Below are 56,637 nucleotides of genomic sequence, written 5' to 3'. Positions count from 1 at the left end.
CCTCGGCGCCGGTGGCGTCGCCGCCCGCGTGGACGATGCGGTCGCGCCGGTGGCCGCCCTCGCGGGTGAGCTGGAGCTCGCCGTCCGGGGTGCGGTCGAACCGCGCGCCGCGCCCCATCAGCCGCCGCAGCGCGCCGGGGCCCTCGGTCACGAGCGTCCGGACGGCCCGCGCGTCGCACAGGCCGACGCCGGCCACCAGGGTGTCGCTCAGGTGCTCCTCTGAGGTGTCGGCGGGATCGAGCACGGCCGCGATGCCGCCCTGGGCCCACCGGGTGGAGCCGGAGGACAGGACGTCCTTGGTGACGACGAGGACCTTGGCCGCGGGGTCGAGCTCGGTGTGGCGCAGGGCCACGGTGAGGCCGGCGACGCCGGAGCCGACGACGACCACGTCCGCCTCGACCTCCCAACCGGGAGCCGGAGCCGTCAGCCGTAGGGGAATCGGCGGGGTACTCATGGGGTCTCCTCGTTCGAGGTGCTTTCGTCAGAATGACGATAACCCCTCCCCGTCGATGCACCGCCCACGGGGGTATCCCTTTCGGGGCGGCGGTCAGAGCCGCCGGTTCGCCCGTACCCGGTCCTCCAGACCGGCGAGATGGCCGGGCAGGGCCTCGCCGCGGTCGGCGGCGTCGGCCATGGCGGCGCGGAAGTGGCGTTGCAGCTCGGGCGCGGCGTCGGCGTGCTGGGCGAGGAGGCAGGCCGCCCGCGCGGCGTCCTCGCCCACCTGCGAGATCAGCGGCCAGCCCTGACTGCTGACCACGGACATGAGCCACACCGTGTTGTCCTCGTCCACGGCGGCGCACCGGTCGGCCCAGCCGGGGTCGGAGACATGGCCGGGGTCGCGCGCCTCCCGGTCGACGCGCGTCCGGCGCAGCAGTTCGTCCCGTAGCTCGTCGTCGGTCATCCCATGACGCTACGAGTCGGTGATCTGATCCTCAAGGGGGTGGAGCGTGAGAATCAGGTTGTCGATCAGGCGGGTATTCCCGACCTTGGCGGCCACGGCGAGCACGGCCTCGCCGGTGTACGACTCGTCCACGGGGGTGAACGTGGCCGGGTCCACCAGCACGACATAGTCCAGCGCGAGCTCGGAGGCGGCGGCGTCGAGCACGGCCCGCGCCGCCGCGAGCACCTTCGACGGCGTGGTCTCGGCCGCGCCCGCCCGCAGCGCCCGGGACAGGGCCAGGGCCGAGCTCCGCTCGACGGCCGACAGGTAGCGGTTGCGGCTGGACAGAGCCAGGCCGTCGGGCTCGCGGACCGTCGGCGCGCCCACGATCTCGACCGGCACGTCCAGGTCACGCACCATCCGCCGGATGAGGGCGAGCTGCTGGGCGTCCTTCTGCCCGAAGACAGCGAGGTCGGGCTGGACGAGGTTGAACAGCTTGAGCACGACGGTCAGCATGCCGTCGAAGTGGCCGGGCCGGCTGGCGCCCTCGACGACCTCGCCCATGGCCCCCGAGGAGACCCCGACCTGGCGCTCGGGGTCGTACATGGACTCGACCGACGGCGCGAAGACCACGGCGGCGCCCTCGGCCCGGCACACCTCCAGGTCGGCATCGAATGTACGGGGATAACGCGAAAAATCCTCGTTAGGGCCGAACTGGAGAGGATTGACGAAGATGCTGACCACGACCCGGTCCGCTCTCACCCTGGCCTCCCGGATGAGCGAGCGGTGCCCCGCGTGCAGCGCGCCCATGGTCGGCACCAGGGCCACGCTCTCCCCGCTGTCCCAGTCGCTCCGGGCCTTGACCAGGTCGAGGCGGTCCCTGGCGACGATCAGGTCCATATGTTCCCTCCGAGCGCGTCGAGCAGGCGCTCGGCCTCCTCGGGCTTCAGCAGTCCAGCGGCGAGTGCGCGGTCGGCGGTGAGCCTGGCCAGCGCGACGTAGGCGTCGGCGGCCTCGGGCGCCGCCAGGATGAGCGCGTCGACGTGCCGGCGCACGGTGCCCGCGTCGCCGCGCACGACCGGCCCGGTCAGGCCGGAGATGCCGAGCCGGAGCACGTTGTCGAGGGCCGCCCCGAGCAGCGGCCCGAGCATCCTGCCCGGGTGGTCGACGCCGATGCGCCGGAGCAGCTCCGACGACTCGGCGATGAGCGTGACCATGTGGTTGGCGGCGTTGGCCAGGGCCGCGTGGTAGAGGGCGCGGTCGGCGTCGGCGATCCAGACCGGCTCGCCGCCCATCTCGATGACCAGCGCCTCCGCGATGGGCCGGAGCGTGTCGGGCGCGGTCACGCCGAACGAGCAGCCGGTGATGCGGCTGAGGTCGTCGTCGCGGCCGGTGAACGTCATCACGGGATGCAGCGCGAGCGGCAGCGCGCCGGCCCGGGAGGCCGGCTCCAGCACCGACAGCCCGTACGCGCCGCTGGTGTGGACGAGCAGCTTGCCGCGCAGGTCGACGCCCGCCTGGGCGAGGCCGGCCACGAGGTCGGGCAGCGTGTCGTCGGGCACCGTGAGCAGGATCAGCTCACCGGCGGCGACGACCTCGTCGGGCGGCGACGGGGTGAGCCCCAGCCGGTCGGCGGCCCAGCGCTGCGAGGCGTCGGAGACCCCGCTGGCGGCGACGATCCGGTGCCCGGCGTGCGCGAGCGCGGAGCCGAGCGCGGAGCCCACCTTCCCTGCCCCCAGCACGCCCACGGCCAGCCGTGCCGGGCGATCGCCTGCGTTCATGCGTTCCCACCCCTGTCGACCTGATGGCCTGCCGCCCAGCGTAACGGCCGTGCGGGACTGCCTACGTGACCGGGGTTTTGCTGCATGTTGAGTTAGCGACAAATGGGACAAGGGAAACAAAAAGACGCGTACTTCCTGTCGGAAGAGATGAGGAGAGGGTCCACCCGCACGGTCACGGGCGCCGGATCACCGACCGGACCCGGCACCCGCGCCGGTGTGCGAGCCCCTTGGAGGTACGCGCTCCTGACCGGCCATCCGCCGACTGGCCGGCCGGGGAACTGGAGCTCGGGCAGGCCGCCATTGGCCGCCCGAGCTCCGCGCCACCCGGCGCCGCCACGCGCTTCCGACCCCTCCTCCGTGCCGGCCGCGCCCGGCGGCACGCCGTGACCCACCGCGAACGTGTCGCGGACCCGTACGGCTGCCCTGGCGACGGGCAAAGGTTAGCGCAAGGCGATGACAAACGGTAGCGCTGTGATGACCGTCCGTGTCACGGCTGGATCATGAGATAGTCCAGTCATGTGGCTCACCTGGCGGGCGGCGACGGAGCGCGCGCTCTACGGCGAGGACGGCTTCTACCTCCGCGAGCGCCCTTCGGGCCACTTCCGCACCTCGGTCAGCGCCACCCCCGCCTTCGCCGACGCGGTCCTCGCACTGCTGACGGAGGTGGACGCGGGGCTGGGCCACCCGCCCGCCCTCGACCTCGTCGACATCGGGGCCGGCGAGGGCCTGCTGGTGCGGCACGTGCTGGAGGCGGCGGACCCGTCGCTGCGCCGACGGCTGCGGGTCACGGCCGTCGACCTCTCCCCCAGGCCCTACGGCCTGCCGCTCACGGTCACCTGGACCCCTGCCCTGCCGGACGTCATCACGGGCGTGGCGATCGCCAACGAGTGGCTCGACAACATCCCGGTGGACGTGGCCGAGCGGACGTCGGAGGGGACGCGGCTGGTCATGGTGGAGACCCGTACCGGCGAGGAGCGGCTGGGCGGCCCCGTGAGCTCCGAGGACGAGGCGTGGCTGGCGCGCTGGTGGCCGCTGCCGTGCGTGGGGTCGCGGGCCGAGATCGGCCACCCGCGCGACGCCGCCTGGGCCTCGGTCGTCGGTCGGCTCGCCGGGGGTCTGGCGGTGGCCGTGGATTATGCACACCCTGTGGATAACCGTCCGTCCCGGGGGACGCTGATCGGCTACCGCGACGGCGCCGTCGTGGCCCCCGTCCCCGACGGCACCTGCGACATCACCGCGCACGTCGCGCTCGACGCGTGCGCCGAGGCCGGTCTGCGGGCCGGTGCGATATCCACAACCTTGTCCACACAACGCACCGCGTTGCGGGCATTGGGGATCACTGGGACACGTCCGCCGATGGACCTCGCGCGGCGCGATCCGCGCGCCTACCTCCGGGCGCTGGCGCGCGCCTCGGAGGAGGCCGAGCTGATCGATCCCCGAGGGCTCGGCGGCTTCGGCTGGCTCGCCCAGCGCCGCTGACCCGGTCGTCCGTACGCGACCGGGAGGGAGGAGGCTCAGGCGGCGCGGAGGTCCAGGGAGCGCAGCCCCCGGATGACGTACCCGGGCTTCCAGGACGGCTCGCTGATCAGCTCCAGCTCGGTCGTGCGGTCCAGCAGCGCCCCGAACGACTCCACCATCTCGATGCGGGCCAGCGGAGCACCCAGGCAGAAGTGGATGCCCGCGCCGAACGAGATGTGCGGGTTGTCCGCCCGTCCCAGGTCCAGCCGGTCCGGGTCGTCGAACACGTCAGGGTCCCGGTTGGCCGAGCCGAACAGCAGCGCCACCTCCGACCCGCGCGGGATGCGCGTGCCGTGGACCTCGATGTCCTCCAGCACCCAGCGCTCGAAGAGCTGGAGCGGCGTGTCGTAGCGCAGCAGCTCCTCGACCGCCGTGGGCAGCAGGGACCGGTCCGCGCGCAGCCGGGCGAGCTGGTCCGGGTGCCGGAACAGCGACCACCAGCCGTTGCCCGTGCCGTTCACGGTGGCCTCGTGGCCGGCGTTGAGCAGGAGCACGCAGGTGCCGGCCAGCTCGTCCTCGGTCAGCTCGTCGATGCCGGCCAGCGCGCTGATCAGGTCGTCGCCGGGGTCGGCGGCGCGCTCGCGGGCCAGCGCCTTGAGGTAGCCCTCGAACTCCTCGGCCGCCCGCACCGCCGCGTGCTGCGCCTCCGGCGTGGGGTTGAGCTCGTACATGCCGCACATGTCGGCCGACCAGGGGCGCAGCAGGTGACGGTCCGACTCGGGGATGCCCAGCATCTCCGCGATGACCGTCACCGGCAGCGGCTCGGCGACCTCGGCGATGAGGTCGCCGCCGCCCTTCTCCACGAACGCGTCCACCAGGCCCCCGGCGACCGCCCGCACGCGGGGCCGCAGCGACTCCACCATGCGCGGCGTGAACGCCTTGGACACGAGCCGCCGCAGCCGGGTGTGCAGCGGCGGCTCGACTTCGAGCATGCCGTTCCGGCTGACCCGCCAGAACGGCTCCTGGAAGTCCGGCTCGGGCGTCCTGCCGAACTCCTCGTGCGTCGCCACGTGGAGGTAGGTCCGGCCCAGGCGACGGTCCCTGAGCAGGGCGTTCACGTCGGTGTGCCGGGAGATCAGCCACTGGTCGGTGGGCTCGTAGTAGCTCACCGGGTCCGTACGGCGCAGCTCGTCGTAGACGCCGTACGGGTGGGCGACGAAATCCGGATTCCGGGGGTCAAAGCGCACTACTGCATCTTAGGAGGCTCCTCCGCGGCGGCGAGCTGCTTGGCGTGACGGCCGCGCATCCTGATGTTCAGGAGCTCCACGATGACCGAGAAGGCCATGGCGAAATAGATGTAGCCCTTCGGGATGTGCTGCCCGAGCCCCTCGGCGACGAGGACCACCCCGATGAGCACGAGGAACGCCAGGGCCAGCATCTTGATGCTCGGGTGCAGGTCCACGAACCTGCTGATCGGCCCCGAGGCGAACAGCATCACCAGCACCGCCACGATGACGGCCGCGATCATGACGCCCAGCTCGTCCACCATGCCGACGGCGGTGATGACCGAGTCCAGCGAGAACACCACGTCCAGGACCATGATCTGCAGGATGACCGAGACGAACGAGGTGGCCGCGCGCTTCTTGCCGTCCTCCTCCTTCAGCTCCATGCTGTGCCCGATCTCGGTGACGCTCTTGGCGAGCAGGAACAGCCCGCCCAGCAGCAGGATCAGGTCGCGCCCGGATATCTCCTGGCCGAAAACCTCGAACAGCGGGGCCGTCAGCCGCACCACCCACGACAGCGCCAGCAGCAGGAGCAGCCGGCTGACCAGGGCCGCCCCGAGACCGAGCACGCGGGCCCTGTCACGCTGCTCGGGCGGCAGCTTGCCGGCCAGGATGGAGATGAAGATGATGTTGTCGATGCCTAGGACGATCTCCAGAGCGACAAGGGTGAAGAACCCTATCCAGATCTGAGGGTCGGTCACCCAGTCCAGCATCCGCTTACCTCCACATTTCGGTCGGGGTCGGCCGGTTTCCCAGTTCCAACGAGTCAGAGGCCGAGGAAGTTCGCGAGGTTGCGATTCATCGGGGACCGTCGGTTATAGTTCGGGACGTAGGTCATGAGTGCCAGCACGAAGCCCCGGCTAGCTGGCCGGCAACCCTCGCGTCCGCGGCGGGGTGCCCCGGGTGAAGACCTGGTCCGTCACGAGGTGTGGCGGGCAAGCGCGGGCTCCGAGGCTGCTCCAGGGGTCCGATGGCCCTTCAGGAGGTTCGCCTTGTCCACGTTGAGCATCTTCGGCTCCGCCCCCGCCCAGTCCGCTGCCGGCACGTCCGCCGGCACGTCGCATCCGCGTGGCCACCGGCCGATCCCCGCCGTGCTCGGCGCCGACCTGGAGGTGCCGGTCAGGGGCGGGCGGCTCGTGGGGTACGCCAACCTGGACTACGCCGCCAGCGCTCCCTGTCTGGAGCCGGTCAGCGCCGCCGTCGCCGCCGCGCTCCCGGCCTACTCCAGCGTCCACCGCGGCGCCGGCTACGCCTCCCAGCTCACCACCGCCCGGTACGAGCAGGCGCGCCACACGGTCCGCGCCTTCGCCGGCGCCCGCCCCGACGACGCGGTGATCTTCACGCGCAACACCACGGACGCCACGAACCTGCTGGCCGGGTGCCTGCCCGCCGGCACCACGACTGTCGTCTTCGACACCGAGCACCACGCCTCGCTGCTGCCGTGGAAGAAGGTCGTGCGGCTCGCTCCGCCCGCGTTCCCCGGCGAGGCGGTCCGCGCGGCCGACGAGGCGCTGGCCGCCGTGGACGGGCCCAAGCTGCTCGTGGTGACCGCCGCGTCGAACGTCACCGGCGAGCTGTGGCCGGTCGCGGCGCTGGCGCACATCGCGCACCGTCACGGGGCGCGCATCCTCGTGGACGCCGCCCAGCTCGTGCCGCATCGGCGGCTCAACCTGACGGCGCTCGACCTGGACTACGTGGCGTTCTCGGGCCACAAGCTGTACGCGCCGTTCGGGGCCGGGGTGCTGATCGGGCGGCGCGACTGGCTGGCCGCGGGCGAGCCGTACCTGAAGGGCGGCGGAGCCGTGCGGTCCGTCGCGCCGGGCGAGGACGGGATCACCGAGTGGCACGACGACCCCGAGCCGCGCCACGAGGCCGGCACACCCAACGTGCTGGGCGCCATCGCGCTGGCCGCCGCCTGCGACGCGCTCACCGCCACGGGCTGGACGGCGCTGGTGCGCGAGGAGGAGCGGCTGATCGCGCGGCTGCGCACCGGACTCGCCGCCATCGACGGCGTACGGGAGCTGTCGCTGTGGGGGGCGGACCACCCGCGCGTGGGCATCGTGTCGTTCACCGTGGACGGGCTCACGGCGCGCGAGGTCGCCGAGGCCCTGTCGGGTGACTACGGCATCGGGGTGCGCGACGGGAAGTTCTGCGCGCACCCGTTCGTCCGGCACCTGCTGGGAGAGACCGAGCGCAGGAGCTCGGCAGGAGAGAGCGACGCAGGAGCCAACGAGGGCCGCAGCGGGCGCGACCATGAGCACGATGGCGGCTGCGAGGACGGCACGGCCTCGGCCGTGCGGGCCTCGATCGGCATCGGGACGACCGAGGAGCACGTGGACCGCCTCGTCGGCGCCCTGCGCGACCTCGCAGCCCGCCGCCCCGCCTGACGGTCAGCGGTTGGGCGGCTTACGGTGCTCGTCGTTGAAGAGCGCGTCGAGGTCGCTCATGTCCTTGTCGCTGAGGTTGCCGGGCCGCTGCGAGCCGTCGTCCGGAAGGTGCTGACGGGGCGCCGTCGTGTCCTCCGCCGGCGTGCTCCTGGGCATGGGCTGCGTCGGCGCCGCGGGCCGGGATTCGGCAGGCGGGGCAGGCGGAGCAGGCGCGGCCCTGGTGGGCGGGGCGGGCGCGGCTGCGGCGGGTGCGGCTCCGGCTGACGCGCCGGCCGTCTCCAGCCCGGCGCGGCGGCGCTCGGCCTTGCGCTGGTACCAGTGGGTGAGCACCTGATCGACGCTCGCCCGCCCGCCTCCCAGCACGAGAAGCAGCAGGCACACCGATCCCAGCGCCCCGACGAGCTCCCAGCCCCCACCGGAGCTCAGGATCCCGTGCCCGACGTGGACGAACGCGAAGGCGCCGCCGAGCACGACGAGCAGCGCCACCGCCGCTACCCGCACCAGCAGGCCGATGATCAGCAGGATGCCCCCCACGGTCTCCGCGGTGGCCGTGAACACGGCGGCGAGCTGCGGCAGCGGCACTCCGCTCTGGCCCATCATCTTCGACACGGATCCCAGACCACCCTGCCACTTCTGCAATCCGTGAGCCACGAAGATCACGCCGATCAGAATCCGCACAATGAGCGCGGCCAGATCGAACAGAACCCTCTTCATGGTGATTCTCCCCCCATTTGCTGCTATATCTCCCCGCTGTCCGGTTTGGCGATGCGTGTCCATACCGTTCTTTGACCCACCCGGACCGGACGGGGCCGTCCACCCCGCGCTGGATCACCACGGCGACCGGTGGCAGCATGGGCCCTATGACGGAACGCGTGGTCGGCATCGGCGCGGGCGCGAAGGAGCTGGCGACCGAGGACATGATCCTCAACATCGGTCCGCAGCACCCGTCGACCCATGGCGTCCTGCGGCTGCGCCTCACCCTGGACGGCGAGCGCATCGCCACGGCCGAGCCGATCATCGGCTACATGCACCGGGGCGCCGAGAAGCTGTTCGAGGTCCGCGACTTCCGGCAGATCATCATGCTGGCCAACCGGCACGACTGGCTGTCCGGCTTCGCCAACGAGCTGGGCGTGGTCATCGCGGCCGAGCGCCTGCTCGGCATGGAGCCGCCCGTCCGCGCCGTCTGGGCCCGCACGCTGCTGGCCGAGCTCAACCGGGTGCTCAGCCACCTGATGTTCCTCGGCTCCTATCCGCTGGAGCTCGGCGCGATCACCCCCGTCTTCTACGCCTTCAACGAGCGCGAGCGCATCCAGGGCGTCATGGAGGAGATCTCCGGCGGCCGCATGCACTACATGTTCAACCGGGTCGGCGGCCTCAAGGAGGACCTCCCGTACGGGTGGCTCGACCGGGTGTCGGAGGCGGTGGCCGAGACCCGGCGCCGCGTCCCCGACATCGAGGACCTCATCCTCGGCAACGAGATCTTCCTGGCCCGCACCAAGGGCGTGGGCGTGCTCACGCGCGAGCAGATCATGCAGTACGGCGTCAGCGGCCCCATCGCCCGCGCCTCCGGCGTGGACCTCGACCTGCGGCGCGACCAGCCGTACCTCGCCTACCCCGAGCTGCCCGTGAAGGTCGTCACGCGAGGCGCGGGCGACTGCCACTCCCGCTTCGAGGTGCTGCTGGAGCAGCTCAAGGTCTCCCTCGACCTGGCCGACGCCTGCGTGGAGCGGCTCCGCTCGCTGCCGCCCGGCCCCATCAACCAGCGCCTGCCCAAGGTGCTGAAGGTCCCCGAGGGCCACACGTACGCCTGGACGGAGAACCCCCTGGGCATCAACGGCTACTACCTCGTCTCCAAGGGCGACAAGACGCCGTGGCGGCTCAAGCTCCGCTCCGCCTCGTACAACAACATCCAGGTGCTGCGCGAGATGCTGCCCGGCCACCTGGTGGCCGACATGGTGGCCATCCTCGGCTCGATGTTCTTCGTCGTGGGCGACATCGACAAGTGACCACCCCCGAATCCACGGCTCCCCCGGCCGCCCCCCGCGACAAGTACGTCGACTTCCTGCGCGCGCTCAGCCTCATCGTCGTCGTGCTGTGGCACTGGGCGTTCACGATCCTGCAGTGGGAGCCCGGCGGGCCGGAGCCCACCAGCCCGCTCGGGTTCACCTCGGGGCTGTGGATCCTGACCTGGCTGCTCCAGGTGCTGCCGCTGTTCTTCTACGTCGGCGGGCACGTCCACCTGCTGTCCTGGAACCGGGCCAGGCAACGCGGCGTCGGCATCGGGGCGTTCGTGTGGCGGCGCATCCGCGCGCTGGCCGTCCCGGCGCTGGTCCTGTCGGGCGTGTGGACGGTCGTCGGCGCCGTCGTGACGTGGGCGTTCGGCGTCGACTGGATGTGGCGGGTCGTGCTGCTCGTGCTCAGCCCGCTGTGGTTCCTCGGCGTCTACCTGGTGCTGATCGCGCTGCTGCCGGTGGCGCTGTGGCTGCACCGGCGCTACGACGTGCTGGCGCTGATCTGGCTCGGCGGCGCGGCACTGGTCGTGGACGTGGTCCGCTTCCGGTACGGCGTGGAGTGGGCGGGCTGGCTCAACATGATCGTGGTCTGGGGGCTCGCCCACCAGGCCGGGTTCTTCTACGACCGGATCGTCATCCTGCCCCGCCGCTACGACGTGGGCGTGCTGTGGACGGGGCTGTTCGCCCTGTTCGGCCTGGTCTACTCCGGCATCTACCCGGGCTCCATGGTCGGCGTGCCGGGCGACAAGTGGTCGAACATGGCACCGCCCACGTTCGTCATCGTCGCCCTGCTGATCTTCCAGATCGGGCTGGTCGAGGTGCTGCGGCCGTCGATGGAGCGGGTGCTGGAGCGGCCGGGCTGGCGGCACGTCAACGCCACGATCAACAACTTCGCGCTGCCGCTGTTCCTCTTCCACACCACCGGGATGGCGATCGCGCTGGGGGTGTCGTGGTGGCTGTTCGGGACGCTGGGCGCCGAGGTGCCGCCGGACCTCAAGTGGTGGCTGGAACGCCCGATCGCCATCCTGGGACCGCTGGTCTGCACCCTCCCGGTCCTCCTCCTCTACAACCGCCGCACCCGCCGCCCCAGCGCCGAACAGTTGCAGGACAGAAGGTGAACGCTCCGGCAGGCGACGCCCTTCGCCTGCCGGAGCGGAGAACCGACCCTGCCGGCGCCGGGTCTGTGTCACCCGTTACAGCGCCATGGACATGGCGACGAGTTCAGCGCCCGCGACGCGATGTCCGCCGCACGAGCCGCGGTGACGTCGATGAAGGACATGCATCGCGCCAGCCTGTCGACCCAGATGGTCGCCGGCCTGGAGGCCCCGGCTCGCCGAACCGGCGGCCGGCTGACCGGGCCGGACGGGACTTCGGAACCCGGGTCATGTCATGTCGCGCCGATCGCGCAGGACTGCGACTCCGTCGCCGTCGAGTTCATCGCAATACACCGAGCGCCCGGTCGTCGCCATCACCAAGGCCAGCGTGGTGCCGGACACCAGCGGCCCGGAGCCCGTGGTGAAAGGACTGTCGGTGGCGACGAGTCGCAGGCCGGCGATCCGTCTCCTGGCGGCGACGACCAGATCCGAGCCCCGGTAGTACTCGGCCACCTGGGTGAGGGTCTCGATCGGGTAGTCGTGGCGAATGCCCAGCGGTCGCCGGATGTCCTCGGCATGCACGATCGTCTCACCCAGCATCGCCTTGATCGGGAGGGGTGGTTTGGTGGTGCTCGTGATGACACGCCGGAACCTGTCATGCGTCTCGGCCGCGGTCGCGCCCAACTGCTCGGCCAGCCGCATGGCGACCTGCTTGTCGAAGTCGAACCGGCAGCGGATCACCCCCGCCAGCCACCGCACGCCGTTGAGGCTCGCTCCCGCGGTGAGGTGCGCCAGCACCTCCCGCACGCTCAGCCCGGCGCACAGCGACGGCGTCGCCCACTGCTCGCCGGTCAGATCCGCCAGGTCCGCCGCCAGGGCCGCTCGCTCGGCATGCACCAATGGCCAGTCGCCGGCCGCACGACTGCCCCTTCCTACGGGTTCCGGATCGGTCATGTCGGACGGCCTTTTGTCGAAGGTCACAGGGGTCCTCGTGTCAGTTCGGTAAGGATGGTCAAAGGTGGAGACGTCCGCCAGGGGGCGGAATCGTCGCTCATCAGCCCATCCCTTTCAGGCAGTCTGCCGACATGGGGCCTCGCAGACTGCCCCCGAGCGCGCAGCGGCGGCGGCATCGGATCTCTCGCCACACCGACGAGAACCCCACGCATAGTCCCCGGACCGTTCCGCCTGACCCCGCATCAACCAGTCACTGGACCCGGTCGACGATCCACCAGCGGCACGCAGGCTGCCTGACAACGAGCGTCGCGCGCTACCTCGGGCTCTGATCCTCCGGGCCGTCCGGGATGCGGCAGGAGTGCTCCAGGAAGAGCGCCGCGCAGATGAGCGCGACGAACGCCAGGAACGAACCCGTCGCGATGAAGAACTCCGTGCGCGGCGTCTCCCGCGTCAGGAGCTGGACCGTGTGCAGCGCGAACCCGGCGAACACCCCGCCGAACACCGCGCCGGCGTAGGACGACGCCTTGGCCAGGGCGACCAGCCGCGCCACCGCGAGGGGCTCGACCGGCTTGGTGCCCGGCTTGCGGTCGATGCGGGCCTTGGTCATCCACGCGCTGTACGCCTCACCGAGGGCCAGCAGCAGCACGGTGGGGATCGCGGTCCACGGCACGATGGGCAGCTCGGCATAGAACTGCCTGACCACCATCCAGGTGAGCAGGGCGACGACGACGACGAGACCGACGAGCGCGCCGGGACGGGTCGGCCTCAATCGGGCCTCTGCAGCTTGAGCTCGCCACGGAGCCGCACGCCCCGCTGGTCGACGTCCGAGAGCAGGTCGGCCACCGCGCCGTGACCGGGCAGCACGGCCTCGGGATCGGCCCGCCACCACGGCACGAGCACGAACGCCCGCTCGTGGGCCCGCGGATGCGGCAGCGTGAGGTCGGGCTCGTCGGAGACCGTCTCGCCCACCACGACGAGATCGATGTCCAGCGTGCGGGGACCCCACCGCTCCAGCCGCTCCCGCCCGAAGGCGTTCTCGACGCTCTGCGCCCGCTCCAGCAGCGCGCGCGGCGGCAGCGACGTCTCGGCGATCACGATCGCGTTGAGGTACGGGCGCTGGCCTTGCGGGCCGCCCACCGGGTCCGTCTCGTAGACCGGTGACGCCGCGACGAACTCCAGCCCCGGAGCGTCGAACAGCGTGTCGACGGCCCCCTGCAACGTGTCGAAGCGCCGGCCGAGGTTGCTGCCGAGGGAGAGGACACATCTCATGGGCGACTCCGCTCGATCGTGACGATCACATCGTCGAAGGGCGCGGGGATCGGCGCGGCCGGCTTGTGCACGCTCACCTCGACCGAGCGCACCCGGTCGTGGGCCAGGCACACGTCGGCCAGGCGCTGCGCCAGTGTCTCGATCAGCTGCACCGGCTCGCCCTCCACGACCTTGACCAGCGCCTGGGCCAGCTCGCCGTAGTGGACCGTGAGGGTGAGGTCGTCGGCCGCCGCGGCGGGCCGGGTGTCCAGGAACAGCGTCGCGTCGACCACGAACTCCTGCCCCAGCTCCCGCTCGGCGGGCAGCACCCCGTGCCGCCCCCGGGCGCGCAGGCCCTTCAGCGCGATCCGGTCAGCGCTCAAGCTCGCCGTCCTCCTCCTCGTCGTCATCGCCCTGGAGCACCGGCGAGCCGTGGTGCATCCACAGCCGCCAGCCCTGAGGGGTACGGACATAGACGTTGCTCGCCACAACCTTGCCCGCGGCGAAGCTCGACTCACCTTCGTCGCCGGCCGTGAGGATGTTCTCCACGCACGTGAGGACCGCCACGTCACCCAGCACGGTCGTGCTCACGTCGGTCAGCACGAACTGGATGTAGGTGGTGTTGGCCATGATGAGCGCCCACGAGCGCAGCACCTCGGACCGCCCCGTCAGCAGCGACCAACCCGGGTGGACGCAGCTGACCTGCTCGTCGGCGGAGTCCTCGGCCCAGATCTCCGTCATCCGGTCGAGGTCGGCGTCCTCGATCGCGGTGTAGAAGTCCTGGTTGACGGTCTCGATGGCGGCAGTGTCGACGCTCATGTATCGGCTCCGGCTCTCTCCCATGCGGCTGCCACGCGGACGGCGTCGGCGTTGGGCGCCACCTTGTGAACCCTGACGCACCAGGCGCCGGCGCGTGCGGCCAGCGCCGTCACGGCCACCGTGGCGTCGTCACTACGGCTGAACGGGCGCGGGGCGCCGTCGTCACCGGCGAGCAGCCGCCCCAGGAACCTCTTGCGTGAGGCGCCGATGAGCAGCGGATAGCCCAGCTCGGCCAGGCGCGGCATGCCGGCCAGCACCGCCCAGTTGTGGGCGGCGTTCTTCGCGAAGCCGAGGCCGGGGTCGAGCACGACCTGCTCCTCCGACACGCCCTCGGCCAGCACCAGGTCCACCCGCTTGGCGAGCTCCTCGCGCACCTCGGTCACCACGTCGGAGTAGACGGCCCGGCTCTGCATGTCGGCGCTGTGACCGCGCCAGTGCATCACCACGTAGGGGACGCCGGTGTCGGCCACCACGCGCGGCATCTCGGGGTCGGCCAGACCGCCGCTCACGTCGTTGACGAGGCGCGCCCCGGCCGCCACGGCCGCCCTGGCGACCTCGGCCCGCATCGTGTCGACGCTGACGGCCACACCCCGGGCGCTGAGCTCCCTGATGACCGGCACCACCCGCGCCAGCTCCTCCTCCAGGGACACCCGCGCCGCGCCGGGCCGGGTCGACTCACCGCCCACGTCGACGATGTCGGCCCCCTCCTCGACCAGCTCCAGCCCGTGCCGGATGGCTGCCTCCTCGTCGAACCACAGACCGCCGTCGGAGAAGGAGTCGGGCGTCACGTTGACCACGCCCATGACGAGGCACCGCTCCTCTGCTGCCAGTCCTGGCACGCTTGTCGGCCCGCTTGTCATGGCCCAAGCCTAGGCGCTTGCCCAGACCTGTTGATGTCATGGGTACCCCATTGTGGATAACGAATCCCACGCAGACCCACTTGCCGCCGGTCCTCTCGTTTTTGACGCCTTTTTACGCCCCTTCCGGCAAGCCCCCACCCCTCCCGACACACCTTCCGAGCAGGCGACGAGAGGCCCGTCTCGCGGCGCTCGCACGGGCTGCCGGCCCGGGGGCCGCGGGGAGGTGTGCCGGGGTGGCCCACGGTCCGTGGCGCTGGTCCGGCGGCAGGGTGGGGCTGTATGTGCGGATGGGGGCGGCGTCGCATGCCCCCGCCGTCGTGCCGACAGTGGAGTGCGTAGGGGAGTGACACAGCGCGGCCCCGCCGTCATGGCAGCGATCGGTCGCGGGCAACAGCGTCCGGCGGGCGTCGAGGGAGTCCTCGGGTGTCCCCGCGGACGTCGAGGGAGTCTTGGGGTTTTCCGGAAGGTGTCGCTGGGCCGTCGGATCGCCGTGGGCGGGCTTCGGGCTGGGGAGCCATGTCCGGGGACGGGGGTGGAGCGGCGTGGCGGCAGAGGGCAGCCAAGAGGGGCTGAGGGAAGTGGGCGGGCGTGAGGGAGGCCGTGGCCGGCGTTGCGCGCGTAGCGGCGGCCGGCCACGTGCGGGCCTCAGCGGGCGTCTCCCTGGAGGCCCTCAGCCACGTACGGCGACTGGGGCCCAGGCGGCTGTGCCGTAAAGGAGGCCTGTGGTCTCAGGGCCGCCGTGACAGAAGCTCACGTTCTCGGGGCTGCCATGACAGAAGCTCACGCGATTAGAGCTGCCGTGACAGGAACTTCATCGCTATCGGGTCAGAGGCGCCCGAGGATGAGGGCCATCGCCTCGGCGCGGGTTTTGTCGCTGGTGCGGAAGTCGCCGCGGACCGCCGAGGTGACGGTCTTGGCGCCCGGCTTGCGCACGCCCCGCATGGTCATGCACAGGTGCTCGCACTCCACCACCACGATCACCCCGCGCGGCTCCAGCACCCGCATCAGCGCGTCCGCGATCTGCGACGTCATCCGCTCCTGCACCTGCGGGCGCCGGGCGTAGACGTCGACCAGGCGCGCCAGCTTGGACAGGCCCGTCACCTGCCCGCGGTCGTTCGGGATGTAGCCCACGTGGGCGAAGCCGTGGAACGGCACCAGGTGGTGCTCGCAGGTCGAGTAGACCTCGATGTCCTTGACCAGCACCATCTCGTCGTGGTCGACGTCGAAGACCTTGTTCAGCACGTCCTCGGGGGTCTGGCCCAGGCCCGAGAACTGCTCGGCGTAGGCCCGGGCGACCCGGGCCGGGGTGTCGAGCAGGCCGTCACGGTCCGGGTCCTCGCCGATGGCGTAGAGGATCTCGCGGACGGCCTTCTCGATCCGGCCCAGGTCTACGTCGTGCGACTTCACGCACCGTCTCCCGAGGGCAGCGCGTCCTGGTGGCCCGGGGTGAGCGAGCCGTTGGCCGACTGCTCCTTCGGGGTCAGGATGGGCGGGCGGTCGGACGGGAGCCGCTTGCCGTAGCCGGCGTAGGAGGGGCGGTGCGCCCTGACCACGACCGGCGCGAAGATCTGGAGCACCTGGTCGCGGGAGAGCGTCTCCTTCTCCATCAGCTCCAGCACGAGGTTGTCGAGCACGTCGCGGTACTCGACCAGGATGTCCCACGCCTGGTCGTGCGCCGTCTCGATCATGCGGCGGACCTCCTCGTCGATCGTCGAAGCGATCTTCTCGGAGTAGTCGCGCTCGTGGCCCATCTCACGGCCCAGGAACACCTCGGCCTGCCCGGTGCCGAACTTGCGGGCGCCGAGCTGCTCGCTCATGCCGTACTCGGTCACCATGCGCCGGGCGACGGCCGTGGCCTTCTCGATGTCGTTGGAGGCGCCGGTGGTGGGCTCGTGGAACACGAGCTCCTCCGCCGCGCGGCCGCCGAGCAGCATCGCGAGCTGGTCCATCATCTCGGAGCGGGTGGCGAGGAACTTGTCCTCCATGGGCAGCGTCATCGTGTAGCCGAGCGCGCGACCCCGGGACAAGATCGTGATCTTGTGGACCGGGTCGGAGTTCGGCAGCGCGTGCGCCACCAGCGCGTGACCGCCCTCGTGGTAGGCGATCATCTTCTTTTCCTTGTCGGACATGACCCGGGTCTTGCGCTCGGGCCCTGCCATGACGCGGTCGATCGCCTCTTCGAGGACCTCCATCGTGATCAGCTTCTGGTCGGCGCGTGCGGTGAGCAGCGCGGCCTCGTTGATCACGTTGGCCAGGTCGGCGCCGGTGAAGCCCGGCGTGCGGCGGGCGATGACGTCGAGGTCGACGTCCGGCGCGAACGGCTTGCCGCGGCCGTGGACCCGCAGGATGCCCTTGCGGCCCTCCAGGTCGGGACGGTCGACGGTGACCTGGCGGTCGAAGCGGCCCGGGCGCAGCAGCGCCGGGTCGAGGATGTCGGGCCGGTTCGTCGCGGCGATGAGGATCACGCCGCCCTTGACGTCGAAGCCGTCCATCTCGACGAGCAGCTGGTTGAGGGTCTGCTCGCGCTCGTCGTGACCGCCGCCCAGGCCGGCGCCGCGGTGGCGGCCAACGGCGTCGATCTCGTCGATGAAGATGATCGACGGGGCGTTGGCCTTGGCCTGCTCGAACAGGTCACGGACCCGCGAGGCGCCGACGCCGACGAACATCTCGACGAAGTCGGAGCCGGAGATCGAGTAGAACGGCACCCCGGCCTCGCCCGCGACCGCGCGGGCCAGCAGGGTCTTGCCGGTGCCGGGCGGGCCGTACAGCAGCACGCCCTTGGGGATCTTGGCGCCGATCGCCTGGAACTTGGCCGGGGCCTGCAGGAACTCCTTGATCTCCTGGAGCTCCTCGATGGCCTCGTCGGCTCCCGCGACGTCGGCGAAGGTGGTCTTCGGGGTGTCCTTGGTGATCAGCTTGGCCTTGGACTTGCCGAAGCTCATCACCCGCGAGCCGCCGCCCTGCATCTGGTTCATGACGAACAGGAAGATGAGGACGATGATGACGAGCGGCAGGAAGCTCACCAGGATGCTGACGAGGAAGTTCTCCTGCGGCACCTCGGTGGTGTAGCTCTTGGTCTTGCCGGCCTGAACCTGGGCCTGCAGCTCCTCGGTCAGTTTGGGGCCGTAGCCGCCCACCCAGTCAGACTGGATCGTCTTGGTCGGGGTGTCGCCCGGCCTGACCGTGATCGGGCTGTAGAGCGTCAGCTCGATCCGCTGGTCTTTATCGACAATCTTCGCGTTACTAACATTTCCGGCGCGAATCTGCTGAAGGACCGTGGACGTGTCGGCCTGCTTGAAGTTTCCGCCGCCGCTCCAGAGCTGGGTGACGAGCAGGAGTAGCACGACGATGCCCAGGATCCACAGCAGTGGCCCACGTGTAAATCGCTTGAGATCCATCCGATGCGGAACCCCTTGCGGGCCCGTCCCTTCCTGACCATGGCCTTGAACCCCGGAACAGGTCCCGGGGCCGCGGCATCCGACACCGCGAGATTCTTCCGACTACCCGAAGAGGACGCGCGGTCACCCTTCAGGAGTCAGAAGGTACACCGGCACAGCGCGCGGAGGGACCGCCCGCTACACCGGTCTTGCCCTACCAACGTACGTCAGGTCGGGTGGTGTTCCCGGCTGCTCATCGGATTGCTACTCGTAAACGTGGGGCGCGAGCGTCCCGATGAAGGGCAGATTGCGGTAACGCTCCGCGTAGTCGAGGCCATATCCGATGACGAACTCGTTGGGAATGTCGAAACCCACGTACTTCACGTCGATCGGCACCTTGACCGCGTCGGGCTTGCGCAGCGCGGCGCAGATCTCCAGCGACGCGGGATCGCGCGACTTCAGGTTCTCCAGCAGCCAGTGGAGGGTCAGGCCGGAGTCGATGATGTCCTCGACGATCAGCACGTGGCGGCCCATGATGTCGGTGTCCAGGTCCTTCAGCACCCGCACGACACCCGATGACCTGGTGCCCGCGCCGTAGGACGACACCGCCATCCAGTCCATCTGCACGGGCACGTGCAACGCCCTGGCCAGGTCGGCCATCACCATGACCGCACCCTTGAGCACCCCCACGAGCAGCACGTCCTTGCCCGCGTAGTCCTGGTCGATCCGCTCGGCGAGCTCTTTGATCTTCGCCTGGAGCTCGTCCTCCGGAATGAGGACTTTCTCCAGGTCCTGGCCCATGTCGGCAGCGTCCACCTGTGGTTCCTTACGGGATGGGACTGATGGCGAGTATCAGGGTGCCATACCGCCTCACCGCGGCCCGACCCCCGGGCAGGTCCACCGGCTTCTGCCCGCGCCAGTGCGTGACCAGGCGATCCACGGCGCGTACGTGCGTCGCCGACAGCGCTCCAGCGGGCGTCCCGGCGGCGACCGCGGCGCGGCGCAGCACCCGCCCGCGCACCGCCCCCGGGAGGGCTTCCAGCGCCGGGACGGACAGTGTCACACATCCGCCGATATCGCTAAGAGCGCAATCCTGATAAGCCTTCCCGGCCCACAGGTCGAGGGCGTCGGCGTCCTCCCGGGCCAGCGCGGCGGTCCGGGCGAGCGCCTCGGCCACCCCCGGCCCGAGCTCCGACTCCAGCAGCGGCAGGACCCGGGCGCGTACCCGCACCCGGGTGAAGCGGGGGTCCGCGTTGTGCGGATCGTCCCACGGGCTGAGCCCGAGCGCCCGGCACGCGGCGACCGTCGTCGCGCGGGGGATCTCCAGGAACGGCCTGAGGTAACGGCCGCTGCGCGCGGCCATCCCCGAGATCGACCGCAGCCCGCTCCCCCTGGCCAGCCCGAGCAGCACGGTCTCGGCCTGGTCGTCACGGGTGTGCCCCAGGAGTACGGCCTGCGCGCCGAGCCGGTCGGCGGCCCCGGCCAGGGCCCGGTAGCGGGCGTCCCGGGCGGCGGCCTCCGGCCCGCCCTCGGTCCCCACCTCGACGGTGAGGACCTCGGCCACGCCCAGCCCCAGCGACCCGGCGAGGGCGGCGACCTCCCGGGCCCGCCCGGCCGAGCCCTCCTGCAACCCGTGGTCCACCGTGAGCAGCCCGGCCTCCAGACCGGCGCGGGGCGCGACGAAGCCGAGCGCGGCGGCCAGCGCCAGCGAGTCGGCGCCGCCGCTGCACGCCACGAGCACCGGCCCGTCCGGCGGCAGGCCGGCCAGGGCCTCCCGCACGGCCCGCCGGACGTCGGCCACGGCCGGATGCGGACCCACCGGAGACGGCTCGGGTCAGGCCGGGAGCGCAGGAGCGCCGATGACGCGGCGGATCCAGGCGTCCGGGTCGGAGATCTCCTGCGTCGTCGGCAGCGTCTCGGGAGAGGTCCAGATCCGGTTGAACCCGTCCATGCCCACCTTGCCCACCACCGTACGCACGAACGCCGAGCCCTCGGCGTACTGCTTCATCTTGAGCTCGATGCCGAGCAGGCGGCGGATCGTCCGGTCGAGCTTGGAGCCGCCCTCGCGCCGCTGGGCGAACTTGGCCCGTATGTCGGCCACCGACGGCACCACGGAGGGGCCCACGGCGTCCATCACGTAGTCGCCGTGCCCCTCCACCAGTGTCATCACGGCCGTCAGCCGGTCGAGGATCTCCTTCTGGGCGGGTGTCTGGATGACGTCGATGAGGTTGCCCTCGCCGCCCCGCACCACGTCGGCCACGGTGTCGGCGGCACTGCGCAGCCGTTCGAGGACCGTGGTGAGGTCGAGGTCGGAGGCGAGCAGGAACTCGGTCATCTGCGAGCGGATGTACTCACGCAGCCACGGCACGCCGGTGAACTGCACCCGGTGCGTCTCCTCGTGCAGGCACACCCACAGGCGGAAGTCGTGCGGGTCGACGTTCATCTCCCGCTCGGCGTGGACGATGTTGGGCGCCACCAGCGTCAGGCGGCCCGCAGGCTCCCGGCCCGACGGGTCCGGCGGCAGGAACAGCTCGTACTGGCCCAGCACCCGCGAGGCGAGGAAGGCCAGCACGGCGCCCACCTCGACGCCGGTGATGCGGGAGCCCACGGCGGCGACGATCGGTGGGGGCGGATTGGCGCCGCCGCCGATCCGCTGGGTGAGCGGCTCCAGCACGACGCGGAAGCCCTCGACGTTGGCCCTGATCCAGCCGGGCCGGTCCACGACGGTCGCCGTCTGCGGCGCGGCGTCGGCGTGGATCTTGGTGAACTCCCGCACGTGGCCCTCGGCCTCCCGCGAGAGAGTACGGAGCTCGGTGACGGCCTGCCTGGCCTCCTCACGGGTCACTTGGGGACCGGGGCGCACCAGGCGCGTGCCGGTCGAGACGGCCAGATCCCAGTCGATCACCTGCATACCGTCCACCGTACGTGGTCCTCTCCCAACCCGCGAAGAAGCACTGGGTGTCCGGACAGAGGAGATGAATGGGGCCGGGGTGTCAGGAGCGGGAGACGATGGCGGCGAGGCGGTCGAGGATCGGCTCGGCGTTGAGGGGGACGCGGTCGGCCATGAAGGCGAACGTGACGAGCCGGCCGTCCTTGGTGGTCGCCATCCCCGCCAGCGTGTTGACGTTGTTGAGCGTGCCCGTCTTGGCGCGGACCAGTCCGACCTGTCCCTTGCTGTCGGCCTCGGTGAAGCGCGTGCCGTTGCCGAGCGTGCCAGAGAAGCCGGCGATCGGCATGCCGGAGGCGATGGCGCGCAGCTCCGGGTGGGTAGGGCCGCTCGCGGTGGCGATGACGCGGGCCAGCGCGTCGGCGCTGATGCGGTTGAACGGCGACAGGCCGCTGCCGTCGCGGATCTGGACCCCGCTCGAGAGGCCGAGCCGCTTGAGCACCTGCAGGGTCGCGGCGGCGCCGCCCTCGAAGGAGGCGGGCTGCCCCTCCTTGACCGCAACCTGGCGGGCCAGCGCCTCGGCCAGGTCGTCGTCGCTGAAGGTCAGGGTGTGCTCGACCAGGGCGTAGACGGGTGGCGACTCGACGCGGGCCAGCTCGGCCGCGCCGGCGGCGGCCTTGGCCGGGCGGACGGACCGCGCCACGCCGATGCCCTGGCGGCCGAGGAGCCGGGCGAACGCGGCGGCGGCGTAGCGCGGCGGGTCGGAGACACGCGGCGTGGACTGGCTGGGGGTGCGGCGGCCCTCGTCCATCGCCAGCGCGGACACGGGCGCGACCTCGCCGTCGGGGATGTAGTTCGGCTTCCAGCAGGAGCAGACGCCCGAGCCGGTGTAGAGCGAGGCGTCGTACGAGAGCGTGACCTTGGTGACGCCCTTGACCTTGAGCGCGGCGGCGGTGCGCGCGGCGAGCGTGGCCAGCGATGCCTGCCTGGGGTAGGAGCCCGGCCTGGCCGAGGGGCCCGCCAGCGTGGGGTCGCCGCCGCCGACCAGCACGACCGTGCCGGGCGACGCGCCCTGCACGACCCGCGTGGCCAGGCGGGCGTCGGGACCGAGCGAGGCGAGCGCGGCGGTGCTGGTGACCAGCTTCGTGGTGGAGGCGGGGGTGATGCCCGTGTCCGCGCCGGCGGCGAAGATCCGCTCCCCGGTGGCCGCGTCCAGGACGACGGCGCCCACCCGGGCCCCCAGCTGTTTGTCCCCCAGCGCGTCGGTGAGCTGGCGGGTCAAAGTACTCTTAGTCGGGAGAGGTCCGTCTCCGGCCCTCGCCGGCAGCCCGGGCAGTACCGGGCCCGCGGTGACCACGGGGGCGGCGGGAGACCCCTCGGGAGACGCCGTCGGCTCGTCCGGTGACGACTGCCTCGTCAGGGCGCCCAGGTTCAGGTCGCTCGTCACGGCGTAGACGCCGATGACGATCGTCAGGACCTGGAGCAGGGCGAGCGTGGTCAGCATCACCCACCGCTCGTGCCGCGCCACGTCCCTGACCTCTCTCCTGGTGTTCGCCTACGAGACATTAACGCCCACCCGGGGGTGCCGGGGGGTATGAGCGGAGGAACCGCGGTGGAGTTCGACGTTGTCGTTGAGATTCCCAAGGGACAACGGAACAAGTACGAAGTGGACCACGAGACCGGGAAGATCAGGCTTGACCGGCTCCTGTTCACCTCCACGCAGTACCCCGCCGACTACGGCTTCATCGAGCACACCCTCGGCGAGGACGGCGACCCGCTCGACGCGCTGGTGCTGCTGCAGGAGCCGACGTTCCCGGGCTGCTACATCACCTGCCGCGCGGTCGGCATGTTCCGGATGACCGACGAGAAGGGCGGTGACGACAAGGTCCTCTGCGTCCCGTCCACCGACCCGCGCATGGAGCACATCCGCGACATCCATCACGTGCCCGAGTTCGACCGGCTGGAGATCCAGCACTTCTTCGAGGTCTACAAGGACCTGGAGCCCGGTAAGTCGGTCGAGGGCGCCAACTGGGTCGGCCGCATGGAGGCCGAGGTCGAGATCAAGCGCTCCTTCGAGCGGGCGCGCGAAGAGGGCCACGCTCACTGACCCCTCAGGCCGGCCTGGTGGCGCCCACCAGGTCCGGCCGCCACATCGAGGCGACCCGCACCACGTCGCCGGTCTGCGGCGCGTGGACCATCATGCCGTCGCCCACGTAGATGCCCACGTGGTGGATGGTGCCGGGGTCCGCGCTCTCGTAGCCGAAGAACAGCAGGTCGCCGCGGTGGAGCTGGTCGAGCGGGACGTGCGGTCCTGAGGTCCACTGGGTGCCCGTCCAGTGGTCCAGCCGCACTCCCACCTGCTCCCAGGCCCGCATGGTCAGGCCGGAGCAGTCGTAGGTCGACGGCCCGGCGGCCGCCCACACGTACGGCTTGCCGAGCTGGGTCAGCGCCCAGTTGGCGGCCAGGTCGCCGCCGGCCGATCCCTTGGCGACCAGGCCGCCGCTGAGGCCGGCGAGCCGGGCCTGGCGGGCCGCCTGGCGCTCCCTGGCCAGCCGGTCGGCCCTGCTCCGGGCCGCGTCGACCCGGCGCTCCAGCCCGTGGAGCTCCCTGCGCAGGCTTCTGGTCTCCTCGCGCTGCCGGGTCACGGCCCGGTCGGCCGCGATCTTGGCCTGCTCGGCGCGCCGTGACGCCGCCTGCTGCTCGGCGTAGGCGTCGGCGGCCTGGGCGCGCAGGATGCCGGCGACCGCCTGGGCGTCGCGCATCCGGTCGAGCACGAGGGCGCGCTCTCCGCTGATCTGCTCCAGCACGCTGGCCCGGTGCAGGTAGCCGTCGTAGTCGCCGGTGTCGCTCATCAGGAGGAGGAGCGGCCTGCTCAGGTCGAAGCCGCCGTAACTCTCGGCGGCGAGCACGGCGACGGCCCGCCGTCCCGACTCGACCTCCGCGTCGGCCGAGGCCAGCCGCGCCCGTGCCTCGTCGTACGCCTGGTTGGCCTGGCGCATCCGGACCATCTCGCCGTTGTACGCCTCCACCAGCCGCTCGACGTTCGCGGTCAGCTCGTCGAGGCGTGAGCGGGCGTGGACGAGGGCGGCGCTGGCGACACCGAGCTCCTTGCTGCGCTGCCGTACGACCCGGCGGGCGCGGGAGACCTCACGCGTGGACGGCGGCCGCCCGGCCACGACCGGCGCGCCGAAGCGGCCGGAGACGTGAGCCGGCACGGAGAGGCGGGCCGGCACGGAGACCGCGGAGGCCGGACCGGAGAGCGCGGCGGCCGGGCCGGCCGGTGGGCACAGGGCGACGACCAGGCAGGCGGCGAGGCCCGCCCTGACGGAGCGCATGGTTTCCCCTCCTCTTTGGTGGCATTACGCACCACCTTTCCCAGAGGTTACTCTGCGCACACACACAACTCACGGAGCGTGTTCAGCCGAGGCGGAGCAGGCGCCGCATCCAGGGGCGGACGCCGAGCGGCGGCGGGGGCGCGCCGCGCGGGTAGGTGAAGACGGGCGTCTGGGTGCCGTAGCGGGCGCGCAGGGCGGCGGCCTGGCACCAGTCCGCGCCGACCCGGGCCGCAGCCCACGCCGCGGTGATCGCCGGGCGTGTCTCGGGGTGCCGGTCGTAGGTCTGGTAGAGCGTCATGGTGGCGTCGGCGGCCTGGAAGCCGTCACCGGGGTAGGCGGCTCCGGCCAGGTACGGGGCGGTGATCCGGCCACCGTGGAGGCTGCCGAGCGCCCATGTCCAGTTGGCCAGCACCAGGGCGAGCACCGGGTCGGGCACATCGGCGGCGGCCGCGTACATGCGCTCCTGCCGCGGGCCGGTCAGCCTGCGGGAGGCCCAGAACCAGTCGAGCTCGTCCTGCGGCTGGTCGGCGGCGAGCCAGGACAGGACGGCCAGGCCGCGGGCGGTGCGCAGGCGGCAGAGCTCCAGGACGTCGCGGAGCATGCGCGGGCCGCGGTCGAGCCAGGTGGGCCAGGCCGTCCGGTGGCTCCTGGTCACCAGGTCGGCCAGCTCCGGACGGACGGGCAGCGGGCAGACCCTGCAGCCGAGGTGCGGGTCCTCGCGGAGCTGGTAGGCCTGCACGAACGTTGTCAGGGGGCGGCCGTGAGGGACGGCGTGGGGGGCTGCTCGGCGGTCGGGACCGGGGTGACGGCGGGGGGTGGGGTGGGAGCGGGCACCGAGGTGGGGACGGGCTTCACAGTGGGCTTCCCGGTGGGCTTCCCGGTGGGATGCCCGGTGGGCTTCCCGGTGGGATGCCCCGGGGGACAGGGGGTGGCGCCGGGGCCGTGGCTCTGGTGCTCTCTGGGCCCTCCGTCGCTCGGGTCGCCGGGGGCGCCCGGAGTGCCTGGGTTGTTCGGAGTGCCCGGATTACCCGGGTTTCCGGGAGTCCCCGGAGTGCCCGGGACGCCCGGCGGCGTGACGGGGCCGCCAGGGGGGCGGGAGGTGGCGGTCGGCCGGGCCGGGGACGACGGGGGCGTCGCGGGCGCCTGCGTGGCGGCGGTGGAGCCCGGCAGGGAGCCCTGGGTGGGAAGGGCGCCCCCCGTCGGCGGCGCGACCGGCGTGACCGAGTGGAACATCCCGTACGGGAACGTCGCCCGCGAGTCCACGATCGGCTCGACGATGGGCTCGACATCGACCGCGGGGTCGTCCGGCGCGGGGCCCCACGGCAGCCGGGCGCCGGGCGGCTCGGCCGTCGCGGGCAGGGCGACGGGCGTGCCGCCACCCTGCCGATGCAGGTCGCCGTCGAACTGGTGGAAGACGGCCGCTATCGCCACCATGGACGCGACCGCCGCCAGCGTGCCAGCCACCGCCTGAGGCCACCGGCGAGGCCGCCTGTCACCGGGTACGGGAAACCCGGCGGGGTCGAGTGCCCCCGATCGCCTCGCGACGTAACGCCGGTACGGCAGCAGCTCGGGGTCGGCGAAGCAGCTCAGCACCCTGACCCTGAGCGCGTCGGGCAGCGGCACCGGCGGCACCAGGTCGAAGACCTTGGCCTCCGACACCGGGCGGGTGCGGTGCGGCGCGCAGGTCTCGCACCGGGGCAGGTGCCGGACGAGCTGGTCGCGCATCTCGGGCGTCAGCTCACCGGCGAACCCGGACAGGATCTGCGCCCGCCTGGCGCAGTCGTAGGGTCCCTTGCGGGCCAGGACCTCGGCCGTGATCGCGTCGCGCAGCCGCTCGCGGGCCTGCGCGTGAGCGGCCTCGACCTGGCGCGGGCGCACGCCGAGCACCGCGGCCACCTCAGCCAGCGTCAGGCCGTGCCGGGTCGTCAGCTCCAGCACCGCCCGATCGGCGAGGGGCAGGTCGCGGACCGCGTTGGCCGCCATGACGCGCAGGTCGGCGTCGGCCGGATCGCCGGGCGGGCCGGGCGCGAAGAGCTCCTCGACCGGTGGATCGGCGACGGGAACGAACACCTCGGGCCACGCCTCGGGGCCCGTCGAAGAGCCCGCCGCAGCCCCCGTCGCAGGGTCGCCGGCGGCGGGCCGGTGGGCGGCCAGCCGCCGGCGCACGCACTCGGCGTGGGCCAGCGCGTAGAGCCACGTCCGCAGCCGCCCCGGATCGGAAAGGGAGCCGGCGTGCGCCGCGGCCGCGATCAGGGTGTCGCGGAGCGCCACCTGCGCGCTGTCGGAGTGCGGAAGAAGGGACCAGCAGTATCTATAGATGCCCTCGGCGTACGCGTCGTAGAGCGCGGCGAGGGCATCCGGGTCGCCGGCGCGGAGCGCTTCGACCAGGACGCGGTCATTCATATGACCGAATGTAATGGATTAGTAACTTGTAGTTCTACCCTTTCGACGCGTACGGCGCCGCTCGTTCACCTTGGTCGTCGGAACAGCACCGGAATTGCCCTGCCAGAAGTATTCATTAGCCTTTTTAGAGTAAATTTCGCATTACCCGCCTGCCGCGTCCCGGGAGGAGACGGACGCGGCGGCGATCACTCCTTGTGCTCGGTGTCGACCGAGCTGCCCCGGTCCACGGCGAACGGCGGCATGGACGGCTTGATCGTGTGCAGCGGCACCGCGCCGCCCATCGCCAGCTCCTCGTACGGCCGCGCCGTCGAGCCCCACGTGCGGGCCGTCACCTCGGCCTCGGTCACCGTGCTCTTGTCGGGCAGCCCCTCCACGGTCAGCACGAAGCGCGGCGAGCGGCCCGGCTTGACGTCGTCGACGAACGTGCTGCCTCCCCCGAGCAGTTTGCCGTCCCGGCCGCGCAGCAGCGCGTTGACCACCAGGCTGCCCGCCGGAAGGCGGTACGGGTTGCCCACGTAACCGGTGATCACGACCGAGCCGTCCTTCTGCGGCAGGGTCTGAATCCGCGTCACCGGGAACGGCCGGAAGGCCGACGGGACGCGGGCGGCGATCCGCCATTGGGCGGGCCGGTACTCGATGGACACCTTCGCCGGCTTGCGCTCGGCGTTGGCGTGGCCGGTGAAGGCCAGGTCACCGTTGGGCGGCACGGCGTCGAGCGGCTGGTCCATCCTGACCACCTCATGCCCGGCGGCGTCACGGCCGACGATCGTGGCGACCACGTGCTCGCCGAAGTGCCACGGGTTGTCGTTGGCGAGGACTCCCGCCCAGTTGACGACGTACCCGTCGGACGACTTCGAGACGTGTGACACCTGCTCCTTGAGCGTGAGCGGCTTGAGCTTGGGTTCTGAGGAAACCTCTGTCGAACACCCGGCGAGGCAGATCGCCCCGAGTGCGAGAAGGCTGACGGTTCGGCTACGCGGGATCACTTTGCCGTGATAGCCGCTTCATGGGTACGGCTGGCAGGGGACACGCGCCTGCCGTACCAACTCTTTAACGCGCCCGCACGACCCTGGTCTCGTCCCATACCGGGTGTGGTGCCTCGTAGACGGTCCCGTCGGAGCCGAAGACCAGGAAACGGTCGAAGTCGGCGGCGAACCAGCGGTCGTGGGTGACCGCGAGGACCGTGCCGTCGAAGGCGTCGAGCCCCACCTGCAGCGCCTCGGCACTGGCCAGGTCGAGGTTGTCGGTCGGCTCGTCGAGCAGCAGCAGCGTGGCGCCGGACAGCTCCAGCAGCAGGATCTGCAGCCGCGCCTGCTGGCCGCCGGAGAGTGTGTCGAAGCGCTGCTCGGCGACCATTCCGGCCAGCTCGTAGCGGGCCAGCGCCTTCATGGCCTGACTCTTGTCCTTGGCGTGCTCGGTCATGACGATCTCGACCGGCGGGCGGCCGAGCAGGTCGGGCCGGGCGTGGGTCTGGGCGAAGTGGCCGGGTACGACGCGGGCGCCGAGCCGGCCCGTGCCGGCGTGCCGTACCGGCTCGCCCGCGAGCAGCCGCAGGAAGTGGGACTTGCCCGAGCCGTTGGAGCCGAGGACCGCGACGCGCTCGCCGTACCAGACCTCCAGGTCGAACGGCCGCATCAGGCCGGTCAGCTCCAGCCCTTCGCAGATCACCGCCCGCTTGCCGGTGCGGCCGCCCTTGAGCCGCATGCTGATGTTCTGCTCGGCGGGCGGCACCTCCGGGGGCCCGGCCTCCACGAACTTGCGCAGCCGGGTCTGGGCCGCGTGGTAGGGGGCGGCCATGCCGTCGTTGTAGCGTGCCTTGTTCTTCAGCATGTTGACCAGGGCCTTGAGCTTGGCGTGCTCCTCGTCCCAGCGCCTGCGCAGCTCGTCGAGGCGCTCGTTGCGGGCCCTGCGCGCCTCGCCGTAGGTGGCGAAGCCGCCGCCGTGGATCCAGATGTTGCCGGCCTCGACGGTGACGATGCGGTCGACGGCGTTGGCGAGAAGCTGGCGGTCGTGGCTGACCAGGAGGACCGTCTTGGGGGTCTCCCTGAGCTGCCGCTCCAGCCACTCCTTGCCGGGCACGTCGAGGTAGTTGTCGGGCTCGTCCAGCAGGAGCGTCTGGTCGGGGCCCCGCAGCAGCGCCTCCAGGACGAGCCGCTTCTGCTCGCCGCCCGACAGGGTCGACACGTCGCGGTACTTCACGTCGTCGTACGGGACGCCGAGCGCGGCGACGGTGCAGGTGTCCCAGAGGACCTCGATGTCGTAGCCGCCCGCGTCGGTGTAGTCGGTGATGGCCTGCGCGTAGCGGATCTGCGTCTTCTCGTCGTCGCGCTCCATCATGACCAGCTCGGCCGCCTCCAGCCGCTCGGCGGCCTGGCGCACCGCCGGCGGCGCGACGCTGAGCAGCAGGTCGTGGACGGTGCTGCCGTCCCGCACGCTGCCCACGAACTGGCGCATCACGCCGAGCCCGCCGGAGCTCGTCACGCCGCCCTCGACGGGCTGGAGGTCTCCGGCGATGAGCCGCAGCAGGGTGGTCTTGCCGGCGCCGTTGGGGCCGACGAGGGCGGCCTTGACGCCCTCGCCGACGCGGAAGGACACGTCGTTGAGCAGCGGCCGCCCGTCCGGCAGGACGTACGTCAGATGCCCGATCTCCACATGCCCCATGACGCCTTCCCTCTTCCTTCCGGTCCGCCCCGCGCAGGGTATCCCGGCGCGGGTTACCGGGTCATTCCGTTATCAGCCGGGCTGGCGGGCCACGCGGCCGGCGTGCTCCAGGATGCGCGCGTTGACGAGATCGGGGACGTCGAACGCGACGGAGTGGCCGCTGCCGGGCAGCAGCTCCACCTCGGCTGAGGGCGTCAGCCGGGCCAGGCGCCGAGCCTCCGCCGCCGAGTCCTGCATGGTGCTGTGCGCGCCGAACAGGATCCGGGTGGGCACGGTGACGGCGGCCAGCTCCTCGTCCGTCAGCGGCACCATCGGCGGGAGCGCCTGCTCGTACAGGTACGCGCCCGAGATGGCGACCATGATGATCTTGTCCGGCCGGTTGATCGAGTCGGTGTGGATCAACCGGGCCAGGGGACGCCTGATCCACGGCGGCGCGTGGAGGCCGAGCCCGCAGGCGAAGCCCCAGGCGTAGTGGCGTAGGCCGGCCACGCGGAAAGCGGCCGGGTCGAGGAGCGTCATCCCGGCCACGCGCTCGGGCATGCGGATGGCCGCCTGCAGCGCCTGCCAGCCGCCGTAGGAGAAGCCCACGAGGTACGCGGCGGGAGCGCCGATGCCGTCGAGGACCTCGGCGAGCCAGTCCGTCAGGTCGCCGGGTCCGTCGAGGGGCCTGGTCTGGACGCTGCGTCCGGCCGCCCCGACGGGGTCCACGAGGTAGACGGGATGGGCGGCGCCGACCGGGCCGCTGGTGTGGATCCAGCCCAGGGAGTTCCCGCTGTGGCCGGGCAAGAAGATCACCGGCAGGCCGTCCGGGACGCCGGTGCGGTAGAGGCGGGTGATGCCGTAGGCGGTGGGGACGTCCAGCGGCTCCAGCGCCACCGGCCAGTCACGGATGGCCGCGTCGTAGCCGGCGAAGTAGCGCTCCTCCGCCTTGTCATTGCGGAACCGACCGATCCGGGGGCGATTTGCCATGACTTCTCTCCATTCGACCGTCTTCTTGATACAGCTGTATCATAGAAATGTGCCGAAGCGAGTGGACCATGAGGAGCGCCGGAGCCAGATCGCCGAGGCGGTCGTCCGAATCGCCGCGTCACGCGGCCTGGAGGCGGCCAGCATGCGTGAGGTGGCGGCCGAGGCCGGCGTCTCGCTGCGGCTGGTGCAGTACTACTTCCACACCAAGGAGGAGCTGCTGCGCGGCGTGCTCGCGCACCTCGGCCGGTTGATCGCCCAGCGGGTGGCCCGGGCCGTGGCGGCACTCGGCGAGCCGGTCACGCCGCGCACGTTCCTGTACGGCGCGCTGCCGGCGCTGATCCCCTCCGACGACGAGAGCCGCCGGATCGTGCTGGCCTACCAGGCGCACTACACGCTCACCCTCACCCGGCCGGAGCTCTCCCCCGATGGCCTGACGTACGCGAACGCGCTGCGCGACCTGGTGGCCCGCCACATCCGGGAGGCCCAGGAGGCGGGCCAGGTCGCCGGGGGAGACGATCCGAGAGTCGCGGCGGCCATCGTGCTCGCCCTGGTGACGGGGCTCCAGTCCAGCGTGCTGGCCGGGCAGTACGACGGGCCGGAGGCCGTGGCCCTGCTGACCGCCCACCTGGACCGGCTGTTCTCCGGAGCGAGGTAAGAGCCCTCAGACCTTCGCCGGCGGGCACATCAGGCCGGCCACCACCTCGACGGCGGCGGCCACCAGGAGCGGCACCGCGGGATGCACGCCGAGCAGGAGCGTTCCCAGCACGGCGCCGGCGAAGGTCGCGGCGACCGTGGCGAAGCGCCGGCCCGCGGTCTCCAGCGGCGACAGCATGAACAGTCCCGCCAGCGACCGGGTCACCACGGTCGTCGGCAGGTCGTGGGCCGCCACCCGCAGCACCGTGGCGTTGCGCGAGCCCATCGCCACGGCCAGGGGGACGATGACGGCGAAGCGGTGCGGATCGTGTTGCAGGCTGTCGCCCAGGAGCAGCGCGAGCAGCGCCGCCACCAGGATGAGCACACCCTCGCCGGCGAGCGCGAACGCCAGCCACCACCGCCCCCGCCGCCTTACCAGCACGCCGTGCGTCCAGTGCCCGCCGATGGCACCGGCCGCGAACGCCGCGAGGGCCACGAGCGGCCGGGCCGCCTGGATGGAGCCGCCCGCCAGGCCGAACCCGGCGAACAGCACGTTGCCGGTCATCACCGCGGTGAACACGTGACCGAGCCCCAGGAAGCTCACCGCCTCGACCACGCCCGTGACCCCCGTCAGCAGGACCAGGATCACGGTCAGCCGCTCGGGCCGCCTCCCCGTCGCGAAGGGCATCTCCCCTTCATATCCGCCGCACCGGTCACGGACGAAGCCGCCGCACCGCTCCCGGGACGCACGCGAGCAGGAGGAAGAGGACCGCGACCAGATACGGCCAGCGGCTCAGGTCGAGCAGGCAGGCCGCCGGGAACTCGTAGCCGGTGATCGGCTGGACGAGGAACGTCAGCCCCGCCACGGTGACGAGGGTCAGCACCCGGGCTCCACGCACGCCGAGACCGGCGACGGCGACCGCGGTGACGGCGAGCGCGACCGTTGGGAGGGAACCCACGGGTAGCGCAGCGGGACCATCACGTCGGCCGCGATGACGAGCAGCGTGAGCGGGAGCCCGAGCGCGCGGGTCCAGGAGGGCACCCACAGCACCAGCAGGGCCAGCGCCACCGGCAGCAGCATGTCCGCCCAGACCACGGCCTCCCCCGCGACCGCGGCGGCGACGCTCGTCACCACCGGCCGGTAGGCGAACCAGCCGTACGGTTCGCGAGGCAGGGCGAGGACGAGCGTGGGCACGGCGGCCAGGACGACCGCGCCCAGACGTGAGCCGAGCCGTGATCGGCGAGCCGTGGCTGGGGACATCGGCGGGTCATTCCTCCGGCTGGACGGGCCGCGCAGCGTGAGGAGGCGACAGTAGCGGATCTTCACCGTGGGTCTGGACAGCAAGTGATCTAATGACTAGAACTGTAGGGAAATCCCCCCTAAGGACGTGCCATGCCGCGATTCCGCACTGCCCTCGTCCCCCTGGCCGCCACGATCCTCGGCCTCACCGCACTGCCCTCCCAGGCCACGGCCGCACCGCCGAAACCGGTGCCGACGATCTCCGCCGAGCGGTCCGCCACGCCGCTCACCGCACCCTCCGCATGCGCGCCGGCCGTCAAGGGCGCCTCGATCGACGCCCGGCTGACCAGTCTGTTCACCGCGTACGGCAACGACAACAGCCGGCTCGACGACTGGACCGGAGCCGACGGCACCTACTCGCTGCGCCTGCCCAGCGGGCGCGAGCTGTGGATCTTCTCCGACACGTTCCTCGGCCGGATCAACACCGACGGATCGCGGCCGCCGGTGGTCGAGGAGGGCGGCAGCACCGTCTTCCTGAACAACACCTTCGCCGTCGAGCAGGGCGGCCGGCTGTCCACGATCTACGCCGGCACCCCGGGCAAGCCGGCCGCGGTGATGCCGCCGCGCGACAAGAAGCACTGGTACTGGGCCGGTGACGCCACCCTGGCCGGGGGCGTCGTCGAGGTGACCTACCAGGAGTACGAGCGCTTCGGCACCGGCACGTGGGACTGGCGCTGGCACCGCAACGTGGTCGCCAGGTTCGCCCCCGGCCGGCTGGACCGCCCGCTCAGCGTCCACGACCTGCCCTCCGGGCACGGGGTCGCGTGGGCCTCGGCCACCCTCAAGGACGGCGGCTACACCTACGTCTACGGCGTGGAGGACCTCGGCTCGCCCAAGTACATGCACGTCGCCCGGGTCAAGGGGCAGAGCCTGCTCGGAGCCTGGGAGTACCTGAAGGCCGACGGCACCTGGTCGGCCAGCGAGAGCGACTCGGCCCGCGTCATGAGTGGCGTGGCCAACGAGTACAGCGTCACCAAGGTCGGCGACGGCTACGTGCTCATCACCCACGACACGACCGAGGCGCTGAGCGCGAACATCGTGGCCTACTCCTCGTGCTCGCCGGCCGGGCCGTTCACCGGCAAGCAGCACGTCTACACGACCCCCGAGACCAGCGGGAACATCTTCACCTACAACGCCCACGCCCACCCCGAGGTCTCGGGCAAGGGACTGGTCGTGTCCTACAACGTCAACAGCTTCGTGAACACCGACCACTACCGCGACTCGTCGATCTACCGGCCCCGCTTCATCGACGTGAGCTTCGGGTGAGACGGAACTGGGCGGCGCGCCTGCGGTCCGTCACCCTCGACGGGCTGCGGGCGGTCGTGCTGGAGAACGAGCGGCTCCGCGTGACCGTGGTGCCCGGCAAGGGCGGTGACGTGGTGGAGTTCCTGCACAAGCCCACCGACACCGACTTCGTCTGGCTCTCGCCGCAGGGCCTGCGCGACCCGGCCCACCACCTCCAGGGTGCCGCCGACGACGTCGCCCAGTTCGTCGACCACTACGAAGGCGGATGGCAGGAGGTCTTCCCCAACGGCGGCGCCCCCAGCGAGTACCGGGGGGCGCGGCTGGCGCAGCACGGCGAGGTGGCCGGGCTCCCCTGGGACTGCGAGGTCACGGCCGACTCCGAGGAGGAGGTCGCGGTGCGGCTCAGCGTGCGGACCCGGCGCCTGCCGTACCTGGTGGAGAAGACCTTCCGGCTGCGGGCGGGCACGGCCGCGCTGGAGGTCGAGGGGCGGGTGACCAACGAGTCCGAGGTGGAGCTGCACGCGATGTGGGGGCAGCACATCGTGTACGGCCGGCCGTTCCTGCGGCCGGGCGCGCGCATCCGGCTGCCGGACGGCGTCACCGTGATCCCGCACGACAGCGCCATCAACCCCCTCGGGCGCCGGGTCAAGGCGGGAGGGCCGTGGACGTGGCCGGTCGTGCCGGCCGACGGCGGCGGCGAGACCGACCTGAGCGTGGTGCCGGAGCGCGGGGCGCCCAGTGACATCGTGTACCTGACGGGGTTCGCCGAAGGGTGGTACGAGATCTCCGGTGAGGTGGGGCTGCGCGTCGAGTGGGACGCGGAGGTCCTGCCGTACCTGTGGATGTGGCAGGAGGTCGGCGCGTCGGCCGGCTACCCGTGGTGGGGGCGCGCCTACACCGTCGGGCTGGAGCCGTTCGCCGGCATGCCGACCGACGGATTGGAGCGGGCCGTGGCCAACGGCACGGCGCTCACCCTGGGACCACGTGAGATGAGAACGCTGACGATGCGGGTGGAGGTCCTCGCGTGAGCGAGTTCAACGGGAAGGTGGCACTGGTCACCGGCGGCTCGATGGGAATCGGGCGCGCGGTGGTGGACCGGCTGGCCGACGGCGGCGCGTCCGTGGTGTTCTGCGGCGCCGACAAGGACGCGGCGCTCGACAGCGAGCACGTGACGGGCGTCGTCGCCGACGTGCGGCGGGCCGGCGACATGCGCGACCTGGTGGACCTCGCGGTCACCCGGTACGGCGGGCTGGACATCGTGGTGACGTGCGCGGGCGTGCAGAGGTACGGCACGGTCGAGGACACCCCGGAGGACGTCTGGGACGAGGTCCTGGACATCAACCTCAAGGGCGTCTACCTCACCTGCAAGGCTGCCGTCCCCCGGCTGCGGGCGCGCGGCGGCGGGTCGATCGTGGTGATGTCGTCGGTGCAGGCGTTCGCCTCCCAGGCGCAGGTGGCCGCCTACACCGCCAGCAAGGCCGCCCTGAACGGCCTGACCAGGGCGATGGCGCTCGACCACGCGGCCGACGGCATCCGGGCGAACGTGGTGTGCCCCGGCTCGGTGGACACGCCGATGCTGCGCTGGGCGGCCGACCTGTGGCGGGGACCGCTGTCGCAGGAGGAGCAGATGGCCCAGTGGGGCCGCGCTCACCCTCTTGGCCGGGTGGCTCGGGCGGAGGAGGTGGCCGAGCTGGTGGCGTTCCTCGCGAGCCCCCGTTCGTCGTTCATCACCGGCGCGGAGCACCGGGTGGACGGCGGCCTGCTGGCGCGGAACCCGGCCGCCCTTCCTGACTGACCACGCCCGCGCGCCGCCGCCCCGGCGGCGCGGGCGTCAGCGTTCTAAGACCGCGCTGGTCAGATCGCCGGTCAGGTCGCCGGTCACATCAGCGGTCAGGTCGGCGGCGCGGGCCAGGCGGGCGCGCAGGTCGTCGCGGAGGGCCGCGAACCGGGCGGGCTCGGCCGCGATGACGGCGCGCTGCGCCGCGGCGTCGGCGGCGTACCAGGCGCTCACCAGCCCCGAGGACCACTTGCAGGCCGTGTCGGCCGTCGCCGTCCGCCGCTCCGGTGCCGTGACGGCGTCGGAGCGCAGGTCCCAGCGGGGGTCGGCGATGGCCGCCTCCGGTGACGGGTAGGGATGGCCGGCGCGCTCCATGCAGGCGCTCCAGCGGGCGGCGGCCTCGACGACGGCGGGGTGCCGGGCGGCCTGCTCGACCGTCCGCGCGTCCTGGAGCGCGAGCCACTGCCAGTCCGTGGCGGTGGCACGCGCCGCGCTCTCCCGGAGCGCGCCGGTCACGGGGTCCGCGGCGGCGGGCGCCGGGTCAGGCCCGGACAGCTCGGTCGTGACGCGCTCGGCGCAGCCCGGGTGGCCGGGGGCGCCGTCGAGGTCGCGGCGGGCGGAGCGGCTCAGGCCGGAGTCCCAGGCCGTGCCGGACGGCGCGGACGGGGGCAGGTGGTAGCCGCGGCGGCGGGCCCGGCCGGGGTCCGCGACGCCGTACCGGCGGCTGTTGCCAGGGTCCCCTGCGGCGACGGCGGCGGCGTCCGGGCGGGGCGGTGAGACGGCGTGACCGCGGCGGTGCATGCAGCGGGCGAGGAGCGCGGCGCGGGCGCGCGCCATCAGGGCACGCTGGCCCGGCGTGGGGCGGTAGGCGTCGAACGGCAGCACGAGGTCGGCGACCCGGGTCACCGGGTGCGCCGGCCCGTCACCGCCGGCGACCGGCCCATCGGTGACCGGTCCATCCATGGCCGGCCCATCGGTGACCGGCCGATCCGCCACGGGCGCACCAGGCGGCGGCGGTGGGGCGGCGGCGCAGGCCATGGTCGTGCAGGCCACGGCGCTCAGGAGCGCGCCGAGGGCCGCCGGGGCGCGGAAGGGTTCGCGGCGGCCGGTCTCCGGAGGCCCGATCCGGAAACCGGCCCCGCCCCATCCGGTCACACGCACCAGATGCTGAGGGAGCTCGCGGTGTTGTTGCCGACCTCGCTGCCGCCCAGGAAGGGGTCGGCGCGGCCGTCCGCGAACGTGCTGTGGGCGCCGGTGTAGAAGGGGTTCTGCCAGAGGACGACGTCGCAGCCGGCGTGGTTCTTGACGGAGCTGCTGTCGTCGTCCACCGGCCGCCCGCTCTCCAGCCCCTTCTTGTCCTCGAACCACCGGTCGTCGCCGAGGTACGGCTCGCTCGTGGCGAAGTCGCGCCACAGATCGCGCGGGTAGGCCCCGTCGTAGTTGTAGCCGTAGTACGCGTACAGGCACACCGTGTCCTTGCCGCAGCCGCCGTTCGGCCCCGCCAGCGCGGACGCCGCCGGCAGCACGAGGGTGAGCGTCGTGGCCGCGGCCAGGGCACCGGCCACGCGAGTGATCGTCCCCACAGCTGTCTCCCCGAGGGCCTCGAAGGTGAGTCTCCTTGATCGGTAACCTAGCGTGGCATGTCGCGTACGGTCCGTCATGACATGCCGAATCGTGCAAGGGAGACAGACGTGGGAGCGAGAGGCTAGAGGGGGACCTCCAGGGAGACGTCCGGGTCGGCGAAGCGGTCGTTGGGCACCTGGGCGTACCAGCCGGGCCGGCCCGGGTCCCGGTCGTAGGGGTAGCCGCCCAGCTCGCGGTAGAGCTCGGCGTAACGTTCCACCTTCTCCCGGTCCAGCCGCACGCCGAGCCCCGGCCCGGTGGGCACCGCGATGGCGCCGCCCGTGTACGGCAGCGGGCCGCCCTCGATGACGTCGTCGCGCAGCTGGTGGTAGTGGGCGTCGGCCGCGTACGTGAGGTTGGGCAGCACCGCGCCGAGGTGCAGCATGGTGGCGAGCTGGACGCCCAGCTCGCCGGAGGAGTGGACGGCGATGCCGAGCTGGAACGTCTCGCACACCCCGGCCGCCTTCACGCACGGCCGGATGCCGCCCCAGAAGGTGGTGTCGAGCAGGACCACGTCGGCGGCGCGGCGCAGCACGTTGGAGGCGAGCTGCTCGAAGTTGACGACGACGGTGTTCGTGGCGAGCGGCACCCGGACCTGCTCGCGCACGGCCCGCAGCCCCTCCAGGCCCCAGACGGGGTCCTCCAGGTAGTCGTTGTCCAGCCCCTCGATGGCCCGGCCGAAGCGCAGCCCCTCGGCCAGCGACAGCACCGCGTTGGGGTCGTAGCGCAGCCGGTCGCCGGGGAAGGCGTCGGCCAGCGCCCGGTAGCACTCCAGCTCGTGGTCGGGCGGGAAAACGCCGCCCTTGAGCTTGTGGACGGTGAACCCGTGCGCCTCCTTCAGATCCCGCGCGTGCGCGACGAGCTGGTCGGGGGTGCGGATCTCGGGGTGTCCCTCGGCCGCGTACCGGAAGAACAGGTACGACGCGAACGGCACGGCGTCGCGGACGCGGCCGCCCAGCAGCTCGCTGACCGGCACGCCGAGCCGCTGCCCGACGAGGTCGAGGCAGGCGAACTCGATGGCGGCGAGGAGCTGAGTGCGGTTGTTGTAGAGCGACGCCGTCGGATTCGCGATCTTGAAGCGGAGCGCTTCGAGCCGGAAGGGGTCGTGACCCTTCAGGTACGGCAGGAGCGCCCGGAAGGCCGCCTCGGCGCTCTCGCCTCCCCCGCCCATCTCGCCCAGGCCGACGAACCCGTCGTCGGTCTCGACCTCGACGAGCGTCCGGACGAACCGCCCCCAGTGGGCGCCGTTGCTGTGCCGCAGCGGCGCCTCCAGCGGTACGGCGACCGTGGTGGCCCGGATGTCAACGATCTTCACGCGCACGTCCCCCAGACCGCGGCCACCCCGCACGCGGGCAGCCGTACCTTGACCGATTCGCCCGCCACCTCGGCGGGTTCGCGCCCGCGCTCCAGCCCGGCGCTGACCCGGGCGGAGCGCAGCCCGGGCAGGGTGAGCGTGACCTCGACCGGCTCGGCGGCCAGCGACTGGAGCCGGACGACCCGCTCGGCCCCCGCCTGCCCGATCGAGGTGACCAGCACGTCGGGATGGTCCACCGACGCGTACGACCGGACGGCGTCGCCCGACGGGCCGGTGACCAGCACGCCCGCGAACGGCTCGGTCAGCCCGGAGGCCGCGAGCGCGCCCAGCCGCCTGCCCTCGGCGCCCGCCTCGGACATGACCGCGTAGCGGAACGTGGTCTCGCCCTGCTGCTGCGCCGGGAAGTTCGTGTCCCAGATGTTGTTGAGCGCCCAGGAGTACACCGTGCCGTCCTCCCGCTCCAGCGTCGGCGGGAACGGCGCGTACGGCATGTGGATGGTGCCGAGCTGCACCAGCGGCGCCTCCAGCGTGGCCCAGGCGACGGTCAGCTCGGGGTCGTCGAAGGCGATCCAGTGCCGGATGGGCAGCATGTACGCGGCTGAGCCGGGCACCTGCGGCACGTCCGGCCCGCCGACGCCGCCGGTCAGCTCCCAGGCGGTCGCCTTGCCGGCGGCGAACGGGAAGGCCAGGAAGACCGCCTCCTTCGCCGGGGTGCCCTGCTTGGCGAGCTGGTAGGTCAGGTCCAGCCGGGGGACGCCGCGGTGCAGCTCGATCGTGGTGCGCAGCCAGTCCACGCCCTTGCCCTGGAGCTCCACGACCAGCCGCTCGGTCACGGCGGTGCGCTGGGCCTTGACGACGGTGGCGTTCCGGCCGATGGCTCGGTCGCCGAGCAGCGTGCGGTCGTGCGCGCCCACGTGCCCGGACAGGTGGTTGAAGTGCGGGGCGGTGGCGTAGCGGTCGTAGACGTACTGGCCGAAGCCGGCCGCCGCGTCCCGGTTGACCAGCTCCCGGCCGGCGACCTTGTCGAAGATCGAGCCGATGTAGCCCTCGCGGACGTCGTACGTCACCCGGTAGAACTCGTTCTCGATGACCCCGCCCGGGTCGGCCTCGACCGGCTCGGCCGCCTGGCTCTCGCTCCTGACCACGTCGATCCGGGCGTAGCCGTGGCCGGGGACGTCGGGCACCACCGCGTGCAGGTGCCGCCCGATCGGCCGGGTCGGCCAGTCGTCGGGGTGGACGTACTCCTCGTGGTGGGCGAGCGTCTCGCCGGTCCGGGCGTCCACCAGCGCGATCGGCACGTCGGCGGCCACCACGTCGCGCGGCAGGAACGCCCGCACGAGGTCGGTGCGGGCCCGCGTCGCCGGGTTGAACACCGCGAACGACGCCAGGGCGCCGTCCGGGTGGCCGCCCTCGCCGGACAGGGCCGCGCCGAAGCGGCGGACCGCGGCGTGCAGCAGGTCGGCCGCGTCGTCCTGTGCGTCGTAGGCGCCCGACGACTTGCGGGTCCACTGCAGCCCGCCTGAGTCGCCGGCCTCCTCGGCGTCCTCCCACGGGTTCGCGGCGCCCCAGGTGTGCTCGTTGAACAGCGCCACCTTGTCGTACGCCTCGTCGATCTGCTCGGTGGCGTCCGCCCCGGCGAGCGTGTGCAGGGTCTCGGCGGCGCGCAGCGCCGACTGCGCCCGCCGCACGTAGCCGAGCGGGCGCGCGCCCGAGCCGAGCCCGTCGGCCCACCAGTCGGTCCAGTCGCCCTCGTGGACGGCCAGCCGGTCGAGGTAGCGCTCCTCGACGTGCTCGAAGAAGTCGCTGTTGACGGCCGAGCGCAGGCGCGGGTAGGCCCAGTTCTCGTTCCAGGTCCGCGCGATCGCGGCGGGCACGATCGACGGGCCGGCGTTGTCGGCGTGCGCGCCCTGCACGCGCAGGTGCAGCACGTCCAGCTCGTACGGCTCCCGGGGCGCGTCCGGCCCCTGCCAGCCGAACGTGCCCGGCCCGTACGGGTACCCGCGCGAGGCCAGGGCGGACAGGTAGCGCGGCAGCAGGTCGTCGGCCAGCTCGTAGGAGTCGGTCAGCCCGACCGTGTTGCCCTCCATGTAGGCCATGCCGTGGGGGGTGTCGGTGAACCAGACCAGCAGCTCGTTGCCGCTGGGCGCCCGCCACCGGAACGGCCGGGTCAGCTTGTCGCCGCCGTGCAGGTACGGCACGGACCGCCCGGCCCAGTTGTGGGCCGCGGCGAGGTAGCGCACCCCCGCCGCGTTGAGCGCGTCGACCAGGCCGACCACGGCGCCGGGGACGTCGGTGTGCATGGCCGAGCGCGTGGCGAAGCCGTACCGGTCGTGCAGCTCGGAGGTGAAGCGGAGCTGCCGGTAGAGCTCCTCGGTCGAGCACGCCTCGGTGTGGAGCTGGAACGGCAGGGCGGTCACCTCGATGATCCCCTCGCGGGCCAGCGCGGCGAATGCCCCGACCTGCTCGGCGGGCCGGGCGGCGAGCCACTTCAGCGCCGGCATCGACGACTCGACCGTCCAGCGGAACTTCGCGTCGTCGGGCCAGGAGGCGGTCTCGCCGGCCAGGCGGACCGCCGCGTCGAGGTATTCGAGGTGGTGGCGGAGCACCGTGCCCTGCGGGTCGGTGTAGCCGATGTCCAGGTGGGAGTGGTGGACGACGAACACGCTCCACTTGCGCTGCGGCGTCACGGTGATCAGCGCGGACCCGACGAGCCCCTCGTCGTCGCGCGACTCCAGCGTGAACGCGCGCGGCCCGGACACCTCGGGCACGAGCAGCGTGACGTCGGAGCCGGTGGCGCTGTCCGCCCCGACCAGCACGTGCGTCAGCGGCCGCGTGCTCGACACCCGGACCGCCTGGCGGCCGTCGTGCGTGAACAACGGCAGGACCGCGACCCGCACCTCCAGCCCCCGCAGCTCGATGACGGGGGACGAGGTGTCGTTGCGCAGCGCCTGCCTGATCCCGTCGTAGTCCGGGGAGCCCAGGCTCCGCTGCAGCAACCGGCTGGTCAATTCAGACACTCCCTAGGGACAGGCCTCGGGCGAAGAGGCGCTGGGTGGCGAGGAACAGCACGACCGTCGGCAGCGAGCACATCAGGCCCGCCGCCAGGCCCACGGGCACGGGGGTGCCCGCGTAGACGTCGGACATCAGGCCGGCGAGCGCGGTCATCACGGGCCGCACGCTCTCGGTCGTGGACAGGGTCAGACCGAAGATCAGATCGTTCCAGATGAAGGTGAACTCGAGGATGAACACGGCGGCGAGCGCGCTGGTCGAGATCGGCAGGTAGACGCGCCAGAAGATGCGGAAGGTGGACGCGCCGTCCATCCGGGCGGCCTCGAAGATCGAGAACGCCACGCCGCTGTAGAAGTTGCGCAGCACGAACGCGGCCAGGGGGACGTTGATGGCCGTGTAGATGAGGATCATGCCGGCCCGGCTGTCGTACAGGCCGGCGTCGCTGTAGCCCACGAAGAGCGGCACCAGCAGCATCTGCGACGGGAACACCGTTCCACCGAAGATGAGCAGGAACCACCAGAACCCGTGACGCAACCGGAGCACCACGATGGTGTACCCGGCCAGCGCCCCGACGACGACGCCGAGCAGCGGCGACACCACGCTGTAGAGCGCGCTGCTGGCCAGGCTGGAGCCCAGGTCCACCTTGTCGAGCGCGGTCGCGAAGTTGGCGAACAGCGCGAAGTCGCCCGGCGGCGCCCAGGCCGTCGCCGGGTCGTACGACGCGGCCGGGCGGGAGGCGTTGACCAGCAGGAGATAGGTGGGGCCCAGCCAGATCAGCCCCAGCACGACGAGCACGGCCCGCCTGATCATCGGATCTGCCTCCTCAGGTAGAGGTAGGAGGCCAGGCCGGTGACGACGGTCAGCATGACCGCCACCGCGGAGCCGTAGCCGTAGTCGCTGGCCACGAACGTCTCCTTGTACATGGTCACCGCGAGCGTCTCGGAGTTGCGTCCCGGCCCGCCCTGGGTCATCACCCAGACGATGTCGAACGTCTTCAGGCTCGCCACCAGCGCCAGCCCCACGACCACGGCGGTCAGCGGGCGCATCAGCGGCCAGGTGATGTGCCGGAACAGCCGCCATCCCGACGCGCCGTCGAGCCGGGCCGCCTCGATCGGCTCCTTGGGGATCGACTGGAGGCCCACCACGAACAGCAGCGTGTTGACGCCGAGCTGCTGCCAGGTCCACACCAGCAGCATGGCCAGCGTGTTGGCCGGGGCGGTCTGCAGGAACGCCGTGTCCACGCCGAGCACCAGGTTGGCGACGCCGCCGTGGGACAGGATCGGGCTCCACACCAGGGCGAGCCCGGCGCCGCTGAGCGCGTACGGGAGCATGAACGGCACCCGGTACCACGCGCCGCCCCTGATGTCGTAGGACAGGACGGCCACCAGCAGGCCGAGGCCGACGGGCAGCGCCATCGTGCCGAGCACCCACAGCAGCGTGTTGCGCAGCGAGGTCAGCAGCGCGGGGTCGTCGAGGAGCTGGGCGAAGTTGGCCGCGCCGACCCACTCGGGCGGCGCCAGGCCGTCGTAGCGGGTGAGGCTCAGGTACGCGGTCCACACGAACGGCGCGTAGAGCAGCCCCGCGACCAGCAGGGCCGCAGGGGCGACGTACCCGTGCCGGAACCGCCCCAGAATGGGCGTACGGGTGGTCACTGGTGCGCGCTCCAGTACTCGTCGGCCTCCTTCTGGATCGTCTCCAGCACCTCCTTGTACGTGCCGGGCTCGGTGACGAACTTGCCGAAGCCGTCGAGGGCGGCGGTCAGGACGGGCGGCGGCGTGGCCTCGAAGTAGCGGTTGACCAGGCGGTACTTACCGCTGCCCGCGTCCTTGGTGATCTGGCCGAGCGCCTCGTCCTTGATCACGACCTTGGGGTTGGCGCTCACGTCGCCGCGGCTGCTCGCCCACTTCTCCTGGGCCTCGGCGGTGGTCCACCACTTGAGGTACTTCGTGCTCGCGTCCGGGTCGGCGGCCTTGGTCAGCGAGCAGAGCGGGCCGCTCTCGAAGATCACGGAGGTCTTGGGGAGGGAGGGGTTGACGTTGGGGATCACGAAGAAGCCGTAGTCGGTGCCCGCCTTCATGCTCCGCTGGGTCATGCTGGTGTTGAACCAGGTGCCGAACGAGATCATCGCGGCCTTGCCGCTCTTCATCACGTCGCCCGGGTCCGTCTTGTCACCGGGGTTCACGAAGTATCCGGCGTCGATGAGCTGCTTCCACTTCTCCATCACCTGGACCACACCGGGGTCGGTGTACTTGGCCTTGCCGGTGGACAAGCGGTCGTACAGGTCGGGGTCGCTGCCGGCCATGAGCTGCTCGAACCAGACGAAGGAGAACAGCACGCTGGTGTGGTAGAAGGGCGTGACCCCGGCCTTCTTCAGCGTGGCGGCGGCGCCGACCAGCTCGTCCCACGTGGTCGGCGGCTTGAGGCCGTGCTGGTCGAAGAGCTTCTTGTTGTAGAACATCCCCCAGTAGGCGACGTTCATCGGCACGCAGTACTGCTTGCCGTCGATCGTGTAGTACTGCGCGAGGTCCTGCGACAGATCCCCCGCCTTGATCGCCTCCTGCCAGACGGCCGTGGTGTCGGCCACCTGCTTCTGCTTGACGATCTCCTCCAGCATCCCCCCGGTCTGCCAGGTGAACAGGTCCGGCTTGACGTTGGTGCGGAACGACGCCTTGATGAACGCCTGGTACTGCGCCGAGTCGGTGTAGCCCGTCGGCTTCATGCCCAGGCCGATCTTCTGCTTCGACAGCGCGCCCATCTCGTCGAAGTACTTGCTCCAGGCGCCCTTGTCGTTGTACAGCGTCAGCTCGGTCTTCTTCTGCTGGGTTCCGGCTCCGGTGCCGCCACAGGCGGCGAGGAAGAGGGCGGCGACGCCGAGCGTGGCCATGCGTGACCGGATCATGCCCCGGCCTCCTTGTTTCACTTGGGGGGGTGGTGCAACCTCTGCTCAACTACGGTCTTGACGTCCACCAGGTGGGCCCGCATGCGCTCCTCGGCCGCCGCGGCGTCGCCTGCGACGATGGCCTCCAGGATCGCCCGGTGCTCCTCGTAGTCCCGGCGGCGGTCGTCGAAGATCTGCAGGATCGCCCGCTGCTCGGCCCCGTGGACCGTGAGCAGCGAGTCGACGATCTCGTGCAGCACGCCGTTGCCGGCCAGCCGGGCGGTCGCCCGGTGGAAGGTCATGTTGGTCTCGTGCAGCTCGGCGTCCTCACCGCGCAGATGCCGGGCGGCCTCGTCCAGCACGCGCTCCAGCACGGCAAGCTGGCCGCCGCGACCGCTCGCCGCGCGCCGGGCCGCCATGGCGGCCAGCGGCGGCTCGATGACCACGCGGGCGCCGAGCAGCTCCACGAGCTGGTCGCCGTCCAGCTCGCGCATGTTGGGGTTGGGCAGCACGACCCGCTCGATGTCGGCTCCGACGTAGATGCCGGAGCCGTGCCGCATCTCGACGGCCCCGGTGGCCTCAAGCCGGCGAAGCGCCTCACGCAGTGTCGGGGTGGTGACGGCGAAGCGCTGGGACAGCTCCCTGGTCGAAGGCAGCCGGTCACCCGGCCGGAGCCCGCCGGTGTGGATGAGCTCCAGCATGCGCTCGGTCAGAGCGTCGGACAGGGTCGACCGCACAACCTCGGACATATCAAGTGATCTAATCACTTAACGGTGCTGGCGTCTATGAGGGATTTCGGGTTCGTACCCCGCCACGCGGCTTCGCGAACCGGGTCAGCTGCCGAGCAGGTCCTTCATCTGGGCGATCTGGGCCCGGCGGGACTCGCGCACCCGCTCTGCCCAGCGCTTCACCTCGGGGTTCGCCTGGGTTGGACAGCGTGCCGTGGGCATTGGCCGCCGAGGCGGGAAGCAGGACTGCGCGCGCAATGCGGAAGGGGATCGGCCGCGTTTCCTCCTAGCCTCGGCGCCATGGATCATGACCTGACACCGTTCCGCATCGACGTCCCCCAGTCCGGCCTCGACGAGCTCGCGCGCCGGCTCGACGCGTCCCGCTGGCCCGACGAACTCCCGGACGCCGGTTGGGACTACGGCGTCGCCTCCGGCCACCTGCGGGAGCTGGCCGAGTACTGGCGTGACGGGTACGACTGGCGCAGGCAGGAGCGGCGGCTGAACGAGCTGCCGCAGTACACCACCGAGATCGACGGGCAGCGCGTGCACCTCGCCCACGTGCGCTCGCCCGAGCCGGACGCCGTACCCCTGCTCGTCACCCACGGCTGGCCGAGCACCGTCGCCGACTTCCTGGACATCGTGCGCCCGCTGACCGAGCCCGGTGGGGGCGGCGCGCCCGCCTTCCACCTGGTGCTGCCCTCCCTGCCCGGCTTCGGCTTCTCCGGCCCCACCCGCGAGCGCGGCTGGGACGTCACCCGGATCGCCCGCGCCTGGGCCGAGCTGATGCGCCGGCTCGGCTACGACCGCTACATCGTGCAGGGCGGCGACTTCGGGTCCCTGATCTCCCCCGAGGTGGCCAGGGTCGCGCCCGAGCATGTCATCGGCGTCCACCTCAACGCCATGGTGACCGCCTCCACGCCCGCCCCGGGAACGTCCGGGCTCACCCCGGAGGAGCTGGCCAAGGCGCGGGCCACCGCCGAGAAGTGGCGCGAGCGGTCCGGGTACGCCACCATCCAGTCGACCCGCCCGCAGACCCTCTCCTACGCCCTCACCGACTCACCCCTCGGCCTGCTCGCCTGGAACCTCGAATGGTTCGTCGACTACGACCCCGCCCGGGGCGTGCAGACCCCGGTCGACCGGGACGCGATCCTGACGAACGTCTCCACCTTCTGGCTCACCCGCACCGCCGGGTCGTCGATGCGCCTCTACAAGGAGGCCGCCGCGGCCTTCCAGGAGCGCAGACCCGCCACCGGCGTGCCGACCGGCGTCGCGATCTTCCCCGGCGACGGCAGTATCCGCACGCTCGCCGAGCGACTGCACACGATCGTCAGATGGACCGAGTACGACCGGGGCGGGCACTTCGCGTCCCTCCAGGCGCCGGACCTCCTGGTCGAGGACATCCGCGCCTTCCGCGCCGCCCTCTGACCCCGCCTTCGCCGAGCCCGTGGGGTTGCCGTTCGTCAACATTCCTGTTACCCAGCGGCACCGTAAGGTTTGTCCGGGTTTTGTGACACTGGTCGCCCCGGCAGGCCCCGAAACCGTACATCTGACGCCCTGTCACCGCAGGTCGAGCCGCTTTCCAGGCCCAGAGAGATCATGTCGCGACTTTGTGTAGTGACCTGACTGTTATGCCGACGTTTTGCTAGGTGCGAGGTTTGGGTGGATATTCTGCGGCTTGCGTGTCGTCCCCACATCTAGTGGTTTCTGTGGCACACGACAGCTTCTCGTTGCGGGGGCCCTCCGGCTCGGACGTCGACCCCCGTGCACGGCGTACGGAGGGAAATGGGCAAGTTCCTGCTCCGCCGGCTGGCAACCAATCTGATCTTGATTGCTCTGGCGGCCAGTCTGGCGTACATGCTCGCCGCCACGACCATGAACCCCCGTGGCGCGTACGAGGGCCGCCAGCCGCCGGTCGCCGAGGAGGTCATCGACGCCACCCTCGACGCCTACAACCTCAACGACAAGACCCCGGTCTTCGAGCGGTACCTGACCTGGGCCGGAGGCGTCGTGACCGGCGACTTCGGCAAGACCTGGAACGGCGGCTCGGTCAACGAGGAGATGGGCCGCCGGATCATGGTGAGCCTGCGACTGCTGCTCATCGGCACCCTGCTCGGGTTCGCGCTGGGGGTCGGGGTGGGGGCCTACTCCGCCGTGCGGCAGTACAGATTCAGCGACCGCGCCATCGGCGTCAGCTCGTTCGTGATCATGGCGATCCCGGTGTTCCTGCTGGCCACGCTGCTGGCGATCGCCACGTACAGCCTGAACCGCGGGCTCGGCTTCACGCTGATCGAGTACACCGGCGAGTACAACCCGAGGTTGGCGGGCCTGGACCTGTTCCTCAACCGGTTGAACCACCTCATCCTGCCGACCATCTCGCTCACCCTCGGCTCGATCGCCTTCTACAGCCGCATCCAGCGCAACATGATGCTCGACGTGCTGAACCAGGACTTCGTCCGCACGGCCATGGCCAAGGGACTGAGGCGCAGGACGGCACTGTTCAAGCATGCGCTGCGGACCGCGCTGATCCCGTCGGCCACGTACTTCGCGTTCGCGTTCGGCACCATGCTCACCGGAGCGATCTTCACCGAGAAGATCTTCTCCTGGCACGGCATGGGCGCCTGGCTGATCGACGCGATCAACCAGAACGACGTCAACTCCGTCGCCGCGGTGAGCCTGTTCACGGCGGTCTGCGTGCTGTTCGCCGCGTTCCTGTCGGACCTGCTGGTGGCGGCCCTCGATCCTCGGGTGCGGGTGAGCTAGGTGCGTTCCAAGGTCGTATTCGGGCGGCTCCTGCGCAATCGGCAGGCCCGCTATGGCGGCATCGCCCTGATCCTGCTCATCGCGCTGGCCTACCTCGGCCCCTACGTCGGCGCGTACGACTGGACGGACAAGGACTTCCTGGCCTTCATGTCGGGACCCTCGTCCGACCACTGGTGGGGCACCACCTCGATCGGCCAGGACATGTACGCGGTGACGCTGCGCGGCATGCAGAAGTCGATCGTCATCGGCCTGCTGGTGGCGCTGTTCGCCACGGGCCTGGCCGCGCTGGTCGGCGCCTTCGCCGGATATTTCGGCGGCTGGCTGGACAAGGTGCTGATGTGGGGCGTGGACCTGCTCCTCGTCCTGCCCAGCTTCCTCATCATCGCCATCATCTCCCCCCGTCTGCGGGGCGCCTCGTGGCTCTGGTTCGTGGTGCTGCTGGCGGCGTTCGCCTGGATGATCACCTCCAGGGTCGTGCGCAGCATGACGCTCTCCCTGCGCGAGCGGGAGTACGTCCAGGCCGCGCTCTACATGGGCATCCCCCGCTGGAAGATCATCCTGCGGCACATCGTGCCCAACCTGTCCTCCCTGCTGATCATCGACGCCACGCTCAACGTCAGCGGCGCCGTCATCGGTGAGGCCGCCCTGTCGTTCTTCGGCTTCGGCATCCAGCCGCCCGACGTGTCGCTCGGCACCCTCATCGCCGAAGGCGCCCGCAACGCCACCGGCTACCCCTGGCTGTTCGCCTTCCCCGCCGGCCTGCTGGTGCTCCTGGTGCTCAGCATCAACCTGATCGGCGACGGACTGCGCGACGCGCTCGATCCCGGGAGCAACTCATGAGCATCTTGGAGGTCCGCGACCTCACCGTCACCTTCCCCGGCGAGATCCAGGCCGTGCGCGGCGTCAGCTACGACGTCGCCCGCGGCGAGGTGCTCGGCATCGTCGGCGAGTCCGGCTCCGGCAAGTCGGTGACCTCGCTGGCCGTCATGGGCCTGCTGCCGCAGAACGCCGTCGTCAGCGGCTCGGTCAAGCTGCACGGCCAGGAGCTGCTCGGCATGGACGAGGGCGAGCTGACCCGGGTCCGCGGCAAGGCCATCAGCATGATCTTCCAGGACCCGCTGTCGGCGTTCACCCCCGTCTACACGATCGGCGACCAGATCGCCGAGGCCGTCCGGGTCCACCAGAAGCTGGGCAAGGACAAGGCGGCCAAGCGCGCCGTCGAGCTGCTCGACCTGGTCGGCATCCCGCACCCGGCCGTGCGGGCCAAGGCGTTCCCGCACGAGTTCTCCGGCGGCATGCGGCAGCGCGCGATGATCGCCATGGCCATCGCCAACGACCCCGACCTGCTCATCTGCGACGAGCCCACCACGGCCCTCGACGTGACGATCCAGGCGCAGGTCCTGGAGGTGCTCAAGACCGCCCAGGCCGAGACGGGCGCCGGCATCGTGATGATCACCCACGACCTGGGCGTCATCGCGGGCATGGCCGACCGGGTGCTCGTCATGTACGCGGGCCGGCCCGTCGAGCAGGGCGTCGTGGACGACATCTACTACCGGCCGCGCATGCCGTACACGATGGGTCTGCTCGCGTCGATCCCCCGCGTCGACGGCGAGCAGGACACGCTCGTCCCCATCGAGGGCAACCCACCCTCGCCGGCGGCGCTGCCGCCCGGCTGCCCGTTCGCGCCGCGCTGCCCCATGCACATCGACGCGTGCGACGACGAGGAGCCACCGCTCACCGCGATCGGCGGCGGGCGGCACGTGGCCTGCATCCGCTCGCGCGAGATCGAGCACAAGGGCATGACCGGCGCCGACGTCTTCCCCGTGCCGGTCATCCCGCCGAGCGACGTGGCGCGGGTGCCGCGCGAGCAGCGCGCGACCGTGCTGGAGCTCGACGACCTCATCCGGCACTACCCGCTGATGAAGGGCGCGGTGTTCAAGCGCCGCGTCGGCACCGTCCACGCCGTGGACGGCATCAGCTTCGACATCGCCGAGGGCGAGACGCTGGCCCTGGTCGGCGAGTCGGGCTGCGGCAAGACGACCACCCTGCAGCAGATCATGCAGCTGGAGGCCCCGCAGCGCGGCCGGGTCGTCGTGCTCGGCAAGGACAGCTCCACGCTGGACAAGTCCGCGCGCAAGGCGCTCCGCGGCGACCTGCAGATCGTCTTCCAGGACCCGATGGCCGCGCTCGACCCGCGCATGCCGGTCGGCGACATCATCGCCGAGCCGCTGCGCGCCCACGGGCGCAAGAACGTGGCGCAGCGCGTAGCGGAGCTGCTGGAGCTCGTCGGGCTGGCGCCCGACCACGCCCAGCGCTACCCGCAGCAGTTCTCCGGCGGCCAGCGGCAGCGCATCGGCATCGCCCGCGCCCTCGCGCTGGAGCCCAAGCTCATCGTGCTCGACGAGCCGGTCTCCGCCCTCGACGTCTCCATCCAGGCCGGCGTGATCAACCTGCTGGAGGAGCTGAAGAACCGGCTCGGGCTGTCGTACCTGTTCGTAGCGCACGACCTGGCCGTGGTTCGGCACCTCGCCGACCGGGTCGCGGTCATGTACCTGGGGCGGATCGCCGAGATCGGCGCCGTCGAGAACGTCTACGACCGGCCCGCCCACCCCTACACGCAGGCGCTGCTCTCGGCGATCCCGCTGCCCGACCCGGAGTTGGAGCGCAGCCGTAAGCGGATCCTGCTCGAGGGCGACCTGCCCAGCCCGGCCGATCCCCCGTCGGGATGCCGGTTCCGCACCCGCTGCCCCAAGTTTGCCCGTCTCAGCGAGGCGGAGCGGCGGCGGTGCGTGGACGAGGAGCCCTCGGTTGCCCGGCTCGCGAACGCCAAGGACCACGGCGCCGCCTGCCATTACGCGGAGGAGATCGAGGTCATCACGGCCTCGGAACACCAGGAGGAACAGTGAAGGTTGGATACCGGGCGGCAGCGGGACTCGCGCTCCTCGCCATGGCCGTCGCGGCCTGCGGCGGCAGCGGCGGCAGCGGCGACTCCAAGAAGCCGAACGCCGAGCAGTCGCAGCAGGCTCAGAAGCAGATGGCCGAGACCCCGGCGGTCAGCATCAACCCGGTCGCCTACGAGCAGGTCAAGGACGGCGGCACCCTGACCCTCACGGTCGGGCAGTGGCCGAGCCAGTGGAACGGCAACCACGTCGACGGCAACCAGGCCGACACCGCGGACATGCTCGACGCGTTCATGCCGCAGCCGATGGTGTCCGACGCCGAGGCGAACTTCAAGCCGAACCCGGACTACCTGAGCGACGTGAAGATGGACACGTCCTCCGGCAAGCAGGTCGTCACCTGGACCTTCAACGAGAAGGCCACGTGGTCCGACGGCACCCCGATGGGGTGGAAGGACGTCGAGGCCATGTGGAAGGCCAACAACGGCAAGAACAAGAAGTACAAGCCGGCCTCCACCGACGGCTGGGACCGCATCGAGTCGGTCACCAAGGGCTCCTCGGACAAGGTCGCCGTCATGACCTTCGCCAAGGAGTACCCGGACTGGCAGGGTCTGCTCTCCCGCTCGCCGCACCTCTACCCCGCCTCGGCCAACGAGACGCCGGAGGCCGAGGAGAAGAACTACCTGCAGAAGATCCCGGTCACCGCCGGGCCCTTCAAGGTGGAGAAGATCGACGAGGGCACCAAGACCCTCACCCTCGTCCGTGACGACAAGTGGTGGGGCAAGAAGGCCAAGCTCGACAAGCTCATCTTCCGCACCATCGAGACGCCCGCCGCGCAGGTCAACGCCTTCGCCAACGGCGAGCTCGACGGCGTGGAGATCCCGCCGGGCAGCCCCGCCGACCTCAAGCGGGCCAAGGAAGTCCCGAACGTGGACATCCGCAAGGCGCTCAGCCCGAACTGGCGGCACATCACGGTCAACAACCAGAGCGCGTTCCTGAAGGACAAGTCGGTCCGCCAGGCCGTCGCGTACGCGATCAACCGTGACGTGATCACCCAGTCCGACCTCAAGGACATGGACTGGCCGCTGCAGACGCTCGGCAACCACGTCTTCATGAACAACCACAAGGGCTACGTCGACAACTCCGGCGACCTCGGCAAGTACAACCTGGACAAGGCCAAGCAGCTGCTCGACGCGGCCGGCTGGAAGCAGGAGGGCGACTACCGCAAGAAGGACGGCAAGGAGTTCGCGCTGAGCTTCACCGTCCCGGCGGGCCTGCCGTACGCCAAGACCGAGGGCGAGCTCACCCAGGCCATGCTCAAGGAGGCCGGGATCAAGCTAACGATCCGCCCGGTCCCCGATGACAAGTTCTTCACCGACTACATCATCAAGGGCGACTTCGACCTGGTCCCGTTCTCGTGGATCGGCACGCCGCTGCCGCTCGGCTCGCTGCCGCAGATCTACAAGACCGGCTCCGAGAGCAACTTCCCGAAGGGCAGCGACCCGGCCCTCGACGCCGCCATCGACGCCGCCGTGGGCGAGATGGACCCGGCCAAGGCCATCGAGAAGGCCAACGCAGCCGACAAGCTGATCTGGGACATGGTGCACACGATCCCGCTGTACCAGCGCCCCGACATCCAGGCGACCAAGAAGACCCTGGCGAACTGGGGCGCCAAGGGCTACCAGTCGCTGGACTACTCGATCGTCGGCTTCACCGGCTGATCCGGCTCGACCGGCTCACGACGACCCCCGGCCCGCTTCGGCGGCCGGGGGTCGTCCCGTTCCCGGGGCGTCCTCCATGGTGCGGTCACCGTCTGCGGTCCGGTCACCCGAGGGGATGTGCCGCCAGCGCTCGGCCGCCTGGAGGATGTCGCGGCTGATGTGGCCGTGGATCCGGCTCATGTCCTTCAGGCGCACGCCACCGGGTGTCGCGGGTCCGAGAACGCCGGCCCCCTGCTCCGCGATATCGGCCAGCTCGGCGCTCACCCTGGCGCTGGCCTGCAGCGCCCGGTACCAGACCTCGTTGTCGCAGACGTAGCGCTCGCGCCGCTGCCGCGGCTCGCGCTCACGCCGGATCAGCTCCTGCTCCTCCAGGTAGCCGACGGCCTTGGAGATCGAGGCGGGGCTGACCCGCAGCCGCCGGACCAGCTCGGCCGAGGTGAGGCTGCCGCTGTCGGTGGTGTACAGGCAGGCCAGCACCCGGGCCATCATCTCCGGCAGCCCGGTGGTGACGAGCAGAGCGGCGAGACGGCGCGCGAGGCCGTCCACCGCCTCAGGGTCGCGCCCGTGCGCCGCGGCCGGGGTCGGTGAGGGCCGGGCGGATGCGGGGGCACCTGGCTTGCGCCGCCGGGCACGTCGCTCGGTGGCCAGGTGGGCCCGGTCGGGCTGGTAGTCGGAAGGTCCTCCGTTGCGGGCGATCTCGCGCGTGACGGTCGAGGCGGGCCGCCGTAGCCCTCTGGCGATCTCGGAGTAGCTGAGCCCCTCGGCCAGCCCTGCTGCGATGCGCCTGCGTTCCGGCTGGGTCAGCCTGCCTCCGGGCATGCGCTCCGGCTCCCTTCCCTCGTACGCGTGATCAGACCCCAGTATGCATTCACGCTCATCTCATTGCAACGAATCTTTGCGTTAACCGGCAAACTCATTGCAAGGATTATCTCCGCTACCAGCAGGCTCTACGCCTTTGCGCCAGACGCACTGAATTGATGAGAACGGAAACGCAATATAGCTTTCACGTATTCGTGAAACTGATCTCAGGAGCTCGTCATGACCATCACCCTTCCCCGCCCCACCGTCCAGCAGGCGCTCGGCCGGGCCGTGACCGAGCATCGCCTGCCCGGCATCCTCGCCGTGGTCCGCGACGGCCACGACACCCGGTTCGGCACCGCCGGGGTCGCCGACATCGGCACCGGCGAGCAACGCCGGCCCGAGGAACGCTTCCGCGTCGGCAGCATCACCAAGACGTTCACGGCTGCGGTCGTGCTGCAACTGGCGGCCGAGGACAAGCTGAGCCTGGACGACACGGTCGACGCCTGGCTGCCCGGCCTGGTGCGCGGCAACGGGCACGACGGCCGCGCGATCACCCTCAGGCACCTGCTCAGCATGACGAGCGGCCTCAGCAACTACTCCCTCGACCCCGGCCTGCTGAGCCGCTACTACGGCCCGGCGTTCATGGAGCACCGCTTCGACAGCCACACCCCGGAGCAGTTGGTACGGGTCGCCATGGCCCACGAGCCCGACTTCGCCCCCGGGCGGGGCTGGACCTACACCAACACCGGCTACATCCTCGCCGGCATGATCATCGAGCGGGTGAGCGGCGAGACGTTCGCCGAGCAGGTCTCGCGCCGCGTCGTCCGCCCGCTCGGGCTGACCGGAACGTACGTGCCGGGCGGCGAGGTGGGGATCCGCGGCCCGCACGCCCGGCACTACTCCACGAACTACGTGCCCGACGCCGACGCCGAGATCCACGACGTCACGGACATGAACGCCTCCGTCGGCTGGACCGCCGGCGGCATGGTCTCCAACGTCGCCGACCTCGACCGGTTCTTCACCGCCCTGCTGAAAGGCCGGCTGCTGCCCCAGGCCCAGCAGGAGGAGATGTTCGCCACCGTGCCCACCCCCGAGGGCAAGTGGATCCCCGGCACCCCCACCTACGGCCTCGGCATGTCCTCGCTCCGGCTGCCCGGCGGCCGGACGGTCTGGGGCATGGGCGGCGCCATCAACGGCTCGTTCTCCTTCGCGTACGGGACGCGCGACGGGGAGCGCATGGTCGTCCAGAATGTCAACGGCGACTGGAACGACCCGATCGGCCTGTTCATGGAAGTGCTGGAGGCGGAGTTCGGCCCGGCCGACTGACCCACTCGTCATGGTGGCGCGGTGGCGGGATTCACGTTCGTCAGCTCGACTACAGCCACGCCGACCGCCCCTATGCGCGCAGACTCGCCGCCGAGAAGACCTCCTCCTACGTGAGCCTGGAGATCGCTTACGCGAGGAGGCGGAAGAAGCGCGTCGCCACCGGATCACGGTGGACCGGTGTGGACGTGGCCTGCGCGTATGGCCGATTATGGGGCAATGTCGCTCCGCACGCACGAGGCCGATCTGTTCGAGAGCTCAAGGGGCCGCTTGGAGGCGATCGCCTACCGGCTGCTGGGATCGGCCGGTGATGCGGAGGACGCGGTGCAGGACACGTACCTGCGCTGGCATGCGGCGGACCGGGAACGGATCGAGACGCCCGAAGCCTGGCTGACGAAGGTGCTCACCAATCTCTGCCTCAACCAGCTCACCTCGGCGCGGGCCAGGCGGGAGACCTACGTGGGGCAGTGGCTCCCCGAGCCGGTGCTGGACGGAGATCGGATACTCGGTCCCGCCGACACCTTCGAGCAGCGCGAGTCGGTCTCCATGGCGATGCTCACCCTGATGGAGCGGCTGTCCCCCAACGAGCGCGTGGTGTATGTGCTGCGCGAGGCGTTCGGGTACGCGCACCGCGAGATCGCCGAGATCATGGACATCACCGAGTCGAACTGCCAGCAGATCTACCGGCGTGCCAGGCAGCATCTGGCTGTCGAACGATCCCGCACGGAGATCGATGCGGTCGCCGCCCGGAAGATCGTCGAGGAGTTTCTCGCCGCGGCCCTCAGCGGCGACACGGAGCCACTGATCCGGCTGCTCGCCGACGACGCGGTCAGCGTGGCCGACGGCGGCGGCAAGATCGTCGCCCGGAGGACCCCGATCATCGGAGCGATGGACATCGCCAAGTACCTGCGTGGCATGTTCCGACCGAGCGACTCCAAGCGAGCCCTCGTCGGCGGCAATCCCACCTTCTACGCCGTCGTCGTCAACGGCGGCCCTGCCATGCTGGCCGAGGTCAATGGGCAGGTCATCGGTGTGGTCTGTCTCGATGCGACCCCCGACGGCCTCGCGTCGATCCACATCCAGGTCAACCCCGACAAACTTCAGCGCATCACGCGCCAGTGGGCGGCCGCTGGACCCCGGCGTCCGCTGGTGGCGAATTGGTGACCCAGATCACTCTCGTTCGCTGTCAGGGATCGCGCGCCTGTCCGGTTCAGGAGGTGCAAGCAACCAGATAGGAGCGAGCCATGAAGCACCGCATCGTCGTCCTGGGAGCCGGGTACGCCGGAGCAAACACCGCCGGTCGCCTCGCCAAGCGGCTGCACCGCGACGACGTCGAGATCATCCTGGTCAACGGCGACCCGGAGTTCGTCGAGCGGGTGCGCATGCACCAGCTCGCGAGCGGGCAGGATCTGCGGCCTCGCCCGCTGCGCGACCTCTACGCGGGCACCGGCGTACAGGTCCGGACCGCGCAAGTCACCGCTGTCGACGTGGAAGGCAGGACCGTCGACCTCGGCGGTGAGACCCTCGCCTATGACACCCTCGTGTACGCCCTGGGCAGCACCAGCGCCGATCACGGCGTCCCTGGTGTCGCGGAGCACGCCTACAACGTGGCCGGCAAGCAGGCCGCTCTCCGGCTGCGGGCGCGGCTGAGCGAGGCGAAGCCCGGTGAGACCGTGCTGATCGTGGGCGGCGGCCTGACCGGCATCGAGGCGGCCACCGAGATCGCCGAAGCCCACCCGGACCTCGCGGTCGCGATCGCCGCCCAGGGCCGCGTCGGCGGCTGGCTCAGCGACAAGGCTCAGCGCCACCTGCGCGGCGCCTTGGACCGGCTCGGCATCACGGTCCACGACCCTGCCGACATCACGCGCGTCGAAGCGGACGGCGTGGTCACCGGTGCGGGCGGAAAGATCCCGGCCCAGGTGACCGTGTGGACCGCGGGTTTCACCGTGCACCCGATCGCGGCCGCCACCACCCTTGAGGTGTCCGACACAGGCCGGATCGTCGTCGACGCCGGCATGCGGTCGGTCTCGCACCCCGATGTGTACGCCGTCGGCGACGCCGCGCTCGCCGAAGGAGCGGGTGGCCAGCCGCTGCGGATGTCCTGCGCCTCGGCGAACCCGATGGCGTGGCTGGCGGCCGACGTCATCGCCGCGCGCCTGACCGGTCGCAAGGTTCCCGAGACCACGATCGGCTACTCCTTGCAGTGCATCAGCCTCGGA

At 71.3% G+C, this 56,637-nt stretch carries 54 protein-coding genes and 1 riboswitch (2 of these 55 only partly in view); of the genes, 17 read left to right on the top strand and 37 right to left on the bottom strand.

The window, feature by feature from the left end:
* The 4 genes from AB0H64_RS11200 to AB0H64_RS11185 all read right to left on the bottom strand — a co-directional run.
* Window positions 1–454: the 5' portion of an L-aspartate oxidase gene (locus tag AB0H64_RS11200; RefSeq protein WP_357622761.1), read on the bottom strand. 2,111 nt of this gene lie to the left of the window's left edge; 454 of the gene's 2,565 nt are visible here — the first part of the coding sequence; the start codon lies at window positions 452–454; its stop codon lies off the left edge, out of view.
* Between the two features lie 93 nt (window positions 455–547).
* Complete coding sequence (locus AB0H64_RS11195) at window positions 548–901, bottom strand: hypothetical protein (protein ID WP_357622759.1); 354 nt, start codon at window positions 899–901, stop codon at window positions 548–550.
* Window positions 902–910: 9 nt separating this feature from the next.
* Window positions 911–1,780, bottom strand: coding sequence for a pantoate--beta-alanine ligase (panC, locus tag AB0H64_RS11190; RefSeq protein ID WP_357622757.1), 870 nt, complete (start codon window positions 1,778–1,780; stop codon window positions 911–913).
* Window positions 1,771–2,661: a DUF2520 domain-containing protein gene (locus AB0H64_RS11185; protein ID WP_357622756.1), complete on the bottom strand. Its 891-nt coding sequence runs from the start codon at window positions 2,659–2,661 to the stop codon at window positions 1,771–1,773. The genes panC and AB0H64_RS11185 overlap by 10 nt, the downstream gene beginning before the upstream one ends.
* A 516-nt stretch (window positions 2,662–3,177) precedes the next feature.
* Between AB0H64_RS11185 and AB0H64_RS11180 the strand changes: the two genes are divergently transcribed.
* Window positions 3,178–4,140, top strand: coding sequence for an SAM-dependent methyltransferase (locus tag AB0H64_RS11180; protein WP_357622754.1), 963 nt, complete (start codon window positions 3,178–3,180; stop codon window positions 4,138–4,140).
* 35 nt (window positions 4,141–4,175) lie between these two features.
* Here the strand turns inward: AB0H64_RS11180 and AB0H64_RS11175 are convergent, their stop codons facing one another.
* A complete protein-coding gene (locus AB0H64_RS11175) occupies window positions 4,176–5,366 on the bottom strand; it encodes a cytochrome P450 (RefSeq protein ID WP_357622752.1) in 1,191 nt (396 codons plus the stop codon).
* On the bottom strand, window positions 5,366–6,115 hold the full coding sequence (locus AB0H64_RS11170; protein ID WP_357622750.1) for a TerC family protein: 750 nt from the start codon (window positions 6,113–6,115) through the stop codon (window positions 5,366–5,368). The genes AB0H64_RS11175 and AB0H64_RS11170 overlap by 1 nt, the downstream gene beginning before the upstream one ends.
* Before the next feature lie 119 nt (window positions 6,116–6,234).
* Window positions 6,235–6,350, top strand: a riboswitch (SAM riboswitch).
* Between the two features lie 134 nt (window positions 6,351–6,484).
* Between AB0H64_RS11170 and AB0H64_RS11165 the strand changes: the two genes are divergently transcribed.
* On the top strand, window positions 6,485–7,789 hold the full coding sequence (locus tag AB0H64_RS11165) for an aminotransferase class V-fold PLP-dependent enzyme (protein ID WP_357622983.1): 1,305 nt from the start codon (window positions 6,485–6,487) through the stop codon (window positions 7,787–7,789).
* A gap of 3 nt (window positions 7,790–7,792) precedes the next feature.
* Here AB0H64_RS11165 and AB0H64_RS11160 read toward each other — a convergent pair whose 3' ends face one another.
* The gene (locus AB0H64_RS11160) at window positions 7,793–8,503 is read right to left on the bottom strand and encodes a DoxX family protein (RefSeq protein WP_357622748.1); all 711 of its coding nucleotides are present in this window, start codon (window positions 8,501–8,503) and stop codon (window positions 7,793–7,795) included.
* A gap of 146 nt (window positions 8,504–8,649) precedes the next feature.
* On the opposite strand from AB0H64_RS11160, the gene AB0H64_RS11155 reads away from it, so the two are divergent.
* Entirely contained in the window at window positions 8,650–9,795 is a 1,146-nt protein-coding gene (locus tag AB0H64_RS11155; protein ID WP_357622746.1) for an NADH-quinone oxidoreductase subunit D, read from the top strand.
* A complete protein-coding gene (locus AB0H64_RS11150) occupies window positions 9,792–10,919 on the top strand; it encodes an acyltransferase (protein ID WP_357622745.1) in 1,128 nt (375 codons plus the stop codon). Before AB0H64_RS11155 ends, AB0H64_RS11150 begins: the two co-directional genes overlap by 4 nt.
* A 264-nt stretch (window positions 10,920–11,183) precedes the next feature.
* Here AB0H64_RS11150 and AB0H64_RS11145 read toward each other — a convergent pair whose 3' ends face one another.
* The 12 genes from AB0H64_RS11145 to dacB form a co-directional block, all read right to left on the bottom strand.
* Window positions 11,184–11,849, bottom strand: coding sequence for a maleylpyruvate isomerase family mycothiol-dependent enzyme (locus AB0H64_RS11145; RefSeq protein ID WP_357622744.1), 666 nt, complete (start codon window positions 11,847–11,849; stop codon window positions 11,184–11,186).
* Window positions 11,850–12,162: 313 nt separating this feature from the next.
* Window positions 12,163–12,618: a DUF3180 domain-containing protein gene (locus tag AB0H64_RS11140; protein ID WP_357622742.1), complete on the bottom strand. Its 456-nt coding sequence runs from the start codon at window positions 12,616–12,618 to the stop codon at window positions 12,163–12,165.
* Complete coding sequence (gene folK / locus AB0H64_RS11135; RefSeq protein ID WP_357622740.1) at window positions 12,615–13,118, bottom strand: 2-amino-4-hydroxy-6-hydroxymethyldihydropteridine diphosphokinase; 504 nt, start codon at window positions 13,116–13,118, stop codon at window positions 12,615–12,617. Before folK ends, AB0H64_RS11140 begins: the two co-directional genes overlap by 4 nt.
* Window positions 13,115–13,507, bottom strand: coding sequence for a dihydroneopterin aldolase (folB, locus tag AB0H64_RS11130; protein WP_357622738.1), 393 nt, complete (start codon window positions 13,505–13,507; stop codon window positions 13,115–13,117). The genes folK and folB overlap by 4 nt, the downstream gene beginning before the upstream one ends.
* Window positions 13,470–13,916 (bottom strand): nuclear transport factor 2 family protein, encoded by a 447-nt coding sequence (locus AB0H64_RS11125; RefSeq protein ID WP_357622737.1) that lies wholly within the window; start codon window positions 13,914–13,916, stop codon window positions 13,470–13,472. Before AB0H64_RS11125 ends, folB begins: the two co-directional genes overlap by 38 nt.
* Complete coding sequence (gene folP / locus AB0H64_RS11120; protein WP_357622736.1) at window positions 13,913–14,776, bottom strand: dihydropteroate synthase; 864 nt, start codon at window positions 14,774–14,776, stop codon at window positions 13,913–13,915. Before folP ends, AB0H64_RS11125 begins: the two co-directional genes overlap by 4 nt.
* Before the next feature lie 825 nt (window positions 14,777–15,601).
* Window positions 15,602–16,183 carry a GTP cyclohydrolase I FolE gene (gene folE, locus AB0H64_RS11115; RefSeq protein ID WP_310708032.1) on the bottom strand — a complete coding sequence of 194 codons (582 nt, stop codon included), beginning with the start codon at window positions 16,181–16,183 and terminating at the stop codon, window positions 15,602–15,604.
* Window positions 16,180–18,174, bottom strand: coding sequence for an ATP-dependent zinc metalloprotease FtsH (gene ftsH / locus AB0H64_RS11110; protein ID WP_357622734.1), 1,995 nt, complete (start codon window positions 18,172–18,174; stop codon window positions 16,180–16,182). Before ftsH ends, folE begins: the two co-directional genes overlap by 4 nt.
* Before the next feature lie 243 nt (window positions 18,175–18,417).
* Window positions 18,418–18,969, bottom strand: coding sequence for a hypoxanthine phosphoribosyltransferase (hpt, locus tag AB0H64_RS11105; RefSeq protein WP_310708030.1), 552 nt, complete (start codon window positions 18,967–18,969; stop codon window positions 18,418–18,420).
* Window positions 18,970–18,979: 10 nt separating this feature from the next.
* Window positions 18,980–19,972, bottom strand: a complete 993-nt coding sequence (gene tilS / locus AB0H64_RS11100; protein WP_357622731.1) for a tRNA lysidine(34) synthetase TilS — start codon at window positions 19,970–19,972, stop codon at window positions 18,980–18,982.
* Between the two features lie 15 nt (window positions 19,973–19,987).
* On the bottom strand, window positions 19,988–21,064 hold the full coding sequence (locus AB0H64_RS11095) for a zinc-dependent metalloprotease (RefSeq protein ID WP_310708028.1): 1,077 nt from the start codon (window positions 21,062–21,064) through the stop codon (window positions 19,988–19,990).
* A gap of 82 nt (window positions 21,065–21,146) precedes the next feature.
* Window positions 21,147–22,568: a D-alanyl-D-alanine carboxypeptidase/D-alanyl-D-alanine-endopeptidase gene (gene dacB, locus AB0H64_RS11090; RefSeq protein ID WP_357622729.1), complete on the bottom strand. Its 1,422-nt coding sequence runs from the start codon at window positions 22,566–22,568 to the stop codon at window positions 21,147–21,149.
* Between the two features lie 84 nt (window positions 22,569–22,652).
* On the opposite strand from dacB, the gene AB0H64_RS11085 reads away from it, so the two are divergent.
* Window positions 22,653–23,147 (top strand): inorganic diphosphatase, encoded by a 495-nt coding sequence (locus AB0H64_RS11085; protein ID WP_310708026.1) that lies wholly within the window; start codon window positions 22,653–22,655, stop codon window positions 23,145–23,147.
* Between the two features lie 4 nt (window positions 23,148–23,151).
* Here AB0H64_RS11085 and AB0H64_RS11080 read toward each other — a convergent pair whose 3' ends face one another.
* The 6 genes from AB0H64_RS11080 to AB0H64_RS11055 form a co-directional block, all read right to left on the bottom strand.
* On the bottom strand, window positions 23,152–24,375 hold the full coding sequence (locus AB0H64_RS11080; protein WP_357622727.1) for an NlpC/P60 family protein: 1,224 nt from the start codon (window positions 24,373–24,375) through the stop codon (window positions 23,152–23,154).
* Between the two features lie 82 nt (window positions 24,376–24,457).
* A complete protein-coding gene (locus tag AB0H64_RS11075) occupies window positions 24,458–25,114 on the bottom strand; it encodes a hypothetical protein (protein WP_357622725.1) in 657 nt (218 codons plus the stop codon).
* Window positions 25,115–25,122: 8 nt separating this feature from the next.
* Window positions 25,123–26,778, bottom strand: coding sequence for a sigma factor-like helix-turn-helix DNA-binding protein (locus AB0H64_RS11070; RefSeq protein ID WP_357622724.1), 1,656 nt, complete (start codon window positions 26,776–26,778; stop codon window positions 25,123–25,125).
* 185 nt (window positions 26,779–26,963) lie between these two features.
* Window positions 26,964–27,647 carry a hypothetical protein gene (locus tag AB0H64_RS11065; protein WP_357622722.1) on the bottom strand — a complete coding sequence of 228 codons (684 nt, stop codon included), beginning with the start codon at window positions 27,645–27,647 and terminating at the stop codon, window positions 26,964–26,966.
* 181 nt (window positions 27,648–27,828) lie between these two features.
* Window positions 27,829–29,439 (bottom strand): ATP-binding cassette domain-containing protein, encoded by a 1,611-nt coding sequence (locus AB0H64_RS11060; RefSeq protein ID WP_357622721.1) that lies wholly within the window; start codon window positions 29,437–29,439, stop codon window positions 27,829–27,831.
* A gap of 72 nt (window positions 29,440–29,511) precedes the next feature.
* Complete coding sequence (locus tag AB0H64_RS11055) at window positions 29,512–30,408, bottom strand: alpha/beta hydrolase (protein ID WP_357622720.1); 897 nt, start codon at window positions 30,406–30,408, stop codon at window positions 29,512–29,514.
* A 49-nt stretch (window positions 30,409–30,457) separates the two neighbouring features.
* Here AB0H64_RS11055 and AB0H64_RS11050 point away from each other — a divergent pair, with 49 nt between their 5' ends.
* Window positions 30,458–31,063 carry a TetR/AcrR family transcriptional regulator gene (locus tag AB0H64_RS11050; RefSeq protein WP_357622718.1) on the top strand — a complete coding sequence of 202 codons (606 nt, stop codon included), beginning with the start codon at window positions 30,458–30,460 and terminating at the stop codon, window positions 31,061–31,063.
* A gap of 6 nt (window positions 31,064–31,069) precedes the next feature.
* On the opposite strand, the gene AB0H64_RS11045 is transcribed toward AB0H64_RS11050, so the two are convergent.
* Genes AB0H64_RS11045 through AB0H64_RS11035 form a run of 3 tightly spaced genes read right to left on the bottom strand, consistent with a single transcriptional unit; the run spans window position 31,070 to window position 32,302 of the window.
* Complete coding sequence (locus tag AB0H64_RS11045; RefSeq protein ID WP_357622717.1) at window positions 31,070–31,729, bottom strand: YoaK family protein; 660 nt, start codon at window positions 31,727–31,729, stop codon at window positions 31,070–31,072.
* A gap of 25 nt (window positions 31,730–31,754) precedes the next feature.
* Window positions 31,755–31,925 carry a hypothetical protein gene (locus tag AB0H64_RS11040; RefSeq protein WP_357622716.1) on the bottom strand — a complete coding sequence of 57 codons (171 nt, stop codon included), beginning with the start codon at window positions 31,923–31,925 and terminating at the stop codon, window positions 31,755–31,757.
* Window positions 31,919–32,302, bottom strand: coding sequence for a hypothetical protein (locus tag AB0H64_RS11035; RefSeq protein ID WP_357622715.1), 384 nt, complete (start codon window positions 32,300–32,302; stop codon window positions 31,919–31,921). The genes AB0H64_RS11040 and AB0H64_RS11035 overlap by 7 nt, the downstream gene beginning before the upstream one ends.
* Before the next feature lie 132 nt (window positions 32,303–32,434).
* Between AB0H64_RS11035 and AB0H64_RS11030 the strand changes: the two genes are divergently transcribed.
* The 3 genes from AB0H64_RS11030 to AB0H64_RS11020 are packed head-to-tail and all read left to right on the top strand — an operon-like array spanning window position 32,435 to window position 35,381.
* Window positions 32,435–33,607: a DUF4185 domain-containing protein gene (locus AB0H64_RS11030; protein ID WP_357622714.1), complete on the top strand. Its 1,173-nt coding sequence runs from the start codon at window positions 32,435–32,437 to the stop codon at window positions 33,605–33,607.
* Window positions 33,604–34,614 (top strand): DUF4432 family protein, encoded by a 1,011-nt coding sequence (locus tag AB0H64_RS11025; RefSeq protein WP_357622713.1) that lies wholly within the window; start codon window positions 33,604–33,606, stop codon window positions 34,612–34,614. Before AB0H64_RS11030 ends, AB0H64_RS11025 begins: the two co-directional genes overlap by 4 nt.
* Window positions 34,611–35,381: an SDR family oxidoreductase gene (locus tag AB0H64_RS11020; protein ID WP_357622712.1), complete on the top strand. Its 771-nt coding sequence runs from the start codon at window positions 34,611–34,613 to the stop codon at window positions 35,379–35,381. Before AB0H64_RS11025 ends, AB0H64_RS11020 begins: the two co-directional genes overlap by 4 nt.
* A gap of 36 nt (window positions 35,382–35,417) precedes the next feature.
* Here the strand turns inward: AB0H64_RS11020 and AB0H64_RS11015 are convergent, their stop codons facing one another.
* From AB0H64_RS11015 to AB0H64_RS10980, 8 genes are all read right to left on the bottom strand, one after another.
* Complete coding sequence (locus AB0H64_RS11015) at window positions 35,418–36,518, bottom strand: hypothetical protein (protein ID WP_357622711.1); 1,101 nt, start codon at window positions 36,516–36,518, stop codon at window positions 35,418–35,420.
* Window positions 36,515–36,946 (bottom strand): hypothetical protein, encoded by a 432-nt coding sequence (locus AB0H64_RS11010; protein WP_357622710.1) that lies wholly within the window; start codon window positions 36,944–36,946, stop codon window positions 36,515–36,517. The genes AB0H64_RS11015 and AB0H64_RS11010 overlap by 4 nt, the downstream gene beginning before the upstream one ends.
* Window positions 36,947–37,068: 122 nt before the next feature.
* Window positions 37,069–38,301: an enolase C-terminal domain-like protein gene (locus tag AB0H64_RS11005; RefSeq protein ID WP_357622709.1), complete on the bottom strand. Its 1,233-nt coding sequence runs from the start codon at window positions 38,299–38,301 to the stop codon at window positions 37,069–37,071.
* Window positions 38,298–41,318 carry a hypothetical protein gene (locus AB0H64_RS11000; RefSeq protein ID WP_357622707.1) on the bottom strand — a complete coding sequence of 1,007 codons (3,021 nt, stop codon included), beginning with the start codon at window positions 41,316–41,318 and terminating at the stop codon, window positions 38,298–38,300. The genes AB0H64_RS11005 and AB0H64_RS11000 overlap by 4 nt, the downstream gene beginning before the upstream one ends.
* Window positions 41,311–42,120, bottom strand: coding sequence for a carbohydrate ABC transporter permease (locus tag AB0H64_RS10995; protein WP_357622705.1), 810 nt, complete (start codon window positions 42,118–42,120; stop codon window positions 41,311–41,313). Before AB0H64_RS10995 ends, AB0H64_RS11000 begins: the two co-directional genes overlap by 8 nt.
* Window positions 42,117–42,962 carry a sugar ABC transporter permease gene (locus AB0H64_RS10990; RefSeq protein ID WP_357622704.1) on the bottom strand — a complete coding sequence of 282 codons (846 nt, stop codon included), beginning with the start codon at window positions 42,960–42,962 and terminating at the stop codon, window positions 42,117–42,119. Before AB0H64_RS10990 ends, AB0H64_RS10995 begins: the two co-directional genes overlap by 4 nt.
* Window positions 42,959–44,209 carry an extracellular solute-binding protein gene (locus AB0H64_RS10985; protein WP_357622702.1) on the bottom strand — a complete coding sequence of 417 codons (1,251 nt, stop codon included), beginning with the start codon at window positions 44,207–44,209 and terminating at the stop codon, window positions 42,959–42,961. The genes AB0H64_RS10990 and AB0H64_RS10985 overlap by 4 nt, the downstream gene beginning before the upstream one ends.
* A 17-nt stretch (window positions 44,210–44,226) precedes the next feature.
* Window positions 44,227–44,937 carry an FCD domain-containing protein gene (locus AB0H64_RS10980; protein ID WP_357622700.1) on the bottom strand — a complete coding sequence of 237 codons (711 nt, stop codon included), beginning with the start codon at window positions 44,935–44,937 and terminating at the stop codon, window positions 44,227–44,229.
* Window positions 44,938–45,216: 279 nt separating this feature from the next.
* Between AB0H64_RS10980 and AB0H64_RS10975 the strand changes: the two genes are divergently transcribed.
* The 5 genes from AB0H64_RS10975 (at window position 45,217) to AB0H64_RS10955 (ending at window position 52,294) form a co-directional block, all read left to right on the top strand.
* A complete protein-coding gene (locus tag AB0H64_RS10975; protein WP_357622699.1) occupies window positions 45,217–46,341 on the top strand; it encodes an epoxide hydrolase family protein in 1,125 nt (374 codons plus the stop codon).
* 357 nt (window positions 46,342–46,698) lie between these two features.
* Window positions 46,699–47,676, top strand: a complete 978-nt coding sequence (locus AB0H64_RS10970) for an ABC transporter permease (protein ID WP_357622697.1) — start codon at window positions 46,699–46,701, stop codon at window positions 47,674–47,676.
* The gene (locus AB0H64_RS10965) at window positions 47,677–48,516 is read left to right on the top strand and encodes an ABC transporter permease (protein WP_357622695.1); all 840 of its coding nucleotides are present in this window, start codon (window positions 47,677–47,679) and stop codon (window positions 48,514–48,516) included.
* A complete protein-coding gene (locus AB0H64_RS10960) occupies window positions 48,513–50,582 on the top strand; it encodes an ABC transporter ATP-binding protein (protein WP_357622693.1) in 2,070 nt (689 codons plus the stop codon). Before AB0H64_RS10965 ends, AB0H64_RS10960 begins: the two co-directional genes overlap by 4 nt.
* Window positions 50,579–52,294 (top strand): ABC transporter family substrate-binding protein, encoded by a 1,716-nt coding sequence (locus AB0H64_RS10955; RefSeq protein ID WP_357622692.1) that lies wholly within the window; start codon window positions 50,579–50,581, stop codon window positions 52,292–52,294. Before AB0H64_RS10960 ends, AB0H64_RS10955 begins: the two co-directional genes overlap by 4 nt.
* 15 nt (window positions 52,295–52,309) lie before the next feature.
* Here the strand turns inward: AB0H64_RS10955 and AB0H64_RS10950 are convergent, their stop codons facing one another.
* The gene (locus AB0H64_RS10950) at window positions 52,310–53,113 is read right to left on the bottom strand and encodes a MarR family transcriptional regulator (protein ID WP_357622690.1); all 804 of its coding nucleotides are present in this window, start codon (window positions 53,111–53,113) and stop codon (window positions 52,310–52,312) included.
* Window positions 53,114–53,332: 219 nt separating this feature from the next.
* Between AB0H64_RS10950 and AB0H64_RS10945 the strand changes: the two genes are divergently transcribed.
* The 3 genes from AB0H64_RS10945 to AB0H64_RS10935 all read left to right on the top strand — a co-directional run.
* Complete coding sequence (locus AB0H64_RS10945; RefSeq protein ID WP_357622688.1) at window positions 53,333–54,421, top strand: serine hydrolase domain-containing protein; 1,089 nt, start codon at window positions 53,333–53,335, stop codon at window positions 54,419–54,421.
* Window positions 54,422–54,637: 216 nt separating this feature from the next.
* Window positions 54,638–55,582 (top strand): RNA polymerase sigma-70 factor, encoded by a 945-nt coding sequence (locus tag AB0H64_RS10940; protein WP_357622686.1) that lies wholly within the window; start codon window positions 54,638–54,640, stop codon window positions 55,580–55,582.
* Window positions 55,583–55,662: 80 nt separating this feature from the next.
* Window positions 55,663–56,637 carry the 5' portion of an FAD-dependent oxidoreductase gene (locus tag AB0H64_RS10935; RefSeq protein WP_357622685.1) on the top strand. The gene runs 207 nt beyond the window's last position, so the window shows 975 of its 1,182 coding nt (coding positions 1–975); its start codon is at window positions 55,663–55,665; the stop codon falls past the right edge of the window.

This window comes from Nonomuraea sp. NPDC050733 (assembly GCF_040654215.1).
GTDB lineage: Bacteria > Actinomycetota > Actinomycetes > Streptosporangiales > Streptosporangiaceae > Nonomuraea.
The sequence above is the reverse complement of the archived record's forward strand: the minus strand, read 5'-3'. Positions and strand labels throughout refer to the sequence as shown.

Bases quoted from the DNA above. Each gene is read 5' to 3' on its own strand.
- AB0H64_RS11195 (WP_357622759.1), bottom strand. From the start codon at position 901: ATGACCGACGACGAGCTACGGGACGAACTGCTGCGCCGGACGCGCGTC.
- panC (WP_357622757.1), bottom strand. From the start codon at position 1,780: ATGGACCTGATCGTCGCCAGGGACCGCCTCGACCTGGTCAAGGCCCGG.
- AB0H64_RS11185 (WP_357622756.1), bottom strand. From the start codon at position 2,661: ATGAACGCAGGCGATCGCCCGGCACGGCTGGCCGTGGGCGTGCTGGGG.
- AB0H64_RS11180 (WP_357622754.1), top strand. From the start codon at position 3,178: ATGTGGCTCACCTGGCGGGCGGCGACGGAGCGCGCGCTCTACGGCGAG.
- AB0H64_RS11170 (WP_357622750.1), bottom strand. From the start codon at position 6,115: ATGCTGGACTGGGTGACCGACCCTCAGATCTGGATAGGGTTCTTCACC.
- AB0H64_RS11160 (WP_357622748.1), bottom strand. From the start codon at position 8,503: ATGAAGAGGGTTCTGTTCGATCTGGCCGCGCTCATTGTGCGGATTCTG.
- AB0H64_RS11155 (WP_357622746.1), top strand. From the start codon at position 8,650: ATGACGGAACGCGTGGTCGGCATCGGCGCGGGCGCGAAGGAGCTGGCG.
- AB0H64_RS11145 (WP_357622744.1), bottom strand. From the start codon at position 11,849: ATGACCGATCCGGAACCCGTAGGAAGGGGCAGTCGTGCGGCCGGCGAC.
- folK (WP_357622740.1), bottom strand. From the start codon at position 13,118: ATGAGATGTGTCCTCTCCCTCGGCAGCAACCTCGGCCGGCGCTTCGAC.
- folB (WP_357622738.1), bottom strand. From the start codon at position 13,507: ATGACGACGAGGAGGAGGACGGCGAGCTTGAGCGCTGACCGGATCGCG.
- AB0H64_RS11125 (WP_357622737.1), bottom strand. From the start codon at position 13,916: ATGAGCGTCGACACTGCCGCCATCGAGACCGTCAACCAGGACTTCTAC.
- folP (WP_357622736.1), bottom strand. From the start codon at position 14,776: ATGACAAGCGGGCCGACAAGCGTGCCAGGACTGGCAGCAGAGGAGCGG.
- ftsH (WP_357622734.1), bottom strand. From the start codon at position 18,174: ATGGATCTCAAGCGATTTACACGTGGGCCACTGCTGTGGATCCTGGGC.
- AB0H64_RS11095 (WP_310708028.1), bottom strand. From the start codon at position 21,064: ATGCAGGTGATCGACTGGGATCTGGCCGTCTCGACCGGCACGCGCCTG.
- AB0H64_RS11080 (WP_357622727.1), bottom strand. From the start codon at position 24,375: ATGCGCTCCGTCAGGGCGGGCCTCGCCGCCTGCCTGGTCGTCGCCCTG.
- AB0H64_RS11070 (WP_357622724.1), bottom strand. From the start codon at position 26,778: ATGAATGACCGCGTCCTGGTCGAAGCGCTCCGCGCCGGCGACCCGGAT.
- AB0H64_RS11060 (WP_357622721.1), bottom strand. From the start codon at position 29,439: ATGGGGCATGTGGAGATCGGGCATCTGACGTACGTCCTGCCGGACGGG.
- AB0H64_RS11055 (WP_357622720.1), bottom strand. From the start codon at position 30,408: ATGGCAAATCGCCCCCGGATCGGTCGGTTCCGCAATGACAAGGCGGAG.
- AB0H64_RS11045 (WP_357622717.1), bottom strand. From the start codon at position 31,729: ATGCCCTTCGCGACGGGGAGGCGGCCCGAGCGGCTGACCGTGATCCTG.
- AB0H64_RS11035 (WP_357622715.1), bottom strand. From the start codon at position 32,302: ATGTCCCCAGCCACGGCTCGCCGATCACGGCTCGGCTCACGTCTGGGC.
- AB0H64_RS11030 (WP_357622714.1), top strand. From the start codon at position 32,435: ATGCCGCGATTCCGCACTGCCCTCGTCCCCCTGGCCGCCACGATCCTC.
- AB0H64_RS10995 (WP_357622705.1), bottom strand. From the start codon at position 42,120: ATGATCAGGCGGGCCGTGCTCGTCGTGCTGGGGCTGATCTGGCTGGGC.
- AB0H64_RS10985 (WP_357622702.1), bottom strand. From the start codon at position 44,209: ATGATCCGGTCACGCATGGCCACGCTCGGCGTCGCCGCCCTCTTCCTC.
- AB0H64_RS10980 (WP_357622700.1), bottom strand. From the start codon at position 44,937: ATGTCCGAGGTTGTGCGGTCGACCCTGTCCGACGCTCTGACCGAGCGC.
- AB0H64_RS10975 (WP_357622699.1), top strand. From the start codon at position 45,217: ATGGATCATGACCTGACACCGTTCCGCATCGACGTCCCCCAGTCCGGC.
- AB0H64_RS10970 (WP_357622697.1), top strand. From the start codon at position 46,699: ATGGGCAAGTTCCTGCTCCGCCGGCTGGCAACCAATCTGATCTTGATT.
- AB0H64_RS10960 (WP_357622693.1), top strand. From the start codon at position 48,513: ATGAGCATCTTGGAGGTCCGCGACCTCACCGTCACCTTCCCCGGCGAG.
- AB0H64_RS10950 (WP_357622690.1), bottom strand. From the start codon at position 53,113: ATGCCCGGAGGCAGGCTGACCCAGCCGGAACGCAGGCGCATCGCAGCA.
- AB0H64_RS10945 (WP_357622688.1), top strand. From the start codon at position 53,333: ATGACCATCACCCTTCCCCGCCCCACCGTCCAGCAGGCGCTCGGCCGG.
- AB0H64_RS10940 (WP_357622686.1), top strand. From the start codon at position 54,638: ATGTCGCTCCGCACGCACGAGGCCGATCTGTTCGAGAGCTCAAGGGGC.